The sequence below is a fragment of the Bradyrhizobium sp. WCU1 genome (genome assembly GCF_053474805.1).
In genome coordinates, this window is record NZ_CM130280.1 from 4706564 (window position 1) to 4763006 (window position 56443).

Below are 56443 nucleotides of genomic sequence, written 5' to 3' on the forward strand. Positions count from 1 at the left end.
AACAGCAGCATGACCAACGCGACCGTCGCGGAATCCGTGGTCAGCAATGACGGCCATACCTTGCTGGTCAAGTACAAGGACGGCGAGAAGAAAGTGCAGGTCGGGCCGGAAACGCCGGTCGTGACCTATGTTCCCGGCGACAAGGCGGACCTGAAGGCCGGCGCCAAGGTCATCGCCTTCATGAAGAAGCTGCCCGACGGCTCGTTCGAGACCGACCGCATCAGCGTCGGCCGCGACGGGCTGACACCGCCGATGTGACGCGAGGCGTAGCTCTCTCAACACGTCGTCCCGGGTCGCGATTCGCTTGCCCGGGACGACGAAGACTATCCGGGCTACGATCGCCGTGCAGCGCTCAAGCGCATCACCTGTCCGTGACTGCAGTAACAGTCCCTCATCCGGTGCGTAAATGTCGTGCAAGCCGTCACTCCCGCGAGGAGTTGTGGCTTGCACGGAATACCACCAATTCCCCGGTGTTCCCCAATCGCCAGCCAAACCCATGAGGGACACCATGCCGAAGTCACCATTCCTTGCCGCATTGCTTCTCGTTGCCGTTGCCTCGACCGCGTCGGCGCAGCAGCCGCCGACCGTGCGCATTCGCGGCACCATCGAGGCCGTCGACGGCGCAATGCTGTCGATCAAGTCGCGCGACGGCGCCGACATGAAGGTGCGGACGACCGATAACGTCGCGGTGTTCGGTGTCGCCAAGACCGATCTGTCCGAGATCAAGTCCGGTTCCTACATCGGCGTCACCGCGATGCCCGAGCCGGACGGGACGCAGAGGGCGATCGCGGTTCACATCTTCCCGGAAAATCAGCGCGGCGCCGCCGAAGGTTTTCGTCCCTGGGACCTGCGCGCCAACTCGACCATGACCAATGCCACCGTCGCCGAGACGGTGCAGGGCACCGACGGCCAGAACATCACGGTGAAATACAAGGACGGTGAGAAGAAGGTCTTGGTGCCGCCCGGCACCCCGGTCGTGACCTTTGTCTCCGGCGACAAGTCGGAGCTGAAGCCGGGCGCCAAGATCATCATCTTCGGCGCGGTCAAGAAGGACGACGGCACGCTCGAAGCCAACCGCGTCAATGTCGGCCGCGACGGCATCGCGCCGCCGATGTGACACGAAGTGTCATTCCGGGGCGATGCGTAGCATCGAACCTCAGATGCGCAATTGCGCATCGGGGGATCTCGATCCGCAGGCTCCGCTGTCGTCCCGGCGAAGGCCGGGATCCATAACCACCGATGACGATTGTTGAGAAAGGCTGTGGCCACAGCCGCGTTCAAATCTCGCGCGGCTGTGGTGATGGTCCCGGCCTTCGCCGGGACGACGACGAGTTTGTGGCTACGATCGCCTCAAACCGCCAGCACCTTGTCGTCGATCTCGGCGATGGTGTTGACGCCACACAGCCCCATGGTGGTGGTGAGCTCCTTGCCCAAAATGTCGAGCGCCTTGGCGACGCCGGCCTGGCCGCCGGCGCCGAGGCCGTAGGCATAGGCGCGGCCGATCATGCAGGACTTCGCGCCGAGCGCGAGCGCGCGCATGATGTCCATGCCGGTGCGGATGCCGCCGTCGAACATGATCTCGAGCTGTGATCCGACCTCGTCGACGATCTCCGGCAGCACCTCGATCGAGGACGGTGCGCCGTCGAGCTGGCGGCCGCCATGGTTGGAGACCACGATCGCCTGCGCGCCGGTCTTGGCGGCGAGCTCGGCGTCCTCGACATCGAGAATCCCTTTGAGGATCAGCTTACCCGGCCAGATGCTGCGGATCCAGTCGATGTCCTTCCAGCTCAACGAGGTGTCGAACTGCGAGGCGGTCCATTCCGATAGCTTGGTGAGATCCTCCGTGCCTTTGACGTGACCGGCGATGTTGCCGAAGGTGCGGCGCTTGCCTTGCAGCACGCCCGACACCCAGGCGGGCTTGGTTGCGAAGTCGATCAGCTTCGACAGCGACCATTCCGGCGGCACCGTCATGCCGTTCTTGATGTCCTGGTGGCGCTGGCCGATCACCTGCAGGTCGACGGTCAACACCAGCGCCGAGCATTTCGCCGCGATCGCGCGCTCGATCAGCGATTTGATGAAGCCGCGGTCCTTCATGACGTAGAGCTGGAACCAGAACGGCTTGTCGACGCTAGCGGCGATGTCTTCGATCGAGCAGATCGACATCGTGCTCTGGGTGAACGGGATGCCGGCCGCCTGCGCCGCGCGGCAGGCGTAGATCTCGCCGTCACCATGCTGCATGCCGAGCAGGCCGACAGGGGCCAGGATCAGCGGCATCGCGGCCGGTTCGCCCAGGATCGTGGTCGCGAGGCTGCGCTTGGACACATCGACCAGGATGCGCTGGCGGAACTTGATCTGCTGCAGGTCCTCGGAGTTGGCGCGCAGCGTGTCCTCGGTATAGGAGCCGCGGTCCGCATAATCGAAAAACGCCTTCGGCACCCGGCGCTTGTGCAGCTGGCGCAGGTCTTCGATGCAGGTAATGTGCTTCATGGACGTTTCCGGCCTTCTTCTATGTCGCAAGTTCTGAGATAGCGAGTTCTTGCAGATGTTCGGTCTTGCCGTCATCTAGCATGGTTGAAGGGCCCGCCAAATCGAAGACGGATGGGAGAGCACGATGACGCAATCAGGCTCCAAGCCGAAGCCGGACGACAATACCGAAAAGCGCCGGCTCGACGAGGCCCTGGAAGAGGGCCTGGAGGAGACGTTTCCCGGTTCCGATCCCGTCAATGTCACCCAGCCGGCCCCCACCAAGGGCGACCAGCACGTCAAGCGCAACGGCAAAGGGTAGGGGACAGCGCGCGTCCCCGGGGATTGTCTTAACGACAGGAATGTTATATTTTTCAGCGTCTTAAGGCTGAAGAATGTGGTTCGGCCATGGTAATGATTCATCATATTTTTTGAAGTCATCTTAGCGCCTGACAGTCTATAAGGCCGATGCACGCTAGACTGGTGGGCGTTCGGGGCTCTCTCGCCGGATGGTTCGAGGGGTCCGTGTTGGGGGTTACATGAGCCGCAAATATTTCGGGACCGATGGGATTCGGGGCCGCGCCAATGGACTGATCACGCCGGAGCTCGCGCTCAAGGTGGGGCAGGCCGCAGGATTGGTATTTCAGCGTGGCGACCATCGCCATCGCGTCGTGATCGGCAAGGACACGCGGCTGTCCGGCTACATGATCGAATACGCCATGGTCGCGGGCTTTACCTCGGTCGGTATGGACGTGCTGCTGGTCGGCCCGATGCCGACGCCGGCGATCGCGATGCTCACCAAGTCGATGCGCGCCGATCTCGGCGTGATGATCTCGGCGTCGCACAATCTTTTCGAGGACAACGGCATCAAGCTGTTCGGCCCGCAGGGCTTCAAGCTGTCCGACGACGTCGAGAAGCAGATCGAGCAGTTGCTGGATGAATCGCTCGACCGCCGCCTGGCGCAGAGCGCGAGCCTCGGCCGCGCCCGCCGCATCGATGGCGTCCACGACCGCTACATCGAATTCGCCAAGCGCACTTTGCCGCGCGACCTCTCGCTCGACGGCTTGCGCGTCGTGGTCGATTGCGCCAACGGCGCCGCCTACAAGGTGGTGCCGGAAGCGCTGTGGGAGCTCGGCGCCGACGTGGTGCCGATCGGGGTCGAGCCCGACGGCTTCAACATCAACAAGGAATGCGGCTCGACCTCGCCGGAGGCGCTGTCGAGGAAGGTGCGCGAGATGCGCGCCGATATCGGCATCGCGCTCGATGGCGATGCCGATCGCGTCATCCTGGTGGACGAGCGTGGCCACATCGTCGACGGCGACCAGCTGCTCGCGGTGATCGCGCAGAGCTGGAAGGAAGAGGGGCGCCTCGCCAAGCCCGGCATCGTCACGACAGTGATGTCCAATCTCGGGCTGGAGCGCTTCCTGCAGGGCCACGGGCTTTCGATGGTCCGCACCCCGGTCGGCGACCGCTATGTGCTCGAGCAGATGCTGAGCGGCGGCTACAATCTCGGCGGCGAGCCGTCGGGCCATATCATCATGTCGGACTATTCGACCACCGGCGACGGCTTCGTCGCCGCGCTGCAGGTGCTGGCCGTGGTGCAGAAGCTGCGCCGCCCGGTGTCGGAGATCTGCCGGCGCTTTGATCCATTGCCCCAAATTCTGAAGAACGTGCGCTATCGCAGCGGCAAGCCGCTCGACGACGCCGAGGTCAAGTCCGCGATCACCGACGGCGAGAAGCGCCTCAACGGTCATGGCCGCCTGCTGATCCGCCCCTCCGGCACCGAGCCGGTGATCCGTGTGATGGGCGAGGGCGATGACCGCATCCTGGTGGAAGAGGTCGTCGACAACATCGTCAGCGCACTCGGCCACGCGGCGGCGGCTTAAGGGCAGCTAATTCTCCCATATAGAGGCTTGCCGATCCGTCATCCTGAGCAGCGCGCTTTGGCGCGCGTCTCGAAGGATGCACGGCCCGGCAGGTGGCCGATTCATCCTTCGAGACGCCTGCTGCGCAGGCTCCTCACGATGACGGGCTGAGAGTTCGATCGCCGGGCAGCTACTACACGGCGCATCGCTGCCATCGGCTAGCGCAACTGGTCCCGGCTGCCTCCGCGTCGTACGACGCGGAGGTATTTTTTGCGAAACTATCCGGGAATGCTGCAGTGAACAAACCCGTCGTGAGCGAACAGACGCTGGGTGAACCGGTGCAGGTCGCCGAGCTGGGCTCAGCGCAGGCCGCGAAGGCGGCCGCCGCTGCGGGGCCGGCCTATGTCGTGCTCGCAGGCATCAGCTTCTCGCACTTCCTCAACGACACGATGCAGTCGCTGATCGCGTCGGTCTATCCGATCCTGAAGGACAATTACGCGCTCGACTTCGCGCAGATCGGCATGATCACGCTGGCGTTCCAGTTCACCGCCTCGCTGCTGTAGCCGCTGGTCGGGCACTTCACCGACAAGAAGGCGCAGCCGTTTTCGCTTTCGATCGGCATGGGCTTCACCTTTTTCGGGCTGCTGCTGCTCAGTGTCGCGCACTCCTACGGGATGATCCTGATCGCGGCTTCGCTGGTCGGGCTCGGGTCTGCGGTGTTCCATCCGGAATCCTCCCGCATCGCGCGGCTGGCGTCAGGCGGGCGCTACGGTTTCGCGCAATCGGTGTTTCAACTCGGCGGCAGTTTCGGCACCTCGATGGGACCGGTGCTCGCTGCCCTGATCGTGGTGCCGTTCGGTCAGCCCTCGATCGCCTGGTTCTCCTCGATCGCCTTCCTCGCCATCGTGATCCTCTGGCGCATCGGCGTCTGGTACAAGCCGCAGATTGCCGGCAAGAAGGCCGCCGCCATCGAGCGGCATCCGGACCATCCGGACCGGCGGCGCGTGATGACCGCACTTGTCGTGCTGGTCGCGCTGCTGTTCTCCAAACAGCTCTATGTCTCGAGCCTGTCGAGCTATTACATCTTCTATCTGATCGACCGGTTCGGCGTCTCGACGCAGGCGGCACAGCTCTATCTGTTCATCTTCCTTGCCGCGAACGCTGCCGGCGCGTTCATCGGTGGCCCGCTCGGCGATCGCTTCGGCCGCAAATACGTGATCTGGTTCTCGATCCTCGGCGCGCTGCCGTTCACGCTGGCGCTGCCCTATGCCGGGCTGTTCGCCAGCGCGGTGCTGACGGTCGTGATCGGCCTGATCATCTCGTCGGCGACGTCGGCGATCATCGTGTTCGCGCAGGAATTGATGCCGCATCGCTTCGGCATGATCTCCGGCGTGTTCTTCGGCGTCGCGTTCGGCATCGGCGGGCTGGGCGCCGCGGTGCTTGGCAAGCTTGCCGACCACACCTCGATCGCCTTCGTCTATCAGCTCTGCGCATTCCTGCCGGCGATCGGCCTGCTCGCGGTGTTCCTGCCGAAGATGCCGAAGGCCGTTCGCTGAGCTCTCGCCGTACGGCGCGTCTTCATTGGGCCTTCGCTAACAGGCGCAGCTTGCGTGCGCTGCAAATGGCGCGCCTGCGTCAACGCTTCATTAGCACCTGTGGCGCAATCGCCATCTTTCGCTGCCGCATGCGCGTATTTATGGACCCATAAGCAACAGGAGCAGAAATAGGTGACAGAAAATCAACCTTAAAAATTAGGGTTAAGTGCCGCTTAAACATTTGCTGGCATCGTCCGCCCGTGAGTTTCAGACGTGGGGCTTTGTGTCGCCTCACTGGCCCAAAAGGACGAAGCCAATGCGTAGCGTAAAGACCCTGATTGCCGCAGGCGCGGCATCTCTGCTGTCCTCGGCGGCGTTCGCTGCCGACATGCCGATCATGCCGCCGCCCCCGATGGCGTATGCACCCCCGCCGGTCCAGGATTTCGGCGGCTGGTATCTGCGCGGCGACATCGGCATGACCAACACCCAGGCCAAGCTGCACGTCAACGCCTACGACAGGCTGCCGGCCGGCACGGCCTTCAACCAGTATGGCCACGGTTTTGACGGCGGCATGCTCTACGGCATCGGCGTCGGCTATCAATTCAACAGCTGGTTCCGCGCCGACGTCACCGGTGAGTATCGCTCGAAGGTGAGCTTCAACGGCACCGACTTCTTCACGTTCCCCGGGCCGAGCTCGCTGGGCGATACCTATCATGGCGGCATTCAGAGCTGGGTCGGCCTCGTCAACGTCTACGCCGATCTCGGCACCTGGGGTTGCTTGACCCCGTTCATCGGTGCCGGTGTCGGTGCCGCTGTGATCAAGACCGCGGCCTTCTCCGACAATGCGACGTTCCCGAGCGGATCGGGCCTGACCAGCTCCTTCATCGCCGACGGCGCCACCAAGACCAACTTCGCCTGGGCACTGCACGCCGGTGTCGCCTACAAGGTCACCAACAACTTCACGGTCGAACTGGCCTATCGCTATCTCGACATGGGCACCGCCGGCCAGGGCCAGGGTCACTTCTTCGACAACACGCCGGCCGGTCCCTCGAGCTTCCAGTACCGCGACATCACCTCGCAGGATGTGAAGCTAGGCGTGCGTTTCAACCTGCCGTGCTGCGACGTGCCGCCCCCGCCGCCGCCGCCCCCGCTGATCCGCAAGGGCTAATAAGGGTTAATTTCGAGCCTTCACGGTTAACGATTGAAAACGGCGCGGGATCGTCCCGCGCCGTTTTGCTTTGCCGCGTGATGTCGCGAGCTTCTTGCAACTTGCATGCTCGAAAGCCGCCGGCGAAACGATTGGTTAAGGTTAACAGGCGATGATCAACGCGCATTCGATGAGTGGGATGGAGCGTTGCGATGCGTAGGTTCTTGCTGGCGGCGATGATGTTCGGGGCGGTGACCGGCGCGCAGGCGGCCGACATGCCTGATTTCCTTCGCGGCAGTCTGCCCGCTTCCAGCGCACCAACCAGAAACTGGGACGGCTGGTATGTCGGCGGCCAGGTCGGCCAGTCATGGATCAACACCGACTTTGGCGGTAGCGTTGCATCCCTGACCAATTCGATATTCCGCAACACCACGCTGCAGGGACCGACATCCCAGTTCAATCTGCTGGGTCGGGTCAATGCGCAAAGCTCGGGCTTCGGAGCGTTTGTCGGGCGCAACTGGCAGTATGACGACGTCGTGGTCGGTGTCGAAGCAAACTATACCTATTGGTCCGGGCTTACCACAACGACGACCGGAAGTTTGGGTCCGATTCAAGTCGCACAACCGACCCTGGTCCTGCCGGTCGGCGCCACTGCCGCCGACAGCGTGACGTTGAATGGAAGCGCTTCGATGAAGCTCAAGGACGAGATGACGTTCCGCGGCCGGGCGGGTTGGGCAACCGGTGACTTCCTGCCTTACATCTTCGGCGGCCTTGCGGTCGGCCGAATGGATGTTTCGCGCACGGTCACGAGCTCCGTGAACAGAACGATCAACTTTGCCGATGGAAGTTCGACCAACTTTGCACTTCCGCAGTTTGCGCAAACCGCGACGGATGCGAAAACGGACGCTTACGTTGCCGGCTGGACCGCTGGTCTCGGCCTGGAATACATGCTGTGGAACTGTGTTTTCCTGCGCGGCGAGTGGGAATACGTCAAGTTCATGCCGGTCAAGAACACGTCGGTCACACAGAACAGCGTGCGTGCGGCCATCGGCTACAAGTTCTGACCAGCGCAGCGTCGCTTGACACCGCAATGTGCGGCTGATCCGATGTTGCTCCGCAAGCGGAGCGACCTCACATGAAAATCCACGGCGACGCCAATTCAGGCAATTGCCTGAAGGTGAAATGGGTCTGCGACAAGCTGGCGCTGCCCTACACATGGGTCGAGATCGACACCATGAAGGGCGGCAGCCGGACGGCGGACTTCCTCAAGCTGAACGGCTGGGGCCAGGTGCCGACGGTCGAGCTGGATGACGGCCGCACGCTCGCGCAATCCAACGCCATCATCCGCTACCTCGCGCGCGGCAGCGACCTGATTCCCGGCGATCCCTATCGCGCGGCGCAGATGGATGCCTGGATGTTCTGGGAGCAGAACAGCCATGAGCCATATGTCGCCGTCTGCCGCTTCCAGACCGTGTATCTCGGCAAGGCGGTTTCCGAGATCGATCCGAACCTGATCAAGCGCGGCTATGTCGCGCTCGATCACCTGGAGCGGCACCTGGCAGGCACGCAATTCCTGGTCGGCGATGCATTCTCGCTCGCCGACGTGTCGTTGCTCGCCTATACGCGCATGGCGGAGGACGGCGGCCTCGCACTCGCGCGCTATCCGATGATCCGCCGCTGGATCGCCGATGCCGAGCACGTGCTCGCGCTGCCGCCGGTCCGCTGACCTCGGGTGAACGCCGCCATGACTGAAGCCTCACGCATCACGATCCGTCGCGCGCGGCGCGAGGATGTCGCCGCCATCGTCGGCATGCTGGCGGACGATCCACTCGGCAGCGCGCGCGAGCGGATCGAAGATCCGTTGCCGCAGAGCTATTACGAAGCCTTCGCGCGGGTCGAGCGTGATGCGAACCTGCAGCTCGTGGTGGCCGTCGACGGCGAGGGCGCCGTCGTCGGCTGCCTGCAACTCGCGGTGCTGCCGGGGATCAGCTCGCAGGGCTCTTCGCGTGGCCTGCTTGAGGACGTCCGCGTTGCAAAGTATTGCCGCAGCCGCGGCATCGGCGAGCTGTTGGTGCAGTGGGCGGTGACCGAGGCGCGCGCGCAAGGCTGCACGCTGGTCGAGCTGCTGACGCATCACACCCGTGTCGACGCGCAGCGCTTCTATGAACGGCTTGGATTCGCGCGCAGTCATCTCGGCATGACGCTCCGCTTTTGAGCTACGCGATCGAAGTTGTGCCGCACGCAGGGCAATGCCTGCGGTAGCCGCTGCTCGGCTATCCGGTTAACAGCCAATAAACTAAGCCGGCCTCGGTGATTTTACGGGTCGGAACGAGTCCGGTATGTCCGGCGTCTCCCACGGGGCGGCGGGCAACTGGGGATTGGGATGTCGGATTATTCGATCGTGCGGGTCGGCAACGAGTACATCGTGCAGGCCGGCGACAAGAGCATTTTGAAAATATCGAGCCGGCGCAAGGCAGTTAAGATCATGACTCTGGCGGCAGATCTGCTCGATCAGGAGACGTTGCAGCAGGTCGAGGACGCCCCATCAATCAGCCGTGATCTCCCGATTGTTCCGGAAAAGTCTGAACTTCCTTGACGTTTGGGCACCCTTCCACTATCTCCGACCGCGGGAAACCTCTCCCCACCGAGAGGCAGCTATCTGGAAGGGTAGATTATGACTGCAGCGAAGCCCGCTTCGCGGCCCAACGTGCCGCATTTCTCCTCCGGCCCCTGCGCCAAGCGCCCCGGCTGGAACCCCGACAATCTCAAGGACGCCGCCCTCGGCCGCTCGCATCGTGCGAAGGTCGGCAAGGCCAAGCTCAAGCTCGCGATCGAACTGACGCGCGAAGTGCTTGAGGTGCCCGCGGACTACAAGATCGGCATCGTGCCGGCGTCGGACACCGGCGCGGTCGAGATGGCGCTGTGGTCGCTGCTCGGTGCGCGGCCGGTCACCACGCTCGCCTGGGAATCCTTCGGCGAGGGCTGGGTCAGCGACATCGTCAAGGAATTGAAGCTGAAGGACGTCACCAAGCTGAACGCGGCTTACGGTGAAATCCCCGATCTCTCCAAGGTCGATCCGGCGTCGGACGTCGTCTTCACCTGGAACGGCACCACCTCGGGCGTGCGCGTGCCGAACGCCGACTGGATCAGCGCAACCCGTGAAGGCCTCACGATCTGCGACGCGACCTCGGCCGCCTTCGCGCAGCCGCTCGATTTCGCCAAGCTCGACGTCGTCACCTTCTCCTGGCAGAAGGCGCTCGGCGGTGAAGCGGCGCACGGCATGCTGATCCTGTCGCCGCGCGCGGTCGAACGGCTCGAGACCTACAAGCCGGCCTGGCCGCTGCCGAAGATCTTCCGCCTCACCAAGGGCGGCAAGCTCAATCAGGGCATCTTCGAGGGCGAGACCATCAACACGCCGTCGATGCTCTGCGTCGAGGATTATCTCGACGCGCTGCATTGGGCGAAGTCGATCGGCGGCCTGAAGGCCCTGATCGCGCGCGCCGACGCCAACACCAAGGCGCTCGCCGACTGGAAGGCGCGGACGCCCTGGATCGACTTCCTGGCCAAGGATCCCGCGATCCGCTCCAACACCTCGGTGTGCCTGAAGTTCACCGATCCCGCGATTACCTCGCTTCCCGCTGACGCGCAGGCCGACTTCTGCAAGAAGCTGGTCGCGCTGGTGGAGAAGGAGAACGCCGGCTTCGACTTCGCGTACTACCGCGATGCGCCGGCGGGCCTGCGGATCTGGTGCGGCGCCACCGTCGAGGCCAAGGATGTCGAGTTGCTGACGCAGTGGATCGACTGGGCCTTCGCCGAGACCAAGGCAGCGCTGCCCAAGGCTGCATAACAAGGCTGCCTAAAGAGGCGGCCCAAGCCGCTTCGCGTAACTCATCATCGTTATGGCCGGGCTCCACCCGGCCATCTATCGCGCAGAGTGGCCGGGCGGGCTTCGTGCCCGCGGCCGTCGTGTATTCAAACGCATCGTTCAGCAACGGATCATTCCGATGACAAAACCCAAAGTTCTGATTTCCGACGCGCTGTCGCCCGCCGCCGTGCAGATCTTCAAGGATCGCGGCGTCGAGGTCGACTTCCAGCCCAACCTCGGCAAGGACAAGGACAAGCTCGCCGAGATCATCGGCAATTATGATGGCCTCGCGATCCGCTCGGCCACCAAGGCGACCGCCAAGATCATCGAGAAGGCGACGAAGCTGAAGGTGATCGGCCGCGCCGGCATCGGCGTCGACAATGTCGAGATTCCCGCGGCGACCGCCAAGGGCATCATCGTGATGAACACGCCGTTCGGCAATTCGATCACGACCGCCGAACATGCGATCACGCTGATGCTGGCGCTGGCGCGCGAGATCCCGCAGGCCGACGCCTCGACCCAGGCCGGCAAGTGGGAGAAGAACCGCTTCATGGGCGTCGAGATCACCGCCAAGACGCTGGGCGTGATCGGCTGCGGAAATATCGGCTCGATCGTCGCCGACCGCGCGCTCGGCCTGCGCATGAAGGTGATCGCGTTCGATCCGTTCCTGTCGCCGGAGCGCGCCAAGGACATCGGCGTAGAGAAGGTCGAGCTGGATGACCTGCTCAAGCGCGCCGACTTCATCACGCTGCACACGCCGCTGACCGAGAAGACCCGCAACCTGATCGACGCGGCTGCGATCGCCAAGATGAAGAAGGGCGTCCGCATCATCAACTGCGCCCGCGGCGGCCTAGTCGACGAGCAGGCGCTGGTCGATGCGCTGAATTCCAAGCATGTCGCGGGCGCCGCGTTCGACGTGTTTGTCGAGGAGCCGGCGACGACGAACGTCTTGTTCGGTCATCCCAACGTGATCTGCACCCCGCATCTCGGCGCCTCCACCACCGAGGCGCAGGAGAACGTCGCGCTGCAGGTCGCCGAGCAGATGTCGGATTATCTGCTGTCGGGCGCGATCTCGAACGCGGTCAACTTCCCCTCGATCACGGCGGAAGAGGCGCCGAAGCTGAAGCCATTCATCGAGCTCGCCGAGAAGCTCGGTTCGTTCGCCGGCCAGCTCACCGAGAGCGGCATCCTCAAGACCACGATCACCTATGAGGGCCACGTCGCCGAGATGAAGATCAAGGCGATCACCTCGGCGGTGTTGTCGGGCCTGCTGCGCCCGATGCTGGGCGAGGTCAACGTGGTGTCCGCCCCTGTCGTCGCCAAGGAGCGCGGCATGGTGGTGGACGAGGTGGTCCGCGCAGCGCAGAGCGACTATGAGAGCCTGATCACGGTCACAGTCGCGACCGAGCGCCAGGAGCGTTCTGTGTCGGGTACCGTCTATGCCGACGGCAAGCCGCGCCTCGTCGACATCAAGGGCATCCGCGTCGACGCCGAATTCGGCAAGTCGATGATCTACGTGACCAACGAGGACAAGCCGGGCTTCATCGGCGCGTTCGCGAGCCTCTTGGGTGATGCGAAAATCAATATCGCGACCTTCCATCTCGGCCGCGTCAAGCAGGGCGGCGACGCCATTGCGCTGGTCGAGGTCGACGGCGCGGTGCCGGCGGAGCTGCTCGCCAAGGTGCAGGCGCTGCCGCAGGTGAAGCAGGCCAAAGCGCTCACGTTTTAAACGCTGTTTGAGCGGCCCTTCGTCGTCCGGGACGTGCCGGGCATGACGAGGGAAGTTGCCGTTCAAATGCATTCAAATTCCGATCTGCGGAACATGACGCCGTCTCCGGCCCCGGAGGCGGCGTTTGGCGTTCCGGGGCCTCCGGTATTGCTGTTGCGCCCGCCGAAAAATGTGTACGAACGGGCCACGACACGCCACAATGACCGTCATCTCAGAGGGAGAAAACAATGCGTGAAGCCGTAATCGTTTCCTATGCGCGCACCGGCCTGGCGAAGTCCGGCCGTGGCGGATTCAACATCACCCCGCCGATGTCACTCGCCGCGCACGCCATCAAGCACGCGGTCGACCGCGCCGGCGTCGACAAGGAATATGTCGAGGACTGCTATCTCGGCAATTGCGCGCATGGCGCGCCGAACATCGGCCGCCAGGCCGCGCTGCTCGCCGGCCTGCCGAAGTCGACCGCCGGCGTCTCGGTGAACCGCTTCTGCTCGTCGGGCCTGCAGACCATCGCGATGGCCGCGAACTCGATTCGTTCAGATGGTTCTGATTGCATCGTCGCCGGTGGCGTCGAGAGCATCTCGATTCCCGGCGGCGGCTCGCCGAAGGAATCGATCGATCCGGACCTGCTCAAGACCGCGCCCGACATCTTCATGGCGATGATCGATACCGCCGACATCGTCGCCGAGCGCTACAAGCTCAGCCGCGAATACCAGGACGAGTATTCGCTGGAGTCGCAGCGCCGCATGGCCGCCGCGCAGCAGGCCAACAAGTTCAAGGACGAAATCGTCCCGATGAAGACCAAGATGAAGGTGGTCGACAAGGCGACCAAGGCCGAGACGATCGTCGACTACGTGGTCGATCGTGACGAATGCAATCGCCCCGAGACCACGCTGGAAGGTCTTGCCAAGCTCGAGCCGGTCAAGGGCCCGGGCAAGTTCGTCACCGCCGGCAATGCCAGCCAGCTCTCGGACGGCGCCGCTGCCGTGGTGCTGATGGAGGCCAAGGACGCAGAGAAGCGCGGCCTCAATCCGCTCGGTCGCTTCGTGGCATGGGCCTCGGCCGGCTGCGAACCCGACGAGATGGGCATCGGCCCAGTGTTCGCGGTGCCGAAGCTGTTGAAGCGTCACGGCCTGAAGATCGACGACATCGATCTCTGGGAGCTCAACGAGGCGTTCGCCAGCCAGTGCCTTTACTCGCGCGACCAACTCGGCATCGATCCCGAGAAGTACAATGTCAACGGCGGCTCGATCGCGATCGGCCATCCGTTCGGCATGACCGGCGCCCGGCTCACCGGCCACCTCTTGCAGGAAGGCCGCCGCCGCAAGGCCAAGTGGGGCGTCGTGACCATGTGCATCGGCGGTGGTCAGGGCGGCGCCGGCCTGTTCGAGATCTATAGCTGAGCGCGATCAATACTGATTGCATGAGAACGAGCGGTCCGGCGGTAACGCCGGGCCGCTTTTCACTTGAAGTCGATCAAGCCGCCGGCAGATCCGCCGCGCGCTCACCGAATTCGAGCGCAGCGACCAGTTCGAGCGTCTGCCTGAGATCTGCGGCCTGCCCGGCGCCAAACGCCGTCTCGAAGCGCTCCTGCGCCTCGAGCCAGGCGGACCGCGACTCATCGAGCCGCGCTTCGCCGCGTTTGGTCAGCCGCACCAGCCGGCTGCGGCGGTCATTCTTGTCGACGGTGATGGTCAAAAGGCCGTCGCGCTCCAGCGGCTTGAGGTTGTGATTGAGCGCGGTGCGATCAAGCACCAGCGCTGCGGCGAGTTCCCCCATCGTCGGCGAGCCCGAGCGTTTGACATAGGCCAGAATGGCCCGTTGCGTGCCGCGCAGCCCTGACGTCGCAAGGATCTGATCGTAAAGCTGCGACACCCGCCGCGTCGCCTTGCGCAATGCCGTGAGATTACACCGACTGGTTTCGATCTTCGCCATCACCGCCTCCAATACGCTTGACATATACATGCATATGCACCTAATAGCAATAGATGCATATGCACTTATACGGGGGATGCGATGTCGGAGATCGAGGCGGAGACGATCGGGCCGGCTACCGCAACTGACGCGCGGCCGCGGGTTCGGGTTGCAACGGCCTCACCGCGTCTGGTCCTCGCGATCGTATCGGTCGGCATCTGCCTCGCAAATCTCGATTTGTTCATCGTCAATGTCGGGCTGCCGATCATCGCGCAGGAATTCCGCGGCGCCTCGCTCGAGGATCTGTCCTGGATCCTCAACGGCTATGCGATCGTCTATGCGGCGCTCCTGGTGTTTTTCGGCCGTCTGGCGGAGCGCCACAGCCGCAATCTGAGCTTTCTGCTCGGCGTTGCGCTGTTCACGGCGGCGTCGGCGGCCTGTGCGCTCGCGCTTAACGTCGAATTGCTGGTCGTTGCCCGCGTCGCGCAGGCCGCCGGTGCCGCGTTGATGACTCCGACCTCGATCGGCCTGCTCCTGGCGTCGTTTCCGCCCGACCAGCGGGCAGGTGCGGTGCGGACCTGGACCGCGATCGGCGGACTTGCGGCCGCGCTCGGGCCGCTGGCAGGCGGCGTGCTGGTCACCTTCGACTGGCGCTGGATCTTCATCGTCAATGTTCCGATCGGCGTCGTCGCACTGATCATCGGCTGGCTCAAACTGCCCGAAGTGCCCGGCCACGACGTGCCGCGTCCGAGCTGGTGGGCGGCGCTGCTGGTGACCTCCGGCATCGGCGCGCTGACATTCGCCATCGTGAAGGCGAATGACTGGGGATGGAGCTCGCGAGGCGTCGTGCTCGGCTTTGCCGTCGCGGGCCTCTCGCTCGCCGCGTTCGCGTGGCACTGTCTCCGTTCGAAGAACCCGTTCGTCGATCCCGCACTGTTTACGGTCAGGCCGTTCACCGGTGCGACGCTGGTCATGGCGCCTTACTCCGCGGCATTCGGCGCGATGCTGTTGTCGGTGGCGCTGTGGGAGCAAACCGTGTGGGGGTGGTCGGCGCTCAAGACCGGCCTTGCGATCGCGCCGGGTCCGCTGCTTGTTCCGTTCACGTCTCTGTTGTTCGCCGGTCGCCTGATCGCGCGATTTGGTGCGGCCGCCGTCGTGTCGGTCGGCATCATGTCGTTCGCGGCCGGCCTTATGATCTGGGCAACGTGGCTTGGTGCAGACCCCGACATGCCTGCTTTTGTGGCGGGTATGATGCTCACGGGTGTCGGCGTCGGGCTGACCTTTCCGACCCTGATGGGCGTCGGCGCCGGCTCGCTGCCGCCGTCGTCGTTCGCGACCGGCTCCGGCGTCATCAACATGATCCGGCAGGCTATGCTTGCGATCGGCGTCGCGATCTTTGTCGCGATCCTGGCTACGCCGGCCACGATGGCTGACAGGATCGCGGCATTCCAGCGCGGCTGGTGGATCATGATCGCGATCACCATTGCCGGCTTCGTGCCGAATTACCTGTTCATTAGGCGCAGATCGGATCACTAGCGCCCGAAAACATCGCCGCGCCATCTGGCAGCCGCGGCGGCGCCATGCTCGCGCCGCACGGAAACCTCAATCGAACCAGTCTCTTCCTTGTTGCGTCTCACCACGAGAAGCGGCGCGCCTTCGCGTTTGGCGCACCGTTCATCTCACGCGATGCGGCGTTTTCCCGGAGGGATGTGATGCGAAGGACTGCGAATTGTCTTGTGACCACCAGCCTGGTGCTGGCGGGCGCGCTGGTTGTCGGGCCGCTCCACGCGGCCGATCTCGATACAGCGTCGCAGGTCGACGCCGTCACCGTCTATCCGGATGGCGCGAGCGTTACCCGCGTCATCACGCTGGATCTGCCAGCCGGAGACAACACGCTCATCGCGAAGGATTTCCCGATGGGGCTCGATCCATCCTCGCTCCGGGTCGAGGGCGATGCCGGCGCCAAGCTGACGATCGGTGCCATCGACGCGCGGCCGCCGCACCTGGTGCCGCCGGTCAACCTGCCCGACATCGACAAGCGGATCGAGGCGCTGAGGGATCAGCGCGAGGATTTGCAGGGGATCATCAGCTCGGCCGAGGCGCGGCGCAAATTCGCCGAGCACTTCGCCGAGGCCGCGCCGGTCGGGATCGGCGAGAAGGGCGAGGCACGCCCGGTCAGCGAATGGCGGGCGGCGTTCTCTGCGGTGGCGGATGAAGTCGCAACCGCCGACAGCGCGATCCGCGACGCCACGCGCAAGCAGCGCGACATCGACCGCGAACTGGCGCGCCTGGAAGCCGACCGCGGTGCCAAGCCGCCGAGCCACCTCGAGGTACGGATCGAGCTTGCCTCCGCCGCTGCTACCAAGGCTACCCTGCGGGTGACCTATGCGGTGCGGAATGCGCGCTGGATGCCGATTTACGACGCCCGTCTCGATACCGGCACCAAGGACCGCAAGCCTGCGATCGAGCTGGTGCGTCGCGCCGAGATCACCCAGTCGACCGGCGAGGACTGGTCGAATGTGGCGCTTGCGGTCTCCACCGTGCGGGTTGCGCGGGGCGGCAACGCGCCCGAGCTCAATTCACTGCTCGTGCAATACCCGCAGCCGCCGCGGCCGCTGCCGTCGGCCAGCATACGGTCGCGTGAGGCCGTGGCGCCTGCGCCGCAGGCCGATATGGTCCAGCAATTCCGCTTCAATGGCGGGTCGACCTTTGGGGAACAAGAGGCGACGGCGGAAATCGGCGCCTTCCAGGCCTCCTTCAAGATCCCCGGCCGCGTCAGCGTTTCAGCCAATGAAGGCGCCAAGAGCCTGCGCATCGCGACGGCGACGATCACCCCCGATCTCGCGGTCCGCGCCGTCCCCGTGCTCGATCCGACCGCGTTCCTGGAAGCGAGCTTCGTGCAGGCCGACGACGCGCCTCTGCTGCCGGGGCAGGTCTCGATCTACCGCGACGGCATCTTCGTCGGCCGCAGCCGGATGGTGACGGCCGCCAAGGACGAGACCGTGCGGCTCGGCTTCGGCGCCGACGACAAGGTCAAGATCGAGCGCACGGTGGTGAAGCGCAACGAAGGCTCGGCCGGCCTGATCGTGACCACGTCGAAGACCGACGAGCGTGCGTTCAAGACCACGGTGCGCAACGGCCACGACTTCCCGATCAAGGTCGCGATCCAGGATCAGCTCCCGGTCAGCGAGAACGACGACATCGTGGTCGAGATGCTGCCCTCCTCGACGCCTGCGACCACCACCAATCTGCGCGACAGGCGCGGCGTGCTGGAATGGGCGTTCGAGGCCAAGCCCGGCGAGATCAAAGACATCAATTTCGCCTGGCGGATGCGCTGGCCGAAGGACAAGGGCGTCGTGATGGTGCCGGCGGGCTGACCTGCGTCGGCCGCCGCTGATTGCCGCCGATGCGTGCGAGAGCGCCGGTTAGAAGCCGGCGCTCTCCTCGAGCCATTGCTGATCGTTCCAGCGCGCGCGACGGTCGAGGGCATGTGCGCGAACATCGTCCATGAAGCGCACCTTGCTGGCGAGTGCTGCGAGGAAAGCTACGATCGCCGCGATCCACGGCCACAGATACATCAGCAGCGAGGCGGGTATCTGGTTGGCGAATCCCGCTTGCAGCGCCCCCGTTGCGAAATAGGCCAGTACGGCCCAAGCAAGGGCCAGCATCGTGGCCACGACCTGATAGGTGTTCTGATGAAGCCGCACCAACCATCGCATCAGGCACAAATAGGCAAGGTAAACGATCACGCCGAGCATCAAGGCGACGCATGGCGGGGGCAGGCCCCAGCTTTGGTCCCAGGCCAGGTATGCAATGAAGCCCGCGGCGATCAGCGCCTCAATGTACGTCAAAATGGATTTTTCGCCCATGATTTGCCCCGCAGCGATTCAGTATCGGCGAAGGCTATCATCATCTAGCGCGTTGCTAGAAGTGCAATTGTGAGACAACCTTCGGATTGGTTTGGTCTGACGGCTCGCGCGGCCACCGGCGCAGGAGGACCGGACCAGCCTTCGCATACGCACTGTCATGCCCCGCCTTGAGCGGGGCATCCAGTACGCCGCGGCCTATCAGTTGAACTCGAACGCCTCTGGAATACTGGGTCGCCCGGGCGAGCCGGGCGACGACAGGCGTGTATGCGGCGAGTGTGACCGCCTCACTTCGCCTTCAGGAAGTCGCCGACCTCGAGCAGCACGAACTCGTCGTCATCGGCCTTGTTCGGATCGCGGCTCGAGGAGAACGGCAGGTTGTTGTCGTTGCCGACGATGATGTGGGTGTCGTCGACCCGATCGACGTTCTCGATGGTGAAGAACGGGAAAGTGTAGACGCCGTCGTTGAGCGGCTTGCGGGCCTTCTTGTTCGGATCGCGGATCTTCATCAGGTCGATATAGGCGACCTTGCGCACCGGCTTGCCGATATTGGCATCCGACAGCTCGATCTTGTAGACGCGCTTGAACCTGGCGAGATCGGGGAAGCAGTTCTCGCCGCGCTGGCCTTGCGGGCAGGCCTTGTCGGCGGTGCCTTCGCCATTGTCGCGCTCGATCACGAGGCCCTGGGTCGGGTCGATCATGTTGAAGTCGCCGATCGCATTGCCGTTCTGCTCGAACACATATTGCCAGTAGCGCCCGGTGAACTTCTCCGCCGCGACGTCGAATTCGAGGATGCGCGAGGCTTCCTTGCCGTCGACCTTCTCCCAATCCTTCTTGTCGGCATCCCACAGCGGTCCTTCGAGCAGGCCGTACAGGAACTTGCCGTCCTTGGAAGAGGCAAAGCCCTCAAAACCCTTGGAGCGGCGCAGATTGACGTTGGTGTAGGTGGCGCCGGGCGCGCCGGGCGACTGCACCGCCCAGTGATCCGGCGAGCGCACCGGCTTGCCGTCGGCGACGGTCTCGAACACGGCGAGGATCTTGCCGGTCTTGTCGGCCTTGAGGATGTAGGGCCCGAACTCGTCGCCGATCCAGAACGTGTCGTTGATGATCTGGAAGCCCTCGGTGTCGAAGTCGGCGCCGGTGAGATAACGCTTGGCAGTGTCCTCATGCACGATGCGGAACGGCACCTTCTTGTCGGGATCGTGCAGGAACACGGTCTCCTGCCGCTCGATCTTGCCGCCGGCCCAGTCCATCTTGTAGCGGTTCAGATACAGCATCGAGTCCGCCGAGTTGTAGCGCGAGCCCATGCCGTTGTCGGTGATCACCCAGAACGTGCCGTCGGGCATTGCCTTGATGCCGGAATGGCCCTGCAGCGGCTGGCCCTTGAACGGCAGCGACACGCCGGTCGGCCGCTCGTAGGACTTGCCCATCACAGTGCCGATGGCGTCGACGCGCTTGCCGGTGGTGTATTTGCCCGAGGTCTTCAGATCGGCCGGCGCATCGGCGGGGGCGTCGATGAAGCTCTCGGCCGGCATCACGGCGTGACCCGCCAGCGTCGCCGGGAATTCGCCTTCGCCCTGCGCGAACGCCGGTGCGGCGAGCAGGATCGAGGCGACGGAACAGAGCAGTGACAGGCGCATGGTTGATCTCCCAAAGGACAAACGATGCGGTGTTCTCCGGGGCGCCTGTTACAGCCCGCTGACAGTTTTGTGAATCGCCGATGTTGCGACGGGATAAGCCTTGCGGCCTTACGTCGCCTTGCTCGCCGGCCGCATGGTTTGCGGCAGCAGGAACGGCACGCCGCTTGCGGTGTGGTCGATCGCGGCGTCGATTTCGAAGATCTGCCGGAGCGTGTCGGTCCGCATGGCGGCGGCGCGGTCGCCGTCGACGGCAAGCCGCCCGCGATGCAGCAGCAGGATACGGTCGGCGAACCGCATCGCAAGGTTGAGGTCGTGCAGGATCGCGATCACGGCGGTGCCGCGCGCGGCGCGCCGCCGCGCGGTCTCGACCAGGTCGATCTGATGCCGCAGATCGAGGCTCGATGTCGGTTCGTCGAGCAGCAACAGCCCCGGCCCATGCAGCGCCTCGCCGCAGGCGAGTTGGACCAGCACGCGGGCGAAATGCGCACGCTGCTGCTCGCCCCCGGACAGCGTCGGCAATTGCCTGGAACGGAAATGCGCCAGCCCGACCTCGTCCAGCGCCGCCCTGACCAGGCCACGCGCCGCCGTGCGCGGGCTCTCGCCGGCGCCCATGCTGACGATTTCCTCGACCGTGAACGGGAAGGTGACGTTGACGTGCTGCGACAGCATCGCGCGGTGCTGCGCCAGCTCGCGCGGACCGTAGCCGTGCAGGTCGCGCTCTTTGAGCCTGGTCGTCCCGCGGGATGGCTTTAGATCGCCCGACAGCATCCGCAACAGGGTCGACTTGCCGGCGCCGTTGGGGCCGACGATCGCCACCATCTCGCCGGCGCCGATCCGGAGCGATATCGCGTCGACCAGGGTCGTACCGCCGACGGTCATGGACACTGACTGGGCCTCGAGCAGCGCCGTCATAGCGACACCAGCCCGCGCTGGCGCAGCAGCATGGCGAGGAAGAAGGGCGCGCCGATCGCCGCGGTCAGGATGCCGATCGGCATTTCCGCCGGCGCCACGATGGTGCGTGCCACCGTGTCGGCGCCGACCAGCAGGATGGCGCCGAGCAGCGCCGACGCCGGCAGCAGCAGGCGATGCGAGGGGCCGATCACCAGCCGCAAGAGATGCGGCACGACGATGCCGACGAAGCCGACCACGCCGCAGACCGAGACCGCGACGCCGGTCATCGCCGACACCAGCACGATCGAGATCCGCTTCAGCCGTTCGACGTCGACGCCGCTGTGGAATGCCTCGGCCTCGCCGAGCACCAGCACGTCGAGCCCGCGCGCGATCGAGAGGCAGGCGATCAGCGCAACGCCCAGCACTGGCGCCAGCGTCGTGAGCTTGCTCCAGGTCGCGCCGCTGAGCGAACCCAGCAGCCAGAAAGTGATATCGCGAAGCTGGCGGTCGTCGGCGACGAACACCAGAAGCCCGATGCCGGCATTGGCGATCGCGGCAATCGCGAGCCCGGCGAGCAGGAAGATCGCAATCGACGTGCGGCCGCCGCGGCTGGCGATGGCATAGAGCACGATGGTCGTGAGCAGCGAGCCGGCAAAGGCCGCGATCGGCAACAGCTGGTGCTGCAGGAAGCGCAGGCTCTCGCCGAGCTGGCTGTCGGTGAACACGATCGCGGCCGCGGCTGCAAACGCACCGCCGGAGGAGACGCCGACCAGCGCGGGGTCGGCGAGGGGGTTGCGGAACAGGCCCTGCATGATCGTGCCTGATACGGCAAGGAGCCCGCCGACCATCGCGGCTGCCGCGATGCGCGGGATCCGGATCGACCACACCACAAGCTGGTCGCGCGCGAGCAGCGGGTTGGCCGTGCCGTCCGCCCATAGCCCGAGCGCGGCCGGAAGCCGTGCCATCGGAATGCCGGCAGCCCCGACCGTCAGGGCGGCCAGCGCGGTCCCTGTGAGCACTGCAAGCAGGCAGAGCAAAGTGAGTGTCGCCGCAGGCCGCGGCGACATACCGGTGCGGCGTTGTTTCGCCCGCGCGCCGCGCCCGGCCAGCACGCTCATTGCCGGCAGTTCGCGGTCAGCGCCGCCGGCTTGAAGTTGCCGGCCTCCGGCGCCAGCGCCGGGTAGAGCTTGACCGAGAGATCGCGGGCTGCAGTCGCGGTGCGCGGTCCGAAACCGAGGAGATAGAGTCCTTCCATCGAGATGAAGGCCTTGTTGGCGGCGACCGGTGTCAGCGCGAAGGCCGGATGCGCGAACACCGCCTCCGAAGTCAGCGAATCCTTGCCGCGATCGATCGACAACACAACATCCGGCTTCGCCGCCACGATCGCCTCGTCATTGACGGGCTTGTAGCCATCGTAGCCGTCGATCGCGTTGACGCCCCCGGCGAGCTGGATGATCTCGTCGGCGGCGGTCTTGCGGCCCGCGGCCAGCGCCCGGCCGTTCAACATCGACATCACGAACATCACGCGCACCGGCTTCGTCACCTTGGCGCGCAGCGTGCGCAGTTGCGCGAGATCGTTTTCGACTGCGGTGGCCAGGCAGGCAGCACGTGGTTCAGCGCCCATGGCGTGACCGACCAGCCTGATCTTCTCGACCAGCCCGGCCTCCGAGAAGGTTTCCGGCACCAGCACCAGCGGCACCTTCGCCGCCTCCAGCACGTCCATGGTTTCCTTCGGCCCGGAGCCCTGCACCGCGAGCACCAGCGACGGATGCAGGCCGAGCACGCCCTCGGGCGACAGCTGGCGCATATAGCCGACATCGGGCTTTTCGCGCAGCGCTGCCGGTGGATAGAGGCTGGTGGCATCGACGCCGGCGATGCGATCCTCGAAGCCGAGCGCATAGAGGATCTCGGTGATCGCGCCGCCGATCGAGACGATCCGCGAGGGATCGTCGATCACGACGTCGCGGTCGCGTGCGTCATGCACGGTGATGCCCTCGGCGGTCGCCGTGCCGATCTGCAGCAGACAGGAGAGCGCGAGCAAAGCGAGCGTGCGGCAAATTGTCATCGGGGGCATCATTTCGTCAGGATCAGCTTGTTCTGCGAGGTCAGCCGCAAGCGGTAATGCTCTTCGCCATGCACGATGATGATCTCGCGTTCGGTCGAGAACAGGTCGCGGCTGTCGAGGCGATTTCCGCGCATCACGAGTGTTTTCGCGGCGTCGGACGCGGGTTCGGCCTGCTTTTCGGCCGCGCCGATGTTGTCTCCGGAAGTTGCCGACATCTCGTGGTGCTGCGCCTTCGAAATCTTCAAATGGTGTCTGCTTGTACAAGGGGGCGAAGGCGCATTCCAACGGCCGCACTTTACAATCGATATAAACAGCGGCGCCGCATTCTTGACCGTTTTGTTGCCGGCCCGTAACCAATCATCACGCGATGCAGGCGGGTGGCTTGCGTTGCAACGTAGCCAGCAAGCCGCTCTCCGGAGCGCACGCCAGCCAATCCAGAAATACGATGATCAGGCTGGGGCTGGAATGGCTGACGGGGCTGGGGTTTCGCGCGCCTTGATATTGGGTGCGTCGGTGTTTTCATTTGCGGCGGCATTGCCGCAGAGCGGTTTGGCGCAAACGTCTGACGCTTCGGCGGCGCGTCCCGCGACTGAGCGGCCGAAGCAGGCCAAACGCAAGCCGAAGCCTGCGGCCGAGCAGCAAGCGGCGGCGCAGCCTGTGGCGAATGCGCGCGCGCAGATCGGCGCGGTGCCGGTGCAATCGCTCGACACCATCACCGCCGTGGCATCCAAGACCGAGGAGCGCGCGATCGATGCGCTGGCGCCGGTCAGCTCGGTCACCCTGGAGAAAGTTCAGGGCCTGCAGCCCAACCGGCTGTCCGATATCTTCTACAACGTGCCCGGAGTCTCGTTCCAGGAGCGCGGCGACGATCCGGCGACCGTCGTCAATGTCCGTGGCCTGCAGGATTTCGGCCGCGTCGCGGTCGTCGTCGACGGCGCGCGGCAGAACTATCAACGTACGGGCCACAATGCCAACGGCTCGTTCTTCCTCGATCCGGAACTGATCGGCGGCGTCGACGTGGTGCGCGGCCCGACCGCGAACATCTACGGCTCCGGCGCGATCGGCGGCGTGGTCTCGTTCCGCAGCAAGGACATCGACGACGTGCTGCGTCCCGGCGAGCGCTGGGGCGTCGACATGTCGGGCTCTTATGGCTCCAACAAGGACCGTGGCATGGGTTCGGTGTTCGGCGGCGTTCGCGCCGACCCGAATGTCGACGTGTTCGGCGGCGCGGTCTATCGCACCCAGAGCAATTACAAGGACGGCGCCGGCACCGAGATCGGCAACACCGGCAACGACATCGCGGCCGGACTGATGAAGGTGACGATCCGCCCGGCCGAAGGCCACGAGTTCAAGATCGGCGGCATCTTCCAGGACTACCAGTACAATATCGGGCAGCCGAACCGCGGCCCGACCACGACGGCGGCGCCGCTGGCGGCGATCGCGGGCTCCTCGGTCTACGCCTCCGATGCCAGGAACTACACGGGCACGCTGAGCTGGAAATACTCCAAGCCCGACGACATGCTGTTCGACTGGAATATCTCGGTCTATGGCAACCGCACCGACAACGATCAGGTCAAGACCTACAACAACCGCATCACCACGGGTGGCGGCGTCTGCGCGCTCGCCAATCCCGGCAACAACATCTCCGGCTGCGTCGGCGACAAGCGCGGCTACTCGCTCGACACCGTCGGCCTCGACGTCAACAACACCACGCGCTTCAATTTCGGCGACTGGCGCAACGCCGTGACCTACGGTTTCGACGCCTTCCGCGATGATGTCGAGACTTTCGATTCCCGCGGCAATTCCAATATCACGACGCCGGGCGGCCAACGGACGGTGTCCGGCGGCTTCGTGCAGCTAAAACAGAATTATTCGACCTGGCTCGAGCTGGTCAGCGCCGTTCGCTACGATCGTTACGAACTCAACTCGCTCAACACGACGACCAGCGGCGACCGGCTGTCGCCGAAGATCACGCTCGGCGTCACGCCGGTAACCGGCTTCACGCCCTATGTGAGCTACGCCGAAGGCTATCGCGCGCCGTCGATCACGGAGACGCTGATCTCGGGCGGTCATGCCACCGGCGGCGGACCGGCGCTGTTCAACTGCCCCGACGGCACCAGCGGCCTGTTCTGCTTCCTGCCGAACGCGGCGCTGCGGCCCGAGGTCGGCAAGAACAAGGAAGCCGGCATCAACCTCAAGTATGACGGCATCTTCACCGCGAACGACTCGTTCCGCGGCAAGATCAATGTGTTCCACAACGACGTCGACGGCTATATCGACCTCGTCGCGTCGAGGCCGACCACGACGCCGTTTGGTCGCTTCAGCCAGTTCTATCAGTATCAGAACATCGCCCACGCCCGCATCGAAGGCTTCGAGCTCGAGACGATGTATGACGCGGGTGACTGGTTCGTGGGCGTCGCCGGCCATCTGATGCGCGGCCGCAACACGGCGACCAATGTCGGGCTCGCGACCATCACGCCGCGCAAGGTGACGACGACGGGCGGCGTCCGTCTGCTCGACCGCTCGCTGATCATTGCCGCGCAATGGTCCTCTTTCGGCGCCAACAACGATCTGCCGGCGGGCTATCTGCCCTCGACCGGTTACGAGTTGGTCAATCTCTACCTGACCTGGAACGCCACCAAGGACATCACCTTCACGGCGTCGGTCGACAACCTCTTGAACCAGTACTACCGGCCCTACGCGATCCCGGGCTCCTCGACCGACGGCACGACGCAGAACGACGTGCTGTTCTCGAGCCCCGGTCCGGGCACCGTCTACAAGGCCGGGCTCAAGATTCACCTTGGTGGAGCGTAACGCGACGAGCCGGTCATTCCATCCAGGTTGCTCCGGCCGCGCTGGTGCCCCCAGCGCGGCTTTGGCGCATTCATGATATCAACGAGATCAACCGGCAGGATCAGTCCGCCGACAAGCAGGAGAAGGCTTTCATGTTCATCGCAATGAACCGGTTTCAGGTGATCAAGGGCAAGGAGCAGGCGTTCGAGACGGTCTGGAAGACGCGCGAGTCCTATCTCGGCGATCTGCCGGGCTTCATCGAGTTTCATCTGGTGAAGGGTCCCGAAGCCGAGGACCACACGCTCTATGCGACCCACACCGTATGGGCAAGCAAGGCGGCGTTCGAGGATTGGACCAAGTCGGATGCGTTCCGCCGCGCCCATTCCCGCGCCGGCAACGAGACCGGCGGCAGCCTCTATCTCGGCCATCCCAAATTCGAGGGCTTTGAGGTGCTGATCACCGAACGCGCGAAGAGCCCGGCGTGACGGAGGCAGCCGTGCAGGACGCGGAGCTTGCCGGGTTGAAGGCCTACATGGCCGACAATCCCGGCGCTGTCATCGAGGATGTCGCGCGCGAGCGCAAGGTGACGCCGCGCGCGGTGCTCGAGGCGCTGCCCGCGGGCATGGTGCGGATCGGCGCCGGCGAATTCGCCGGCGCGATGCAGGACATCGCGGAGTGGGGCGAGGTGACGCTGATCGTGCATACCGACGACGCGATCTTCGAGTTCACCGGCGCCATTCCGAAAGGCGAGGTCGGCCGCGGCTATTTCAACCTGATGCAGCCGAAGGGGCTGCATGGCCATCTCAGGCATGAGCGCTGCGCGGCGATCGCGTTCGTCGAGCGCCCGTTCATGGGCAAGGTGTCGGCCTTCATCGCTTTCATCAACCGCGACGGCGGCATCATGTTCAAGGTGTTCGTCGGCCGCGACGAGGCGCGCGCGCTGCGCGGCGATCAGCTGGCGCGTTTCCACGCACTGGCGGACCGTCTCGCGCCGCAGGCGGGCTGATGCAAAACGGGGACGGGAGGCGACCATGTCGCAGCGCTGGCTTGTGCGAAGCATCTGCATAACGGCGTGTGCCGCGCTCGGCATGCCGCCGGACGTCGCACTTGCTGCATCCGACGCCGCGCTGCTACCGCGCAACCTCTCGCCCTGGGGCATGTTCGAGAGCGCCGACATCGTCGTGAAGGCCGTGATGATCGGGCTCGCCTTCGCCTCGCTGGCGACCTGGACGATCTGGCTCGCCAAGACCGTCGAGATCCGCCGCAAGACCGTGCTGGCCCGGCAGCGGATCGGCCAGCTCGAGCGCGACACCCAGCTCGCCGAGGTCGAGCAGGCGAGCCGCGACGGCAACGATGCGGTGGCGCAAATCATCCAGTCGGCGTCGCGTGAGGCCACGCTCTCCCGCGGCATGTTCGACGACGGCTTCAAGGAACGCATCGCGCTGCGGCTCGAGCGGGTCGAAGCGGCGATGTCGCGGCAGATCGCGCGCGGCACCGGCGTGCTCGCAACCATCGGCGCCACCGCGCCGTTCGTCGGCCTGTTCGGCACGGTGTGGGGCATCATGAACGCCTTCATCGGCATTTCCGAGGCCCACACCACCAATCTCGCGGTTGTTGCGCCTGGAATCGCCGAGGCGCTGCTCGCAACCGCGCTCGGGCTCGTCGCCGCGATCCCGGCGGTCGTGATCTACAATCACTTGACCCGTTCGATCGCGGGCTACCGCGCGCTGCTCGGCGACGCCTCCGTCATGGTGATGCTGCTGGTGAGCCGCGAGGGCGACCGCAGCCTGTTCCGGCTGGCGCGCGCCGCGGAGTGAGCGATGGGCGTCAAGCTTGGCACTGGCGGTGCGTTCGGTGGCCGGCGTCGCGGTGACGACGACCTTGTCGAGGCGCATGAGATCAATGTCACGCCGTTCATCGACGTGATGCTGGTGCTGCTGATCATCTTCATGGTGGCGGCGCCGCTCGCCACCGTCGATCTCGGCGTCGATCTGCCGGCCTCGACAGCCGAGCCGCAGCCGCGGCCGGACAGACCGGTGTTCGTCACGGTGAAGCCGGATCTGTCGGTCGCGGTCGGCGAGGAGGTGATCGCGCGCGATACGCTGACGTCGGCTCTCGACGGCGCCACGCAAGGCAAGAAGGACGAACGCATCTTCCTGCGTGCCGACAAGGCGGTCAGTTACGGCGACCTGATGGAGGTGATGAACCTGCTGCGCAATGCCGGTTACCTCAAGGTCGCGCTGGTCGGCCTCGACGGACGAAGCTAGTTCGATGAACGCCTATGCGCTGCATGATTCCGGCGGTGACATCTGTCTGAGACGCTGGGGTCTGTCGGCGGCCGCGATCCTGGCAGCGCACGCTGCGATGATCGGGCTCGGCATGAGCTGGGTCTCGTTGCCGCCGCCGGGTGTCGCGGTGCCGGCGGTGCTGGTCGACCTGACGCCGATCACCTCAGCGCCGGAGATTTCAGAGACCGAACTGCCGCCGGGTCCGGCGATGCAGGAGGCCGATGCCGCGCCGCCCGAGCCGGCCGCCGCGCAGGCCGTGCACGAGGAGCTCGCGCCGACGCCGTTGCAGGAGAAGCCCGAGGTCGCCGCGCCGCCGGAGCAGAAGCCGCAGGTCACGCCGCCGAAACCCGAGCCCACGAAGGTTGTTCCGGAGCACAAGACTGAACCCGTCAAGCCTAAGGTCGTGCGCCGGGATGCGAAGAAGCCGTCCGAGGCGACGCCGGCGCCGCGCACCAGTGCGCCGAGCCGCGCCGAACGCCGGGCTCCGGCGGCGTCCGCGATCAGCGCGGGGGCGGCGGCATCGGCGATCGCAGCCTACAACGCGCGTGTCCGCGCGCATCTGCTGCGCTTCCATTCCTATCCGGCCGGCGGCAACGGCCAGCGCGGCGTGGTCCGCCTGGTGTTCACGCTCGGCCGCGGTGGGCAGGTGCTGTCGAGCCATCTTGGCGGCTCCTCCGGCAATCCGACCTTCGACGCGCGGGCGCTGGCGATGGTGCGCCAGGCCCAGCCGTTCCCGGCGTTTCCGGCTGATATTACGCAGGGCTCGATGGGTTTTTCCGTGCCGGTCGCGTTCGTGCCGCGGTAACATCCCAGCTCATTCTAATCGGGCTAGCGGGTTCTATATTCCGTCATGCTTCGAGGCTCGCTCCGCTCGCACCTCAGCATGACGGGGATAGATTGGGTTCGCTTCAACCGCTCGCGGCCCGGAGCTCTGCTACTCCTTCACCGCGCCGGTCAGCGACGACACGTAGTAGTCGACGAACAGCGAGTAGAATAGCGCGACCGGCAGCGAGCCGAGCAGGGAGCCGGCCATCAGCGCACCCCACTGGTAGACGTCGCCGGTGACGAGCTCGGTCAGGATCGCGACCGGCACCGTCTTGTTGGCGCCGCTCTGGATGAAGGCGAGCGCGTAGATGAACTCGTTCCAGGACAGCGTGAAGGAGAAGATGCCGGCCGAGATCAGGCCGGGCACCGCAAGCGGCAAGGTGATCCGCCACAGGATCTGCAGCCGCGTCGCGCCGTCGACCAGCGCACATTCCTCGAGCTCATAGGGGATCGACTTGAAATAGCCGATCAGCAGCCAGGTGCAGAACGGCACCAGGAAGGTCGGATAGACCAGGATCAGCGCCAGCGGCGAATCGAACAGGCCGAACTGCACGATCACGGTGGCGAGCGGAATGAACAGGATCGACGGCGGCACCAGATAGGCGAGGTAGATGCCGAGCCCGACATAAGGACTGCCGCGGAAGCGCAGCCGCTCGATCGCGTAGGCGGCGAGCGTCGAGGCGAACAGCGACAGGAAGGTCGAGCCGATCGCGACCAGCATGGTGGTCTTCAGCCAGCGTGGATACGAGGTGTCGAACAAGAGGTGCTTGACATGCGCGAGCGTCGGCGAGGTGATCCAGAACGGATTGTGCGCCTTGTGGTTCAAGAGCTCCGCGTTCGGCTTGAACGACGTGACCGCCATCCAGTAGAACGGGAACAGCAGGATCAGGATGAAGCAGGCGAGCGGCAGATAGATCATCACCACGCGCCGGGCGCGGCTATCCCACGCCATCGTGTCGGGGGTGGCGCTGGCGACGTTGGATTGGGCCGCAACGTCAGTCATTGGCTTCTCCCTGCTGCCATTTGCGGCGGGCGAGGCCGAAGTAGCTGAACAACGTCGCGAACACCAGGAACGGGATCATCGAGACCGCGATCGCGGCGCCCTCGCCGAGCTCGCCGCCGGCGATGCCGCGCTGGAACGCCAGTGTCGCGAGCAGATGGGTCGAGTTGACCGGGCCGCCGCGGGTGATGGCGTAGACCAGCTGGAAGTCGGTGAAGGTGAAGATGATCGAGAATGTCATCACGATCGCCAGGATCGGCATCATCATCGGGAAAGTGATGTAGCGGAAGCGCTGCCAGGAGGTGGCGCCGTCGAGCATCGCCGCCTCATAGAGCGAGGGCGAGATGGTCTGCAGCCCGGCCAGCAGCGAGATCGCGACGAACGGGATACCGCGCCAGATATTGGCCGCGATCAGCGAGAACCGCGCTGGCCAGGGCGACCCGAGGAAGTCGACATTGCTGTCGCGCAGGTGCAGCACGTCGACCAGCAGATAGGAGATGATCGAGAACTGCGGATCGTAGATCCACCAGAACGCCAGCGCGGACAGCACCGTCGGCACGATCCACGGCAGCAGCACGATGGCGCGGATCAGGCTCTTGAACGGGAAATGGTTGTTGAGCAGGAGCGCCAGCCAGAAGCCGAGCGCGAACTTTCCGAAGGTTGCGACCGCGGTGTAGAAGACCGAGTAGAACACCGCGTTCCACCACAGGGGATCCTTGAGCAGATACTGGAAGTTCTCGAGCCCGACATAGATGCCGCGCTGGCCGATCGTGGTGTCGGTGAAGGCGAGCCAGATGCCTAGGCCGAGCGGATAGGTGAGGAACACCAGCAGCAGGCCGATCGCGGGCGCCAGGCACATCACGATCAGGAACGGCTTGTAGTCGAACAGGCGCGCGAGCCAGCCGGGCTGGCGAAGTGCCGCGCCGCGTGAAGGGAAGGTGGTTACGGACATTGAATGCTCGTCTTGTCGTCATTGCGAAGAGCGAAGCGACGGCGCAATCCATTTCTCCCTGGTGGCGCGATGGATTACTTCGCTTCGCTCGCAATGACGGTTGATTGAGTTTCGCAGTTCAATGGCCGCCGCTACCGGCCCTGCCGCCGGAAGTACCGCTTGGCGCGCTGCTCGGCCTCCGCGGCGGCGGCCTCCGGCTTTGCCGCATCGGTCGCAACGGAGGCGCACATCTGCACCAGCACGTAGTCGGCGTTGACCGCGCCAGTCGCGGTCGAGATCGGTCCCTTGTAGCCGTTGTAATAGGGGCTCCTCATGGTGTCCTTGAAGATCGCGACCTTGGGGTCGCTCGACCACACCGCGGCATTGGCGTAGGCGGCGAGCGGCTGCGACCAGTAGCCGGAGTTGGCATTGAGCCAGGGCTCGTACTGCTCCTTCTCCAGCATGAACTGCAGGAGCGCCTTTGCCGCATTGGGATACGGACTGTGCTTGAACACCATCGCATTCAGGGTCAGGCCCGACATCGGCGAGGTCGATGCCAGCCCCTTGGGCAGAAACTGATGCTCGGTGTCGTCGGCCACTGCCTTGGTGGCGGGATCGTTCTTCAGCGAGAAGTACAGCGAGACGCCGTTGGCGGTCAGGCCGATTTCCTGCGACGAGTAGGCGCGGTTGTTGGAGACGTCGTTCCAGGACGGCGTGCCGGCGATGAAGGTCGGATAGAGTTCCTTCAGGTATTTCAACGCGGCGATCGTTTCCCTGCTGTTGATGATGATGTTGCCTTCCTCGTCCAGCAGCGCGGCATTATGCGACCATAGCAGCCAGTTGGCGAAGCCGTTGCCGTCGCCGACGGCATTGCCGAGCGCGAAGCCCGCCGGCTTGCCGGCCGCCTTCAGCTTCTTGCAGAGCTCGAGGTAGCCGGCGTGGTCTTCCGGCACCTTGTCGAAGCCGGCCGCATTGACCAGCGACTTGCGATAGACCAGCGGACCGCCCGAGGCGCCGAACGGCAGGCCGATCCAGCTTTGCGACTTCGAGCGCATGCCATAGCGTTTTGCGAGCGCAAGCCAGCCGCCGTAACGCTTGTCGAGATAATCGGCGACGTCGGTCAGTTCGATCAGCTTGTCGACATAGATGTGCGGCGCATCGCCGAAGCCGATGATGATATCGGGACCGGCGCCGGAGTTCGAGGTCACCGCAGTCTGCTGGTTGATGTCCTCCCAGCCGACGAAGTCGACCTTGATCTCGACGCCGGTCTTGTCGGTGAACTTCTTGGCGTTGGCGCGGAACACGTCCTCGTCGGCTTGAACGAAGCGCACCGGCCGCAGCATGCGCAGGGTCGCGCCGTTCTCGATCGGCAGCGACGGCGCCGCCACGTCCGCAGCCTGGACCTTCGATGCGTCCTGCGCCGAAGCACCGGTGATGGCCAGTGCCGCCGCGGAAGCTCCCAGCGCCAGCGCGTCGCGACGCGTGACCTCGTACGTCATGTCGTTTGCACTCCCTGCCTGTTTTTTTGCTTCCTTCCCGGCGTTGGCCGCCGGCGAAGGGCCTTGTCGTCTCGGTGCGCTCGCCGCGCGAAGGACCGATCTCGTAAGACGAGCCTTCGCGTGAAGCGCGCGTTCCGCCTAACTGTTCGGACCGCGATCCATGCTGACGGGCTGCCAGCGGCGCAGCGCGGTGTTTTGCAGCACCGACGGGTTGACGCAGCTTACCGGCCACATGCCTTGCAGCACTAGTGACAATTCGTAGCCCACCCGGCGCTTGCGCGCCTCGTCAAAACGTGCCGATGCCGAGGCGACGTGGGCGGTCAAGGTAACATTGTCCATCCCGAGCATCGGATTGTTGTGCGACGGCGGCTCCTTCTCCAGCACATCGAGCGCGGCGTGGGTGATCCAGCCCTCCTGCAGCGCCTTGATCAGCGCCTCCTCGTCGACGGTCGCGCCGCGGCCGGTGTTGATGAAGACGGCTGACTTTTTCATCTGGCGAAAATGCTTCTCGGTCAGCATGTGGTGCACTTCGGGACGCGCCGGGGCGTGCATCGAGACGAAATCCGATTGCGACAGTACCTCCGACAGCGTCGAGGGGATCACGCCGTGGTCGTACATCAGCGTTTCCTGGATGAACGGATCATAAGCCATCATCCTGAGACCGAACGGCGCCGCGCGCTTGGCCACCGCGCGGGCGACGCGGCCGAACGAGATGAAGCCGAGGGTCTGGCCCATCAGCCGCGGAATCTTCAAGAGCGCCGGGCGGCCCTCGGCCCAGCGGCCGCTGCGGACCATCTTGTCCTGCTCGATCAGGCGGCGGAAGCCTGCGAGCAGCAGCATCATGGCGTGGTCGGCGACCTCCTCGATGAAGGTGTCGGGGATGTTGGTGACCGGGATGCCGCGCGCGGTCGCGGCCTTGACGTCGACGGAATCGACGCCGACGCTGCCGAGCGTGATCACCTTGCAGTTCTCGAGCGCGTCGATCACCGCTTTGGTGATCGGCATGCCCTTGGCATAGATCGCATCCGCGGTCTTTGCCGCGGCGATGAACTCGGCCTCGTTGGCCGGCGCCTCGACGATCTCGGCGCCGATCGGATCGAGCGCCTCGCGCTCATAATCATAGCCGCCGCCGGCGACCGTGAAGCTTGCGCCCTTCGGCGTCACCACCCTGAATTTCGACATTGTCTGCTCCCGATGTGAGGTCTTCTGTTCTTGATTGTTGCTTCTTGCTGGGTTCGCTTCTTGGTCTTCTTGCTTCTCCGAGCGCTGCTCGCTTCGCCGCTTTCGCCTACTTGTACGCGAGCGGGGTGGTCCTCTCCACAATTGCCGGTTGGTCCGCCGCCCGATTCTCCGGGCTACTACGGGGAACCAGCGTAACCATCAGGTAAAGGGTCTCACATTACGGTGAGCGGAATCAATCCGCCAATCGCGTCGCGTTCCCCGCCTCTCCTGGAGATCCCCGTGAAGCTGTCAAATCTGAAGATCACCCCCAAGCTCGGCATTCTGGTGGGGGTGACCCTCCTTGGTCTGTGCACGGCCGGCATTCTCGCCGGACACTTGATGCAGCGTGAGATGACAAATGCTCGCATCGACCAGGCCAAGGCCATCGTCGAGATGGCGAAGAACATGGCGGCAGGCCTGAAGAAGGAAGTCGACGCCGGAAAGATGACCAAGGAAGCGGCAATCGCAGAGCTGGGCAAGCACGGCAACGCGATGACCTACGATAACGGCGCCGGCTATCTGTTCGGCACCGACTACAACGGCATCACGGTGCTGGCGCCCGATCCGAAGCAGGTCGGAACCAACCGCATGGAGGTCGTGACCAATGGCCGCAAGCTGTCGTGGGAGCTGATGAACGGCGTCAAGGCCAATGGCGATATCCTGCTGTTCTATGATTATGTGAAGCCCGGCCAGGAGACCCCGATCCGCAAGCTCGGCTACGCCGTCGCGGTCCCCGGCTTCGACATGTATATCGGCACCGGCGCCTATCTCGACGACATCGACGCCAAGATGCGCCCGATTGCCTGGTTGCTTGGGCTCGCGATCATCGGCATCGGCGTCATCTCGAGTTCGGTCGCCTGGCTGATCGGCCGCAGCATCTCCGGTCCGCTGAATCTGCTCGGCAGCCGCATGCGCGACATTGCCGACGGCAAGCTCGACGGCGACATCCCTGGTGTCGGCCGCGGCGATGAGGTCGGCGGGATGGCTGCGACCGTGCAGATCTTCAAGGACAATGCGATCCGGATCCGCGGCCTCGAGCAGGCCGAAGCCGAAGCGCAGGCGCGCGCCACGGCCGAGCGCCGCAGCACGATGCAGAACCTGGCGAGCGATTTCGAGCGCAGCGTGAACGGCATCGTCCGTACGGTGGCCTCCGCCGCCGCCGGCATGCAGACCACGGCGCAGTCGATGACCGCGACCGCCAGCGACGCCAGCGCGCGGGCGGCGACGGTCGGCGCCGCATCCGACAGCGCCTCCAACAATGTCGGCACCGTCGCCGCGGCGGCCGAGGAGCTCTCCAGCTCGGTTGCGGAAATCTCCCGCCAGGTGGCGCGTTCCAGCGAGGTCGCAAGCCAGGCAGTCGCCGATGCCGAGCGCACCAATGCGACCGTGCAGGCGCTGTCCACCGGCGCCGAGAAGATCGGCGAGGTGGTCAAGCTGATCCATTCGATCGCCGCCCAGACCAATCTGCTCGCGCTCAACGCCACCATCGAGGCGGCGCGCGCAGGCGAATCCGGCCGTGGTTTCGCGGTGGTCGCCTCGGAAGTGAAGGCGCTGGCCAACCAGACCGCGAAGGCGACCGAGGAGATCTCGGCGCAGGTCGCCGCGATGCAGGCCTCCACCGGCGAGGCGGTGACCTCGATCGGCGGCATCACCGCGACGATCGCGCAGATGAGCGAGATCACGGCGTCGATCTCGACCGCGATCGACCAGCAGGGCGATGCGACGCGCGAGATCGCGCGCAACATCCAGCAGGTCGCGGCCGGCTCGAGCGAGATCTCCGCCCATATCGGCGGCGTCACCACCGCGGCCGCCGCCACCGGCACCGCGGCGGGCGACGTGCTGTCGAATGCGCGCGAACTCGACACCCAGTCCGGCATGCTGCGCAGCGCGGTCGACGAGTTCCTGCAGAAGGTGCGCGCGGCGTAAGGCCGGCGCGATCAATCGACATCGTTACGATGCCCGGGCCTTGCCCGGGCATTCGTGTTTGGAGCGGCCTGCTGCTTCCCGATCCCGGCGCCGGCGATCAGCCTCTCGCACAGCACCAGCCGATCAGGGAGGCGCTGCCAAAATATCGAAAACAACCCCATGCAAAGGCAGGGTGACGGCGGGCCTACGACCAGCCGACTTGACATGTCGGGCAAATCAGTGTCATATTTCTAATATTCCGAAATTGACTGCGGGGGGCGTTACGAGCCCTCCGGAAACACCTGCGCGACGTGAAAAGCCTTGGTGGTGATCAGCCACCTGCCGTCGATGCGATGAAACACCAGATGGTCGATGAAGCCGGTCTGGCCGGCCCTGACGCGCACCTTGGCGATGGCCAGATCGGGCGAGGTCTGGTCGATGCTGATGATGGCCTCCTCGCGCGGCGATTTCATCGACGCCGGCGACGGACGGCTCCGGATGAAGTCGCGGAATTCTGCCGCCGACCGCACCGTGTGCTTGCCGTCCCGGATGCCGTGCACGATGGCGGCATCGGCGAACACGTCGCGGAAACGGCTGTCGTCGACGTCATACATCAGATCGAAATATCCATCGATCGCGGATGCGATGGCCTGGATGTCGCTCATTGCAAATCTCCTCAGTTGATGAGGGGGCGGTGACCTCATCTGCGCCGACAGTGGCCGATATGGTGGCGGAGTGCTACGACTGGACGGTCATCTCTTGGATGACTGAGAGGCATCGGCATGGACGAAGTTGACGGTCGGCTGGTTGGCGGCCTGGTGGTCCTCGCGGCGCTGGCGGATGCGCGCAGTTTTGGCCGCGCCGCCGAACGGCTCGGCATGACGCAATCCGGGGTCAGCAAGGCGATCGCCAAGCTCGAGGCGCGCCTCGACACGCGGCTGGTTCACCGCACGAGCCGTGCCGTCGAGCTCACCGAGGAGGGACGCGCGCTGGTCGAACGGGTTGCCGCGCATCTGGCCGGGATCGGCGAGGCGGCGGCGGCGACCTCGAAATCGCGCGATGCGGTCCGCGGCAGGCTGCGGGTCAATGTCGATCCGCTGTTCTCCCGCATGGTGCTGTCGCCGAAGCTGAGCGAGTTCCTGCTGCAAAATCCGGGCATGGAGCTGCGGATCGAGACCCGCGACCGGATCGCGGACCTGGTCAGCGACGGTTTCGACCTGGCGGTGCGTTTCGGCGAGCCGGCGCCGTCGGCGCTGATTGCGCGCCGCGTGCTCGATGCGCGCGTGCTCACCGTGGCCTCGCCGATCTATCTCGAACGACACGGCCGGCCGCGTGATCCGCGGGAGCTCGCGAGCCGCGATCATCAGTGCATCCACGCGATCGACGCGGCAACCGGACGCCCCTTCGATTGGGAGTTCTGGCGCGGCGGCAAGGTCGTGCCGGTCGTGGTCAACGGGCGGCTCACCGTGACCGATTCAGGAACCAAGCTCGGCGCTTGCCTGGCCGGCTTCGGAATCGCGCAGGTGATTGATCTCGGCATCGACGATCACTTGAGGAGCGGCGCGCTGATCGAGCTGTTTCCGGACTGGCCGGACGAGCGTTTTCCGCTCTACGTCTATTACGCCTCGCGCAACCACGTGCCGGCCAAGGTAAGGCGATTCATCGACTTCATCACGGACACGCTGGCGGCAAAGCCGCGTTCGCCACGCAAATCCGCCGGCTTGCGCAAGGTGAGCTAGCCATACCTGTGGCTAGTGCTTCGCCGAGCCCTGCCGTGAGGCGATGATGACGCCGGCGAGCACCAGGGCGTAGCCGATCAGATGAAACGGCGCCAGCGTTTCGCCGAGCAGCAGGATCGCCATCGCCGAGCCGAACACCGGCACCAGATGGAAGAACGGCGCCGCGCGGTTCGGGCCGATCAATGCGACGCCGCGGTTGAAGAACAGATAGGCGAGCGTGGACGGGAAGATCAGCGTGTAGCCCAGCGTGGCAAAGGTCAGGACGTCGAGCTTCAGCGTCACGCCGTTGGCGAATTCCCAGACGGCCACCGGCAGCAGCATCAGCGCACCACAGCAGGTGGTGAACGAGATCAGCGAGAGCTGATGGATCTTGGGCCGCCGCGGGATCAGCGCCGAGTAGAGGCCGAACGACACCAGCGAGGCGCCGAACATGATGTCGCCGCGGTTGAAGGAGATATTGGCGAGCGCCGAGAAGTCGCCGCGCAGGATGATGGTCAGCACGCCGGCGAGCGAGATCGCAATGCCGGCAAGCTGCGCCGGCGTCAGCCGTACGCCGAACAGGACCAGCGACCACAGCGCCACGAACAGGGGCCCTGCCGACTGAATCAGCAGGGCATTCAGCGCCTCGGTGTATTGCATCGCCCAGTAGGAGATCGCGTTGTTGAACGCGAAGCCGACCGCGGACAACAGCAGCATCAGCGGCAGCGCTTTGCGCAGCTTCGGCCAGTCCTCCTTCAGATGCGGCCAGGCGAACGGCAACAGGATCAGGAACACGCCGAACCAGCGGATCGTGGTCAGGGTGACCGGCGGCACATGGCTGCCGACATGCCGCGCCAGCACGATATTGGCTGCCCAGAACAGCGACGTCAGGCTGAGCAGCAGATAGGGCTGGTTGTTGAGCCAGTGCAGCGGAGTGCGGCGCGGGGTTGTGGCAGGTGCGGGCAAGGTGGTCATTGTTCGGTGGAGTTGTGCCCGAATCCGCTGCTGCGACAAGACGAAAGTGCGGATTGGAGCCATGCGCCGCCGAACTCGACAGCACTCGCGGCAGCACGAGAACGGGATTCCGTCATCCTGAGGAGCGCGTAGCGCGTCTCGAAGGATGCACGGCCCGGCTGGTGGCCGTCGACCCTTCGAGACGGCCGCGGTGCGGCCTCCTCAGGATGTCGGGACTAGCTCTTCCACGTGTCTCGAAGGCCCCGCCTATTTCTGCGGTCCCGACAGCGAGATGTCGCGCTCGGCGCGAAACACGTTGCTGTAGAGATTGGCGATCCATTGCCGCCCGCTTGAGGTGATGTTGAGGTGGCGGATCGCCCTCTGCACATGCGGCGCGACGCTGTCCCAGTAGAAGCGCGGATAGAGGTCGACGAGATCGGCCGGCGAATCGTAACCGAGCTGGCGGTTCAATCCGGCCTCCTCGAATTCGATGTAGAGCGCGTTGGCCTTGCGGATGTAGTGCGGATCGCCGAGCTGGCCGATCAGATCGGCGGCGCGCAGCAAGATGGCCTCGTCGCCGAAGTCCTCATCGCCGTTCGGGGTGCTCTGCGGAAAACGGGTGCCCTCGATTGCGCGCGCAATGCGCTCCTTGTCGAGCAGCGCGACGCCCTTGAGCCGCTCCATCACGAAGATCTTGGAGCGGTCGACGTGATAGGACATCAGCGCCGCATCCGACGAGCCGCGCGGCAGGATCACCTTGCGGCCATCGGCCGCGACCAGATAGCCGTTCTGGTCGTCGGCATCGAACAGCCCGCGCACGTAACCGATGTCATGGGTCAGGCAGGCGATGATGACATGTGCATAATCCTCGGCGCTCATATGCGCGTGCAGCGCGCGGCCGCGCAGGATGTCGTGGCCGGCGAGCGTCACCAGCATGGTGTGCTCGACATTGTGATAGAGCGCGTCGCTGTTGCCGATGCATTCGATGGCGATCCGCGCGATCGAGGGCACCATCTCCACGAGCTCGGTCTGCGAAGAGCCGAAGCGGCGCTGCATGTATTCGCCGAGGAATTTGCCGAGTGCGTCGGCCGCAAGTTCGGGAAGGGTCATCACGGCATTGACCTCCGAGATCGGGTGGCGAGCTTACGGCCTGCCAGCATTTCAGGGTAGTCCCGCGATGTGACATAATCGTTGCGGCCGGACCGAAGCGGCTGGACCGTAGTGACCCGTAATAATGCGGTGTGGGGTGGGAGCTGGTGGATGGGTGTCGATCTCTTGAACGTCAAAGGCTTGAGCGAGCTGGATCAAACGGCCCCGGTCGTGATGGTCAATCTGATGCGATTTCGCCAGCGGTCGCTCGACGGCGACGGTTCGGGTTGGGATGCCTATCTGCGCTACAGCGCGCTCACTGTCCCCATGATCAAGGCGCGCGGCGGCACGCTGCTCTGGACCGGCAACGCCGAGACGGTCGCGCTCGGCGAGCCGGACGGCCAGCGTTGGGATTACCTCGCGCTGGTCTATTATCCGAGCGTCGCGGCCTTTACCGACATGATGACATCGGCCGACTACGAGACCAGCTGCGACCCACACCGCCGCAACGGCTGCGAGGCGCACGTCATCATCGCGACGCGCGAGGCCTACAGCAAATTCAAGGCGGGGTGAGGCATTGCTCTCTTCCCGTCACCCCGAGGAGGGCGAAGCGCGTCTCGAAGGGTCGACGGCCCGACCGTGGCCGATTCATCCTTCGAGGCTCGCCTCAGGATGACGGGTTGGAGAGCGGCGCAAGCGCCGCGTGACAGGCCCTCTGCACCACCCGGCAGACCTCGTCCCTCGACCGCCCGGCGGCGCTCAGCGAGGCGAAGGTCGGGTAGCTCGTCAGCGCGAAGATCAGGTCGACGGCATCCTTGCGGGCCTGTGGCGACGCTTGCTTGCCCGCGATGCGGTCGACCAATCCGGTGACACCGCGACGGCGGCGCTCGTTGCGCTCGCGCACGGCTTCGGCGAATTCGGGATCGGTCGCCATTGCGTCATGCAGCCGTCCGACCGCGGAATCGCGGCTCCAGAAGCCGCAGAAGATCTCGACCATGCGGTCGAGGCCGGCGCGCGGATCGGCCGTCGTCATGGCGTCGGCGAGCTGATGCAGGCCGCCGTGGCGCGCGATCTCGTCGAACACGGCCTCGAGCAGCCCGCGCCGCGAGCCGAACTGGTTGTAGACCGTCAGCCGCGTCACGCCGGCCACCTTCGCCACCGTATCCAGCGAGAACCGCGCAATGCTCTCGCCTTCGCGCAGCGTACGCGAGGCGGCCTCGATCACGCGCTCGCGGGTCTCGGCGGCGGCGGCGCTGCGCGCCGGGCTCACATAGCTGCGCGGCGGCATCGGCTTGCCTTGGTTTCGTCGGATTGACTATACATTATGTATATCTAATTTCCAATGCCCAGTTGGAGCAACGTCATGCAGACAGTCCTCATCATAGCCCTGCCCCTTCACGTTCTGTCATCGGTGTTTTGGGCCGGCTCCAGCTTTACCTTGGCGCGCACTGGCGGTCTCGGCGGCGAGAAACTGCTGGGTCCGCAGATCGGCGCGGCGACGGTTGCGATCGTGACCGGCGCCACGCTGTGGCGCCTGGTCCATGAAGGCTCGTTCGCACTGTCGGAGCAGATCCTGGCGGGTGGCGCGACCGCGGCATTGGCTGCGATCGCCGTGCAGATCATCGTCGGCGGCGGCGCTGTCAGGCAGCTGCGCAATGGCACGGCCGAACAGTCGGCCGCACGTTCACGGCTCGCCGTCGCGCAGCGCATCGCGGCCGGGCTGCTCGCGATCACCGCAATCTGCATGGGCGCCGCGCGTTATGCATGACGGTTTCCGGAGCATCACGGCCGGGTTCAACGCTTCATCTGCGTGAACCACAATATGATCAGCAAGAGCGAGGTCATCATCGGAGCGGCAGCGCAAAGCGAAATCGCCGCCCACTGAACGCTCACATTGATCTGCAGCGGAAGCGGAAATGGCGGCCGTTCGACGGTCCGTCGCTTTACCGTGTCCATGGTCGATGCGAGATTACGCCAGAACAACAGCATCCAGAGCGGAAACATCGTGAAGATGGCCCCGACCAGCAGCGGGGCGATATTGCGGTATATCGCTGTCGCGATGGCGACAACCACGCAATTGCACACCATTGCGACGAAGCACCAGCCACTGACGGCGGGCGGTATGGACTTCGGTACGGGCAACAGCATGTCGTCATAGTCGGAAATGAACGGCTCGTCCGGTATCAGGGTTCTCCAGAAGCGCATGGCGTGCCGACCTTCCACTAGGCCACAAGAATCCGGGCGGTGCGGTCACCGCTTCAATATTTCCGAACCAGGTCCGGGGTGATTTCCTTCAGGCTGCGGATGCCGAGCAGCGCGAGGTCGCGGTCGATCTCGGCGTGCAGCAGCGAGATCGCGCGCGCTACGCCGGCTTCGCCCGCGACCACGGCGCCGTAGAGGAACGGACGGCCGATCCAGACGAAATCCGCGCCGAGCGCCAGCGCCTTGATGACGTCGGTGCCGCGGCGGATGCCGCCGTCCATCATCACCGTCATGTTGCCCTTCTCCGCGGCGATCTCCGGCAGCGTGCGCAGTGCGGAGACGGTGTAGTCGAGCTGGCGGCCGCCATGGTTGGAGACCATCACGCCGTCGCAGCCGTGCTCGCGCGCCAGCCGGGCGTCTTCCGGCGCGATCAGCCCCTTGACCACGAGCTTGCCGGGCCAGCGCTTGCGGATCAGCTCGACATGCTTCCAGGCGAGCTGGTCGCGGCTGCCGATGTTGCGCATCAGATTCCTGGACAGCACCGGCGGGCCCTGCTTGGCGTCCATGTTCTCGAAATGCGGCATGCCGTGATTGAACACGGTGCGCGCCCAGGTGTTCAGCAGCCAGTCCGGATGGGTGATGGTGTCCCAGAACACCCGCGGCGTGATCTCGAGCGGCACCTGGAAGCCGTTGCGGATGTTGTTCTCGCGATTGGGCGGCACCGGCACGTCGGCGGTGACGACGAAGGTGTCGTAGCCGGCGGCCGCGACGCGATCGACCAGCGGCTCGATCCGCTCGGGGAGGCCAGCGAGATAGGCCTGGTACCAGGCCTGTTGATTGGCGGCGCGGACGTCCTCCAGCGTAATCAGCGAGGAGGCCGAGAGGATCATCGGGACGTTGGCGGCGGCCGCGGCGCGCGCCAGCACGATGTCGCCACGATAGGCGCACAGCGCGGACGAGCCCATCGGCGGAATCCCGAACGGCGAGGCGTAGGTCTTGCCGAACAGCGTCGTGGTCTGGTCGCGGCCGGAGACGTCCTTCAGCACCCGCGGCACGAAGCCGTATTCGTCGAATGCCCGGCGATTGTCTGATCGCGCCGCGTCGGTCTCGGCGCCGCCGGAGATGTAGCCGTAGAGGAATTTCGGCAGCAGCTGCCGCGCCCGCGGCTCGAAATCGTCGAGCGTGAGGTAGCGCCGCAAATGCCGGGGCACGGCGCTCGCGGCGCGGTTGACGGTTGCGGGAGGCGGGGAGGGCGCTGCGGTCCGGTCGTGCACGTCGGTCGTTTCCGTTGTTCTTGGTTCTTGGTCGGCGCCTGACGTTAGCGCCTGCCGCCGCGCCCGGCAATTTTCTCGTTGAACGCGTTGACGGACTGGCTGACGTCGCTGAGCGTCTTGCGCGTCTCGGCGATCATCGCGCCGGACTTCTTGTCGAAGCTCTGGATCAGCTCGCGCAGCGAGATCACGGTCGGCAGCAGCTCGCCGCCATATTTGTCGCTGCCGAAGCTCTTCAGGAACTTGTCGGCCGAGGCCAGCTTGGCGTCGACCGTGCTGATGCCGTCGTCGGCGGCGTCGATGAAGCCGGCGATCAGCTCGCCATTGCCCGACAGCGAGTTGGTGAAGTTCTCGAGCCCGAGCAGCGAGTCCTTGATGCCGGCCTCGTTCTCGGTGATGACGCGGTCGACATTGCGCAGCGCGACGCGCAGCTTCTCCTGGATTCCCATCGTGCCTTCGGGATCGGCGGTCAGCTCGGGAATGCCGTCGGCACCGAGCGGCGGCGGCGGCGCATCGTCGGTGCCGCCGGTGAAGGAGATCGCGGCGATCCCGGTGAGGCCCTGGAATTCGAGGCCGACCTGGGTGTCCTTCCTGATCGGGGCGTTGCCCTCGATCCGCGTCATCGCCACCACGCGGTGGCGGTCGAGCCTGATCGAGACCACCTCGCCGATCCGCACGCCTGCGAAGTTGACGCTGCCGCCGCGACGCAGGCCGGACGCCGAGCCCTCGAACACGACGCGGAACGGCACCATCCGCTTGATGCCGGCATAGCGCTGATAGCCGAGCCAGCCGCCGAGCGAGCCGGCGACGAGGGCCAGCGTCAGGGTGCCGATCACGAGATTGCTGGCGCGCGCCATGCGTTTGGGACCTGTCCGCGAAGCAGAGCTCAAGAGATAGCGGATTTGCCGCCGATAGTCACCGCGCCCTGGGGAGCGATCAGGCCGCCGACTGCTTCCGCGACGCCGCGAAGACGCCGGCCAGCACCAGCGCGAAGCCGATGAAATGGAAGGCCTGCGGATGCTCGCCGATGAACACGATCGACATGATGGTGCCGAACACCGGAACCATGTGGAAGAACGGCGCAGCGCGGTTGGCGCCGATCAGCTGCACACCGCGGTTGAAGCACAGATAGGCCAGCGTCGAGGGGAACACCGCGACATAGAACAGCGACAGCAGGTTGTTGGTCGTGAGCTGCATCACCGGCCGCGCGCCAAGCTCCCAGATGAAGAACGGGATCAGCAACGCCGCGCCGCAGCCGAAGGTGAAGGCCGCCACCGACAGCCCGTGGATCTTGGGCCGTTTCAGCGTCAGCACCGAATACAGCGCGAAGATCACCAGTGCGACGATGAAGATCAGATCGCCCTTGTTGAACTCGATCTTCGACAGCGTCGTGAGATCGCCGTGCAGCAGGATCACCAGCACGCCGGCAAGCGACAGCAGCACGCCGCAGAGCTGCGCCAGCGTCAGCCGCGTGCCGAGCAGGATCAGCGACCACAGCGCGACCACCAGCGGCGCCGCCGATTGCAGCAGCAGCGTGTTGAGCGCCTGGGTGTGCTCGAGCGCCCAGTATTGCAGCGTGTTGAAGGCGCTGATGCCGGTGAGCGACAGCAGCATCATGATGCCGAGATTGTTGCGGATCACGGGCCAGTCGCGGGCAAGGTGCTTCCAGGCGAACGGCAGGATGATCAGGAACGCCGCCGACCAGCGCAGGAACGACAGCGTCACCGGCGGAATATGGCCGGCGGCGAGCCGGCCGACGATCGCATTGCCGGCCCAGCACATCGCGGTGATGCAGAGCAGCAGGTAGGGCTGATTGGCGATCCAGGAGCCGGACGCAGGCGTTGCGGTGGAATCGGAGGCAGACATGCGATGAGGCCCGGGTTCACGACGCCGCGGCCTGCCCGGCAGGCGTCGCCGGGCCGGTATGGATTTCCCCGGCCCATGTCACAGACACGGATTCCGCCGTTCCATCAATGGGGATGGACGCATCGCGACCATGCGCGAAGGCCCCTTACGGAGCGCCGCGACGGCGTCCTGCTAAAGCATGATCCGGAAAAGTGCGAAGCGGTTTTCCGAAAAGATCATGCTTAAACAAGAATCTAAAGCGCGATGACGATTCAACCTGATCTCATCGCGCTTTAGCCGGTTTCCGGCGGCATGGCCTGGCGCTTGACGATCTGCTCGGCGAGCTCGATCAGGATTCGCCTGGTGTCGGGGTCCCGCACGTCGCGGAACACCCGCAGCATGCGCAGCTCGAGCAGGGACTGCAGCGATTCTGCCGCCTGGCCGCCTTGTGGCTGCGCCGTCGCGGCCGGCCGCCGATTGAGCATGTCGGCGGCGATTCCGAGCATCTCTGCAACGGTCGCCAAGCGGCCGCTATCCACCTTCACGGCGCCGTCCACGCCGTTCTTCTGCAGGGAGGCCCCCGAGCACAGGATCTCGGCGAGATCTGCCTGCGACAATCCGATTGCGCGCCAGCGCGCCTGCACCAGTTGATCGATCTGGTCGTCCTGCGATGTGCTCATGGTGCGCTTCGGCGATCTCCAGCTACGTCGGTTGGCGGCATGTCCCCGACCAAGATTGGTAGCAAATGGAACTGCGGTTCGTCGCGACGGGACTTCTACGGATGATCCGGATCGACGATTGGTCCGGCCGCACCGTCCGACATGCGGGAATATCCGCGCCTCCACGACAACCGGGCCGTCGCGCCGGGTGGACAGTGCGATGCGCACCCATGGTCCGCGACGCTCGCATTCGCATCACCCGGTCCCTGACCTTATTATCAAGACTGCAGACGAATGCAACTTGCGAGCGACGGGTGTGATGAATCCAACCCGGATGTGTGACCTCGCCACATGTCGCGGTGTTTCCGCCTGACGCGCGCCAGCAATCCCGAGTCCGCCGCGATCGCTGCGCGGCGCCGCTCACAAGTCGATGATCCCGAGCGCGATGCTCTTCGCCACCCCGTGCGTCTTGTTCGATGCCTCGAGCTTGCGCAGCGCCTGCTTGATGAAGCCTTCCACCGTCTCCGGCGAAATACCGAGGATCTGCGCGGTGTCGGCCACGGTCTTGCCGCGCGCCGCCCAGGCGATCACTTCTTTTTCCCGCCCCGTGAGCTTGATGGTTTCGGCGGCGTCGGCCGGCTTCAGGATGGACGGCGCATTGCGCTGGTCGCGGTTGACGATGTCCATCGCCCGCTGCACCCAGTAGATCATCAACAGATGCAGTTCATGCCGGTGGCAGATGAACAGCTTGTCGAAGTCGCGCGGCTGGTCTTCCCAGAAGAACACCGTCGAACTCGAATGCACGGCGCCGAGCCGGTCGCGATAGTGGAAGGGCACGACGAAGCCCTGGCGAAATCCCTGATCGCGCGCGGCCTCCATCATCCTCAGCTCCGGTGGACGCTTGCGGCCTTGCCGCTCCGGCAGCTTCAGCTCGCCCCAGTGAAACGGCGTGTTGGTTCGCCGGACTCGCGTCAACGCCGGATCGCAATGGACGAAGTCGTTCTGGATGTAGGCGCGCTCCCAGGCCGGGTTGTAGGTGCCGGTGTGGTAGGGCAGGTCGAGCTCGGGCCGGCCGGCATCGATGAAGGCGAAGCTGGCGAAGCCGTAGTCCTGGATGACCTTGTGCAGCGACAGCCGAAGCTCGTCGATCGTGCCCGACGCCTCGATGCTCGAAATCGCTTCTGCCAGGACCATTGAGTAAAACCCCCGGTTTCCGGGGGTACCACAATTAAGCCTTTTTGTCCCAGATGCCGGCGATATCTGGAGGCGGAGGGAATGTCGCACCTTTGGGGGGAATACCATGCGCTCGTCACGACCGAGGAGCGCTATCCGGCACATGTTCAGGCGATGCTCAGGCTGCGCAAGCAGCTGTTCGTCGATCATTGCGGCTGGCTTCTGACCACGACCGGCGACGTCGAGCGCGACCAGTTCGACGTCTGGTATACCGAACATTGCCTGCTGTTTCTCGGCTCGGAACTGATCGGCGGCTTCCGCGCCATCCGCACCGACTACCCCTATCTCACCAAGTCGGTCTTCCCGCAGTTGGCACAGCGCCGCTTTCCGAGTCGCCGCGACGCCTGGGAAATCAGCCGCTTCGGTGTGCTGCCGGGTGCGGCCACCGCATCCGCAGCGCGCGCCAACTATGCGCTGATGTTTCGCTTCGCCGAGTTGCGCGGCGCAGCGGCGCTGGTGGCGATGGCCGACCTCACCTATGAGCGCTTCCTGATGCGGATGGGCATCCGCACCCAGCGCTACGGTCCGCCGCAGGTGATCGGCAACGACCGCTATGGCCGACCGCTGACGGCGCTCGCCGGCGAGATCCCGCTCGATATCGCCGGCAATCCCGGCCTCACCAAATTCCTCGACCTTGGACGGCAATTGGAGATCCACGATGCCACACATGTTCTCGGACGTTCGAGCGTTTCGGAGCGACCCGCTCAAATTCCTGCTTGAGCGCGGCAACGCCGCGCCGCTCGGGCTGGTGCCGCTCCATCTCGGGCCTGCGCCGGTGTTACTGGTGAATGATCCCGATCTGATCCGCCCGATCCTGAAGGCGCCGGAAACCGAAATCGGCAAGGGCCGGCTGATCAAGAAGCTTTCGCCGGTGCTGGGCCAGAGCTCGCTGATGCTGCATGGCGACGAGCACAAGCGGCGGCGTGCGGTGCTGCACAAGCACATGGCAAAGGGCAGCGTCGAAAAATACCTGCCGCAGATGTGCGCCGAGATCCGCGCGGTCGGCGCGCGGCTGGCGCGGCTCGGCGCGTTCGATCCGCATCGCTTCACGGCGACGCTGGCGCTGCGCACGATCTGCATCGCCGTGTTCGGCGCCCAGGTCATCTCGTCCGGCGACGAGGAGGCCCTGGTGCAGGCGGTCGGCACCATCGAGGATGATCTCGCCGACGAGATGTTCCGTGTGCTGCCGCTTGGACCGGTGTCTTGGTATCGCAGGCGGCAGAACCGGATCTGCGCCAAGCTTGCGATGTCGACCGTGGTGCAGCGGCTGCGCAGCAGCGCCGGCTCGACCAGCGCGCTGCGCGATCTCGAGGCGCTCGGCCTCAGCGATCGCGACCTGCACGACGAAATCCTCACGCTGCTGCTGGCCGGCCACCACACCACCGGATCGACCGCCGCCTGGGTGCTCTATCACATGGCGGCCGATCCCGCGCTGATGGACGAGATCGCGGACGAGGCCGCCGATTGCATCGGTGACGACGGCGAATTGCGCGTCGATGCGGTCAGGCGTGCCGACGTCAGCGCGACCCTGGTCAAGGAGGTCTGCCGGCTCTATCCCAGCGCCTGGTGGTTCTCCCGCGAGGTGATGCAGCCGGTGACGATCGGCGGGCGCGACCTCAAGGTCGGCACCTCGCTGTTGCTCTGCCCCTGGCAATTGCAGCGCGATCCCAGGCATTTCGAGCAGCCCGACCGCTTCCTGATGACGCGGCGCTACAACACCGACGCCTACATCCCGTTCGGGGCCGGACCGCGCGCCTGCGCCGGCATGGGCGTTGCGATGCTCGAACTGCAATTGCTCGCGCTCGAGATCGCCGCGGCCTATCGCTTTACCGCCGTCAGTCCGAATCCGGCGCCGTGGCCGAAAGCCTCGGTGACGCTGGTGCCGCCCCCAATGACCATCGACATCGAAGTCCGTGAGGTCCGCTCGCGCATCCCGCAGCTCGGCGGGGAGGCCGCGCGGCTGCCGTACATTCCACCCGTCGGCGCGGCGTCCATCAGCACACTGCAACCGGTTTCCCCATGACAACACACATCACGACGGCCAGCATCGGGCAAAGGGCCATGGATCAAGTGCAATTGCGGAGCTTGCGCGACGTCATCGCGGTGTTGGTCGAACAGCGCAGCATCGTGACGGCGGCCGGCGCAACCTTTGCCGCACATCTGCTCGACCTGGCGATCATGCAGCTCAGGCTCAACGTCAACGATATTTCGGCAGAGGAATTGAGCGGCCTGTCCGATTACGTTGGCGCGGAGTTTGTCCGGGACAAATCCTCGCACTGATCGCCACGATCAATCCTGCGTCGCCACCAGCGCCTTCATCGAGGCGCCGGCGGCGAGCGCGGCGTCGTTCGGATCGATCTCGATCTGCAGGCCGCGCTGGCCGCCATTGACGAACACCGTGACATGGCTGAGCGCGGTCTCGTCGATCGCGGTCGGTACCTTCTTTTTCTGGCCGAACGGGCTGATGCCGCCGACATGGTAGCCGGTCAGCCGCTCGGCATCGGCCGGGCGCATCATCCTGGCCGACTTGCCGCCCAGCGCCGCGGCAAGCTTCTTCATGCTGACCTCGCAGTCGGACGGCACCACGGCGCAGACCGGCTTGCCGTCGACCTCCGCCATCAGCGTCTTGAGCATGCGGTTCGGGTCGACGCCGAGCGCCTCGGCCGCCTGCAGCCCGATGCTCTCGGCGTTGGAATCGTAGACATAGGTGTGCAGCTTGAAGGCAATGCCTAGCTTGCGCAGCGCCATCGTCGCCTGGGTCGAATTGGGCATGGATCCGGCCGGTTGTTACGGCGGAATGATCGCCGCAATGGGCTCGCCGATCAATCGCCCGGACGGGCTGCCCCGGGCCGCGCCAACATTAAATTCCCGCCAGGGTGGCGCGGCGCGGCGCCGTATGGAATTTTCAGGGGATATCAAAGGGTTGTAGCTTGTCCAAAAGGCGCAAACGGCCCCCTTCTTGCTTGCGCAGCCGACCCGCTTCCGTTATCCGGTAGGCGCCTTGCGTGCGCGCGGCCGGGCGCCGCGGTTTGGGCTGGGCATATCAACGCATGATCGCTGTGGCGGACGCGTTTTCGCCGCGATCATGGTCATGGTCTGAAACACCTGAAGGGAACATCTTCGCAATGGCCAATGTTGTCGTCGTCGGCGCCCAATGGGGCGACGAGGGGAAGGGCAAGATCGTCGACTGGCTGTCGGAACAAGCCGACATCGTCGTGCGCTTCCAGGGCGGCCACAATGCCGGCCATACGCTGGTGATCAACGGCGAGACCTACAAGTTGGCGCTGCTGCCGTCGGGCGTGCTGCGCCCGAACAAGCTGGCGGTGATCGGCAATGGCGTGGTGTTCGATCCGCAGGCCTTCCTCGACGAGGTCGCCAAGCTGAAGGGGCAGGGCGTTGCGGTCGGGCCTGACAATCTGCGCATCGCCGAGAACGTCACGCTGATCCTGCCGCTGCATCGCGAGCTGGATTCCTTGCGCGAATCCTCCAACGCCATCACTTCGATCGGCACCACCCGCCGCGGCATCGGCCCGGCCTATGAGGACAAGGTGGGCCGCCGCGCCATCCGCCTGATGGACCTCGCCGACCTCGACACGCTGCCGCACAAGATCGACCGCCTGCTGGCGCATCACAACGCGCTGCGCCGCGGCAACAATCTGCCGGAGATCGAGGGCCAGAGCATCCTGGCCGAGCTGTCGGCGCTGGCGCCGAAGCTGTTGCCCTATGCCGAGACGGTGTGGCGGCTGCTCGATCTCAAGCGCCGCGAGGGCAAGCGCATCCTGTTCGAGGGCGCGCAGGGCGCGCTGCTCGACGTCGACCACGGCACCTATCCCTATGTGACGTCGTCCAACACGGTGGCGGCGCAGGCCGCGACCGGCACCGGCATGGGCCCTGGCGCCGTCGGCTATGTGCTCGGCATCTGCAAGGCCTACACCACCCGGGTCGGCCAAGGTCCGTTCCCGACCGAGCTGAACGACGAGATCGGCGAGGAAATCGGCCGCCGCGGCAAGGAGTTCGGCGTCAACACCGGGCGCAAGCGCCGGGTCGGCTGGTTCGACGCGATGCTGGTGCGGCAGACGGTCCGGACCTGCGGAATTGCCGGGCTGGCGCTGACCAAGCTCGATATTCTCGACGGGTTCGACAGCATCAGGGTCTGCATCGGCTACAAGCTCGACGGCAAGGAAATCGACCATCTGCCGGCGGGCGAGGGCGCGCAGGCCCGCGTGGAGCCGATCTACGAGATCATCGAGGGCTGGAAGCAGCCGACGGCCAATGCGCGGTCCTGGGCGGACCTGCCGGCCCAGGCCATCAAGTATGTTCGGCGGGTCGAGGAGCTGGTGGGGTGTCCGATCGCCCTGCTGTCCACCAGTCCGGAACGTGAAGATACTATTCTGGTACAGAATCCGTTCGAGGCTTAACGGGATATTACCTATATCCCACCAATTGTGTGGAAATGGCTGACTACTACCCGCTGATCGCCCGTGCCATCGCCGGACTGGACCCCAACGCTCCCGGCGAAGCCCGCCGCGCGCTGTATGCGCGGGCGCGGACGGCGTTGATCCAGCAACTTCGCGGCGTGCAGCCGCCGCTCTCGGAGTCCGAGATCACCCGCGAACGGCTGTCGCTGGAAGAGGCGGTGCGCAAGGTCGAGTCCGAGGCCGCGCAACGCGCCCGTGAAGCCTCACGGCCCGGCGGCGCCGCCCGCAGCAGCACCGACCCGTTGCGCCGTGCCAATCCGAAGCCGCCGGAGGCCAATGCACGGCCGCCGGAGGCGAATGCTGCCGACACTGCCGCGCGCCCGCGACCGCCGGCCGAACCGCGTCCGCCGCGCAATTTGCGCCCCGATGTGCCGCCGCCGGCCCCGCCTCGGCCGCAGAATCCGCAAAACCCGCCCGGCCTCGATACCCAGGCACGGCCGCCTTCGCCGCGCCGCGCCGGCGAAGCCGCGCCGCCGCCGGTGCCGCCGGCCGCGCCCGGCGTGCGCGGCTTCCGCGACATCACCGCAGACGCCGACGATCTCGGTCGTGCCGCGGCGCAGGCCAGCCGCAACGCGCGCAAGACCTACGCCAACGTGCCGTCGCCCTCGCCGGAATTCGACCGGCTCGAGCCGAGCCTGGAGAACCGCGGCGGCGATCCCGAGGCGCCGTACTCCTACGACGAGTCGATCGAGGAGGCGGAGCGCTACACCCCGCAGCAACCGCCACAGGCGCCGCCGCCACGGTCGCGGGTCAGCAATGCCGAGCGCGAGCCGAAGCGGCCGCGCGTCGGTTCGATTTTCCCGTTCAAGACCGCGATCGTGATCGGCATCCTGCTGATCCTGGTCGGCGCCGGCATTCTCTGGGGCAAGCCGGCCCTGACCTATGTCAGCACCCTGTTCAATTCCTCTGCGCCGGTCGAGGCGCCGAAGGACGCCGCGGCGACGCCGTCGAGCAAGAAGATCACCGATCGGGTCGGCCAGCCGTCGTCGTCGGGCGAGCCGGTCGCTCCGGTGGCGCAGCGCGTCGTGCTCTATGACGAGGACCCGTCGGATCCGAAGGGCAAGCAATATGTCGGTTCGGTGGTCTGGCGCACCGAGCAGGTCAAGGGATCGGGCAACCAGAAGCCCGACATCGCCGTGCGCGCCGACATCGACATCCCCGATCGCAAGTTCAAGATGACGATGTCGTTCCGCCGCAACACCGATTCATCGCTGCCGGCGAGCCACACCGCGGAATTGACCTTCATCCTGCCGCAGGACTTCGCCAATGGCGGCGTCGGCAACGTGCCGGGCATCCTGATGAAGTCCAACGAGCAGGCGCGCGGCACGCCGCTGGCCGGCCTCGCGGTCAAGGTCACCGACGGCTTCTTCCTGGTCGGCCTCTCCAACGTCGATGCCGACCGCTCGCGCAACCTGCAGCTCCTCAAGGAGCGCTCCTGGTTCGACGTGCCGCTGGTCTACACCAACCAGCGCCGCGCCATCATCGCGATCGAGAAGGGTGCCCCCGGCGAGCGTGCATTCAACGACGCGTTCGCGGCGTGGGGTGAGTAGCGGCCTCCGCACTCACCTCGGTGGGTGAGATGTCATCGCCCGGCTGTGTCCGGGCGATTCCGTATCGCAGCAACCTCTGGCTGTTGCACCGCATTCACCGCGCAGCGCCCGGAACATTCCGGGCGCTTTCGATTTTCTCTAGAACCATCGTGCGACTGCGTTACACTTGGCCGACGTCGGGCAAGGGCACGCCATGAAACGCTATCTGATCTTCGCAGCCATCGGGCCGTTCATCGGCGGCTTCCTGCTGCTGCTGATGACCACCTATCAGTCCGGCTACTGGACCGAGACCAATGGCGGCGAAGTGGCGAAGCTGCTCGTCGTGTTCGTGAAGTCGCTGCAATACAATTATCTGTTCGGCATCGTGCCGTCGCTGATGTTCGGCGCGATCGACGACATCCTGATGCATATGCGGCGGATCGCGCCGACGGTGCGGATGCTGATCGTCGGTCTCGTGGCGTTCCTCGGCGCGGCGCTGACCTACGCCTCGCACGGCTCCGAAAGCGGGCCGGTGCAGTTCATCCTCTACGGGCTGGTCGGCTTCATCCCGGGCGTGATCACGTCCTGGCTGGCGCACAAATACGCCGAAGAGCTGCATGCGCCGGCGCAGCCGGTATCGCAGCACTAGGACATGTATTCGTAGGCTTCCCGTGGAAGGCGTCAGCTCGTTGTTTGTGACAAGTTGGTGACATTGGGCGCCGCGATCCCTGTGCGATCGCAAGCTCAGGTGACTCCAGTTCAGTGTGGGCTGTGCGCCGGAATGGCTGAGCCGGTTGTTGCTGCGCAGCCACAATCGCGGATGATCTGCAAATTCGGCAATCCTGTCGCTTCAGTCCACATTGCGTCTAACGCGGCAATCTCCTTTAAGTTGCGACCCGGGGCGTTGGTGCTTTCTAATCTGATTGCCCGACGGGAAGGCTGGGAATGCGCAAGTTTGGAATTCGGGATTGCGGCGGCGCTCTGCGTCGCTTGACACTGGCTACAGGACTGCTGACAGCGTGTGCGTTGTGGATGGACGAGCCGGCTTATGCCGCCTGCACGCCTGCGTCCGCCAGCGGAGTGACGGTGTCGTGCACGGGCACGACAACCAATCAGGGCGGCGGCGCGCCCGGCACCAGTGGTCCAAGCACGATTGGGTACGGGACCGGCACTGAGAGTGGTATCACCATCAACATTGGCGCCGGGAGCACGCTCACCGGCAGTTCAATCGGCATTACCATTCACGACGGAACGGTGATCAATGGATCCGGATCCACAATCTCGGGACCAAACAACGCCATCGTAGCTGTCGGCAATCTGTCGCTGACCAACGAGGCGGGTGGTGTCATCAACACCTCGAATGGCGCGACCGCCATCTCCGTCAGCGGCGCAGCCAACATCAGCAATTCGGGGGTGATTTCAGGGAACTTCTATGCGGCCATCTATGCCGCAAGCGGGTCTGTGGTGAACACCACTGGCGGACAAATCACCGGCACCGGCGTCGGGATGTACGGCGGGCCGGGTCTCATCATCGCCAACCAAGGCAGCATCAGCGGCGCCATTACTTCAGGCCTGTCGCTCGATGGCCATTCGGTCGTGATCAACGCCGCGGGCGGCAGCATCGGTGGTGCAGTTTACGGAATTTTCGGCGCCGAAGAGGAGACCATCATTAATGCCGGCTCCATTGCAGCCACTTTTCAAGCAATCCGCATAGGTGGTGGGGCCTCGATCTTCAATGCCGGCACTATCTCCGGTGGTTCTGCCGCAATTGTTTTTATCGGTGCGAATAACGTGCTGACGCTTGCACCTGGCTCATCCATCCAAGGCCTGGTGTTCGGGTCTGGCAACGACACTATCCAGCTCGGCGGCATCGGCGGCAACGCCGTGTTCGACCTGAGCTCGATCGGTGCCGCCAAGCAATACCGGGGCTTTTCGGCCTTCGACGTGGTTGGTGCGACCTGGACGGTCACCGGCACCTACGGACAGACCAATTCATGGGCGGTGAATGCAGGCACGCTCAATGTCAGCGGCGACCTGTCTGCGGCAGCCAATCTCAGTGTGGCGAGCGGCGGCACGCTGATGGGTGCAGGCACGGTCGGAACGACGCGCGTCAGCTCCGGCGGCGTCTTCGCGCCGGGCAACGGCGCGCCAGGCACGTCGATGACAGTATCGGGCAATCTGCTGCTGGATCCGGGTGCGATCTATCAGGTGCAGGTCAATCCGTCGGCCGCATCCTCCGCCACCGTCAGCGGCACGGCGACGATCGGCGGCGCCATCGTGAACGCGGTCTATGTCCCTGGCCGGTATATCAGCAAGCAATACACGATATTGAGCGCAACAGGTGGCGTGTCCGGTACATTCGGCTCGTCTGTCGACACCAACCTGCCGGCGAATTTCCACTCGGTATTGAGCTACGACGCCAACGACGCCTATCTCAACCTAGTCCTGAACTTTGCGAATCCTGGCAATTTCAGCGGCAACCAGCAGGCGGTCAGCAATGCGTTGACCAGTTTCTTCAACAACAACGGCGGCATTCCGCTGCTCTACGGCTCCCTCACTGCCGGCGGCCTGGCGCAGGTCTCCGGCGAGACCGCCACGGGCTCGCAGCAGACCACATTCGATGCGATGCACCAGTTCATGGGCGTGCTCGCCGATCCATTCGCGGGCAGGGGCAGCGGCCTTGGCGGATCGTCGGCAGCGACCGGTTACGCGGAGGAGGCCGATCAGACGAGCGCCTATGCGGCACGTCGGGGCGGTGATGCGTTTGCGATGTTCACCAAGGCACCGCCGGCGGCGTTCGTGCCGCGCTGGAACGTTTGGGTGGCGGGGTTTGGCGGCTCGCAATCGACGAGCGGCAATGCCGCCGTCGGCTCGAATGACACGACGAGCCGCATTGCGGGCACGGCCGTCGGCGCCGACTATCTGTTCTCGCCGAACACGCTCGCGGGCTTCGCGCTGGCCGGCGGCGGCACCAGCTTCAGTCTCAACACGCTCGGCGGTGGCCGCTCCGATCTGTTCCAGGCTGGTGCGTACATCCGCCACTTCAATGGCCCGGCCTACATCACTGCCGCGCTCGCCTATGGCTGGCAGGACATCACTACGAACCGCACGGTGACGGCCGCCGGCATCGACCAGCTTCGCGCCGAGTTCAGCGCCAACGCCTATTCCGGCAGGATCGAGGGCGGTTATCGTTTCGTCGCGCCGTGGACTGGCGGCGTCGGCGTGACGCCTTACGCCGCGGCCGAGTTCACGACCTTCGATCTGCCGGCCTATGCCGAGCAGGCGACCTCCGGTCTGCCGAGCTTTGCGCTTCAATATGGCGCCCAGAGCGTGACCGACATCCGCAGCGAAGTCGGCCTGCGCAGCGACAAGTCTTTCCTGGTGCAGGACGGCATCCTGACATTGCGCACGCGCTTCGCTTGGGCGCACGACTACAATCCAAGCCGCGTGGCTGCTGCCACCTTCCAGGCGCTGCCGGGCGCCAGCTTTGTCGTCAGCGGCGCGGCGCAAGCAAGCGAGTCCGCGTTGACGACGGCATCGGTTGAAATGAAATGGCGAAACGGCTGGTCGGCGGCCGCGACGTTCGAGGGCGAGTTCTCCGGCGTCACCGCAAGCTACGCCGGCAAGGGTGTGGTGCGCTACGTATGGTGATGCGCCTACTCGGGCGAAATGAGCATATTGCAGTCGGGTTAGAAGCCAAGGCCAGGCAAATGCATGCAAACGAGCAGACCATTATATTAAATTTATTAATGCATTAGGTCCGGGGCCGCAAGCCGGGCAAAATACTCTTCATGCAATCGTCACATGATTGTCATGTAAATGTAGTCCCAATGTCACATGGCCGCTTTTGTCCTCCCGTGGCCGTGAGGGGCGATCCATGAGTGATGTGGCGTTACCTGGTTCGATCGAGCCTGCGCGGCGTGGCGGTCCCGATCTCGAGAAGGGCTTTCATCCCCTCACCGGCATCATCTATCTCGGCGTGATCGGCGCCGCGCTGCTGTTCGTGGCCTACAGCATCTACGCGGA

55 protein-coding genes and 1 pseudogene (2 of these 56 cut by a window edge) are annotated in these 56443 nt (G+C 65.0%); 33 read left to right on the forward strand and 23 right to left on the reverse strand.

Annotated features, from left to right (window positions below):
• Positions 1-258: the end of a hypothetical protein gene (locus tag ACTUWL_RS21765; RefSeq protein WP_373011594.1), read on the forward strand. It extends 321 nt beyond the left edge of the window; 258 of the gene's 579 nt are visible here — the last part of the coding sequence; the start codon falls outside the window, past its left edge; its stop codon occupies positions 256-258.
• A gap of 250 nt (positions 259-508) precedes the next feature.
• Positions 509-1117, forward strand: a complete 609-nt coding sequence (locus ACTUWL_RS21770; protein ID WP_021080681.1) for a malate dehydrogenase — start codon at positions 509-511, stop codon at positions 1115-1117.
• Positions 1118-1350: 233 nt separating this feature from the next.
• Here ACTUWL_RS21770 and ACTUWL_RS21775 read toward each other — a convergent pair whose 3' ends face one another.
• On the reverse strand, positions 1351-2487 hold the full coding sequence (locus ACTUWL_RS21775; RefSeq protein WP_021080680.1) for an alpha-hydroxy acid oxidase: 1137 nt from the start codon (positions 2485-2487) through the stop codon (positions 1351-1353).
• Between the two features lie 124 nt (positions 2488-2611).
• Between ACTUWL_RS21775 and ACTUWL_RS21780 the strand changes: the two genes are divergently transcribed.
• The 11 genes and pseudogenes from ACTUWL_RS21780 to ACTUWL_RS21830 all read left to right on the forward strand — a co-directional run bounded on the left by ACTUWL_RS21780 (position 2612) and on the right by ACTUWL_RS21830 (position 14004).
• Complete coding sequence (locus ACTUWL_RS21780) at positions 2612-2785, forward strand: hypothetical protein (protein WP_021080679.1); 174 nt, start codon at positions 2612-2614, stop codon at positions 2783-2785.
• A 217-nt stretch (positions 2786-3002) separates the two neighbouring features.
• On the forward strand, positions 3003-4349 hold the full coding sequence (glmM, locus tag ACTUWL_RS21785) for a phosphoglucosamine mutase (RefSeq protein WP_021080678.1): 1347 nt from the start codon (positions 3003-3005) through the stop codon (positions 4347-4349).
• 275 nt (positions 4350-4624) lie between these two features.
• A pseudogene (locus ACTUWL_RS21790) lies at positions 4625-5884 on the forward strand (MFS transporter).
• 295 nt (positions 5885-6179) lie between these two features.
• The gene (locus tag ACTUWL_RS21795) at positions 6180-7031 is read left to right on the forward strand and encodes an outer membrane protein (protein WP_021080675.1); all 852 of its coding nucleotides are present in this window, start codon (positions 6180-6182) and stop codon (positions 7029-7031) included.
• 191 nt (positions 7032-7222) lie between these two features.
• On the forward strand, positions 7223-8074 hold the full coding sequence (locus ACTUWL_RS21800; RefSeq protein ID WP_021080674.1) for an outer membrane protein: 852 nt from the start codon (positions 7223-7225) through the stop codon (positions 8072-8074).
• Positions 8075-8145: 71 nt separating this feature from the next.
• Positions 8146-8736, forward strand: a complete 591-nt coding sequence (locus tag ACTUWL_RS21805; protein WP_021080673.1) for a glutathione S-transferase family protein — start codon at positions 8146-8148, stop codon at positions 8734-8736.
• Positions 8737-8754: 18 nt separating this feature from the next.
• A complete protein-coding gene (locus tag ACTUWL_RS21810; RefSeq protein ID WP_021080672.1) occupies positions 8755-9225 on the forward strand; it encodes a GNAT family N-acetyltransferase in 471 nt (156 codons plus the stop codon).
• Between the two features lie 168 nt (positions 9226-9393).
• A complete protein-coding gene (locus ACTUWL_RS21815) occupies positions 9394-9606 on the forward strand; it encodes a hypothetical protein (RefSeq protein WP_021080671.1) in 213 nt (70 codons plus the stop codon).
• 78 nt (positions 9607-9684) lie between these two features.
• A complete protein-coding gene (locus ACTUWL_RS21820) occupies positions 9685-10857 on the forward strand; it encodes a phosphoserine transaminase (RefSeq protein WP_021080670.1) in 1173 nt (390 codons plus the stop codon).
• Between the two features lie 157 nt (positions 10858-11014).
• A complete protein-coding gene (gene serA / locus ACTUWL_RS21825) occupies positions 11015-12604 on the forward strand; it encodes a phosphoglycerate dehydrogenase (RefSeq protein WP_021080669.1) in 1590 nt (529 codons plus the stop codon).
• Between the two features lie 227 nt (positions 12605-12831).
• Positions 12832-14004, forward strand: a complete 1173-nt coding sequence (locus ACTUWL_RS21830) for a thiolase family protein (protein ID WP_021080668.1) — start codon at positions 12832-12834, stop codon at positions 14002-14004.
• A 73-nt stretch (positions 14005-14077) separates the two neighbouring features.
• Here the strand turns inward: ACTUWL_RS21830 and ACTUWL_RS21835 are convergent, their stop codons facing one another.
• Positions 14078-14536, reverse strand: a complete 459-nt coding sequence (locus tag ACTUWL_RS21835) for a MarR family winged helix-turn-helix transcriptional regulator (protein WP_021080667.1) — start codon at positions 14534-14536, stop codon at positions 14078-14080.
• An 81-nt stretch (positions 14537-14617) separates the two neighbouring features.
• Between ACTUWL_RS21835 and ACTUWL_RS21840 the strand changes: the two genes are divergently transcribed.
• Together ACTUWL_RS21840 and ACTUWL_RS21845 are read left to right on the forward strand one after the other, a co-directional pair.
• On the forward strand, positions 14618-16051 hold the full coding sequence (locus ACTUWL_RS21840) for an MFS transporter (protein ID WP_021080666.1): 1434 nt from the start codon (positions 14618-14620) through the stop codon (positions 16049-16051).
• Between the two features lie 176 nt (positions 16052-16227).
• Positions 16228-17892, forward strand: a complete 1665-nt coding sequence (locus ACTUWL_RS21845) for a mucoidy inhibitor MuiA family protein (protein WP_021080665.1) — start codon at positions 16228-16230, stop codon at positions 17890-17892.
• A gap of 48 nt (positions 17893-17940) precedes the next feature.
• Here the strand turns inward: ACTUWL_RS21845 and ACTUWL_RS21850 are convergent, their stop codons facing one another.
• The 6 genes from ACTUWL_RS21850 to hemP form a co-directional block, all read right to left on the reverse strand.
• Positions 17941-18384, reverse strand: coding sequence for a hypothetical protein (locus ACTUWL_RS21850; protein ID WP_021080664.1), 444 nt, complete (start codon positions 18382-18384; stop codon positions 17941-17943).
• Between the two features lie 284 nt (positions 18385-18668).
• Positions 18669-20021, reverse strand: coding sequence for an esterase-like activity of phytase family protein (locus tag ACTUWL_RS21855; protein WP_021080663.1), 1353 nt, complete (start codon positions 20019-20021; stop codon positions 18669-18671).
• A gap of 108 nt (positions 20022-20129) precedes the next feature.
• Positions 20130-20933: a heme ABC transporter ATP-binding protein gene (locus tag ACTUWL_RS21860; protein ID WP_021080662.1), complete on the reverse strand. Its 804-nt coding sequence runs from the start codon at positions 20931-20933 to the stop codon at positions 20130-20132.
• Positions 20930-22030: a FecCD family ABC transporter permease gene (locus ACTUWL_RS21865; RefSeq protein ID WP_021080661.1), complete on the reverse strand. Its 1101-nt coding sequence runs from the start codon at positions 22028-22030 to the stop codon at positions 20930-20932. The genes ACTUWL_RS21860 and ACTUWL_RS21865 overlap by 4 nt, the downstream gene beginning before the upstream one ends.
• Positions 22027-22977: a heme/hemin ABC transporter substrate-binding protein gene (locus ACTUWL_RS21870; RefSeq protein ID WP_035652478.1), complete on the reverse strand. Its 951-nt coding sequence runs from the start codon at positions 22975-22977 to the stop codon at positions 22027-22029. Before ACTUWL_RS21870 ends, ACTUWL_RS21865 begins: the two co-directional genes overlap by 4 nt.
• Before the next feature lie 8 nt (positions 22978-22985).
• The gene (hemP, locus tag ACTUWL_RS21875; protein ID WP_021080659.1) at positions 22986-23192 is read right to left on the reverse strand and encodes a hemin uptake protein HemP; all 207 of its coding nucleotides are present in this window, start codon (positions 23190-23192) and stop codon (positions 22986-22988) included.
• Positions 23193-23442: 250 nt separating this feature from the next.
• On the opposite strand from hemP, the gene ACTUWL_RS21880 reads away from it, so the two are divergent.
• The 6 genes from ACTUWL_RS21880 to ACTUWL_RS21905 all read left to right on the forward strand — a co-directional run bounded on the left by ACTUWL_RS21880 (position 23443) and on the right by ACTUWL_RS21905 (position 28863).
• Positions 23443-25791, forward strand: a complete 2349-nt coding sequence (locus tag ACTUWL_RS21880; protein ID WP_021080658.1) for a TonB-dependent hemoglobin/transferrin/lactoferrin family receptor — start codon at positions 23443-23445, stop codon at positions 25789-25791.
• A 131-nt stretch (positions 25792-25922) separates the two neighbouring features.
• Complete coding sequence (locus ACTUWL_RS21885) at positions 25923-26255, forward strand: antibiotic biosynthesis monooxygenase family protein (RefSeq protein ID WP_021080657.1); 333 nt, start codon at positions 25923-25925, stop codon at positions 26253-26255.
• A gap of 47 nt (positions 26256-26302) precedes the next feature.
• Complete coding sequence (hutX, locus tag ACTUWL_RS21890) at positions 26303-26776, forward strand: heme utilization cystosolic carrier protein HutX (protein ID WP_210256676.1); 474 nt, start codon at positions 26303-26305, stop codon at positions 26774-26776.
• Positions 26777-26858: 82 nt separating this feature from the next.
• Positions 26859-27587, forward strand: a complete 729-nt coding sequence (gene exbB / locus ACTUWL_RS21895) for a tonB-system energizer ExbB (protein ID WP_291733372.1) — start codon at positions 26859-26861, stop codon at positions 27585-27587.
• Between the two features lie 3 nt (positions 27588-27590).
• Complete coding sequence (gene exbD, locus ACTUWL_RS21900; protein WP_021080654.1) at positions 27591-28037, forward strand: TonB system transport protein ExbD; 447 nt, start codon at positions 27591-27593, stop codon at positions 28035-28037.
• A 4-nt stretch (positions 28038-28041) separates the two neighbouring features.
• Entirely contained in the window at positions 28042-28863 is an 822-nt protein-coding gene (locus tag ACTUWL_RS21905) for an energy transducer TonB family protein (protein ID WP_021080653.1), read from the forward strand.
• Between the two features lie 129 nt (positions 28864-28992).
• Here the strand turns inward: ACTUWL_RS21905 and ACTUWL_RS21910 are convergent, their stop codons facing one another.
• From ACTUWL_RS21910 to ACTUWL_RS21925, 4 genes are all read right to left on the reverse strand, one after another.
• Entirely contained in the window at positions 28993-29886 is an 894-nt protein-coding gene (locus ACTUWL_RS21910) for a carbohydrate ABC transporter permease (protein WP_021080652.1), read from the reverse strand.
• Complete coding sequence (locus ACTUWL_RS21915; protein WP_021080651.1) at positions 29879-30835, reverse strand: carbohydrate ABC transporter permease; 957 nt, start codon at positions 30833-30835, stop codon at positions 29879-29881. The genes ACTUWL_RS21910 and ACTUWL_RS21915 overlap by 8 nt, the downstream gene beginning before the upstream one ends.
• Positions 30836-30966: 131 nt before the next feature.
• Entirely contained in the window at positions 30967-32313 is a 1347-nt protein-coding gene (locus tag ACTUWL_RS21920; RefSeq protein WP_021080650.1) for an ABC transporter substrate-binding protein, read from the reverse strand.
• 138 nt (positions 32314-32451) lie between these two features.
• Complete coding sequence (locus tag ACTUWL_RS21925; protein ID WP_021080649.1) at positions 32452-33495, reverse strand: C-terminal binding protein; 1044 nt, start codon at positions 33493-33495, stop codon at positions 32452-32454.
• 279 nt (positions 33496-33774) lie between these two features.
• Here ACTUWL_RS21925 and ACTUWL_RS21930 point away from each other — a divergent pair, with 279 nt between their 5' ends.
• The gene (locus ACTUWL_RS21930) at positions 33775-35460 is read left to right on the forward strand and encodes a methyl-accepting chemotaxis protein (RefSeq protein WP_021080648.1); all 1686 of its coding nucleotides are present in this window, start codon (positions 33775-33777) and stop codon (positions 35458-35460) included.
• 260 nt (positions 35461-35720) lie between these two features.
• Here the strand turns inward: ACTUWL_RS21930 and ACTUWL_RS21935 are convergent, their stop codons facing one another.
• Positions 35721-36104, reverse strand: a complete 384-nt coding sequence (locus ACTUWL_RS21935; protein WP_021080647.1) for a nuclear transport factor 2 family protein — start codon at positions 36102-36104, stop codon at positions 35721-35723.
• Between the two features lie 117 nt (positions 36105-36221).
• On the opposite strand from ACTUWL_RS21935, the gene ACTUWL_RS21940 reads away from it, so the two are divergent.
• Complete coding sequence (locus tag ACTUWL_RS21940; RefSeq protein ID WP_106940070.1) at positions 36222-37178, forward strand: LysR family transcriptional regulator; 957 nt, start codon at positions 36222-36224, stop codon at positions 37176-37178.
• 12 nt (positions 37179-37190) lie between these two features.
• On the opposite strand, the gene ACTUWL_RS21945 is transcribed toward ACTUWL_RS21940, so the two are convergent.
• Positions 37191-38132, reverse strand: a complete 942-nt coding sequence (locus ACTUWL_RS21945; protein ID WP_021080645.1) for a DMT family transporter — start codon at positions 38130-38132, stop codon at positions 37191-37193.
• Between the two features lie 246 nt (positions 38133-38378).
• On the reverse strand, positions 38379-39224 hold the full coding sequence (locus ACTUWL_RS21950; RefSeq protein WP_021080644.1) for a hypothetical protein: 846 nt from the start codon (positions 39222-39224) through the stop codon (positions 38379-38381).
• Between the two features lie 147 nt (positions 39225-39371).
• On the opposite strand from ACTUWL_RS21950, the gene ACTUWL_RS21955 reads away from it, so the two are divergent.
• On the forward strand, positions 39372-39773 hold the full coding sequence (locus ACTUWL_RS21955; RefSeq protein WP_021080643.1) for a DUF1330 domain-containing protein: 402 nt from the start codon (positions 39372-39374) through the stop codon (positions 39771-39773).
• A 94-nt stretch (positions 39774-39867) separates the two neighbouring features.
• On the opposite strand, the gene ACTUWL_RS21960 is transcribed toward ACTUWL_RS21955, so the two are convergent.
• Positions 39868-40488: a TetR/AcrR family transcriptional regulator gene (locus ACTUWL_RS21960; protein WP_021080642.1), complete on the reverse strand. Its 621-nt coding sequence runs from the start codon at positions 40486-40488 to the stop codon at positions 39868-39870.
• 75 nt (positions 40489-40563) lie between these two features.
• Here ACTUWL_RS21960 and ACTUWL_RS21965 point away from each other — a divergent pair, with 75 nt between their 5' ends.
• A complete protein-coding gene (locus ACTUWL_RS21965; protein WP_021080641.1) occupies positions 40564-40968 on the forward strand; it encodes a hypothetical protein in 405 nt (134 codons plus the stop codon).
• 26 nt (positions 40969-40994) lie between these two features.
• On the opposite strand, the gene ACTUWL_RS21970 is transcribed toward ACTUWL_RS21965, so the two are convergent.
• From ACTUWL_RS21970 to ACTUWL_RS21995, 6 genes are all read right to left on the reverse strand, one after another.
• Positions 40995-41405, reverse strand: coding sequence for a hypothetical protein (locus ACTUWL_RS21970; RefSeq protein WP_021080640.1), 411 nt, complete (start codon positions 41403-41405; stop codon positions 40995-40997).
• A 53-nt stretch (positions 41406-41458) separates the two neighbouring features.
• Positions 41459-42613, reverse strand: a complete 1155-nt coding sequence (locus ACTUWL_RS21975) for an alpha-hydroxy acid oxidase (RefSeq protein WP_035652475.1) — start codon at positions 42611-42613, stop codon at positions 41459-41461.
• 107 nt (positions 42614-42720) lie between these two features.
• Positions 42721-43530, reverse strand: coding sequence for an MlaD family protein (locus tag ACTUWL_RS21980; protein WP_021080638.1), 810 nt, complete (start codon positions 43528-43530; stop codon positions 42721-42723).
• A 79-nt stretch (positions 43531-43609) separates the two neighbouring features.
• Entirely contained in the window at positions 43610-44539 is a 930-nt protein-coding gene (locus ACTUWL_RS21985; protein ID WP_021080637.1) for a DMT family transporter, read from the reverse strand.
• A gap of 272 nt (positions 44540-44811) precedes the next feature.
• Complete coding sequence (locus ACTUWL_RS21990; RefSeq protein WP_021082464.1) at positions 44812-45198, reverse strand: hypothetical protein; 387 nt, start codon at positions 45196-45198, stop codon at positions 44812-44814.
• Positions 45199-45597: 399 nt separating this feature from the next.
• Positions 45598-46371 (reverse strand): helix-turn-helix transcriptional regulator, encoded by a 774-nt coding sequence (locus tag ACTUWL_RS21995; RefSeq protein ID WP_021082463.1) that lies wholly within the window; start codon positions 46369-46371, stop codon positions 45598-45600.
• A gap of 81 nt (positions 46372-46452) precedes the next feature.
• Between ACTUWL_RS21995 and ACTUWL_RS22000 the strand changes: the two genes are divergently transcribed.
• The 3 genes from ACTUWL_RS22000 to ACTUWL_RS22010 all read left to right on the forward strand — a co-directional run bounded on the left by ACTUWL_RS22000 (position 46453) and on the right by ACTUWL_RS22010 (position 48690).
• Positions 46453-47130: an acyl-homoserine-lactone synthase gene (locus ACTUWL_RS22000; protein ID WP_021082462.1), complete on the forward strand. Its 678-nt coding sequence runs from the start codon at positions 46453-46455 to the stop codon at positions 47128-47130.
• Positions 47069-48433 carry a cytochrome P450 gene (locus ACTUWL_RS22005; protein WP_021082461.1) on the forward strand — a complete coding sequence of 455 codons (1365 nt, stop codon included), beginning with the start codon at positions 47069-47071 and terminating at the stop codon, positions 48431-48433. Before ACTUWL_RS22000 ends, ACTUWL_RS22005 begins: the two co-directional genes overlap by 62 nt.
• A gap of 62 nt (positions 48434-48495) precedes the next feature.
• Positions 48496-48690 carry a hypothetical protein gene (locus ACTUWL_RS22010; RefSeq protein ID WP_291732099.1) on the forward strand — a complete coding sequence of 65 codons (195 nt, stop codon included), beginning with the start codon at positions 48496-48498 and terminating at the stop codon, positions 48688-48690.
• Between the two features lie 9 nt (positions 48691-48699).
• Here the strand turns inward: ACTUWL_RS22010 and ybaK are convergent, their stop codons facing one another.
• Positions 48700-49182: a Cys-tRNA(Pro) deacylase gene (gene ybaK, locus ACTUWL_RS22015; RefSeq protein ID WP_035653647.1), complete on the reverse strand. Its 483-nt coding sequence runs from the start codon at positions 49180-49182 to the stop codon at positions 48700-48702.
• Between the two features lie 353 nt (positions 49183-49535).
• Between ybaK and ACTUWL_RS22020 the strand changes: the two genes are divergently transcribed.
• The 5 genes from ACTUWL_RS22020 to ACTUWL_RS22040 form a co-directional block, all read left to right on the forward strand.
• Entirely contained in the window at positions 49536-50828 is a 1293-nt protein-coding gene (locus ACTUWL_RS22020; protein ID WP_021082458.1) for an adenylosuccinate synthase, read from the forward strand.
• A 35-nt stretch (positions 50829-50863) separates the two neighbouring features.
• Positions 50864-52438 (forward strand): hypothetical protein, encoded by a 1575-nt coding sequence (locus ACTUWL_RS22025; protein WP_106940072.1) that lies wholly within the window; start codon positions 50864-50866, stop codon positions 52436-52438.
• A gap of 193 nt (positions 52439-52631) precedes the next feature.
• Positions 52632-53066: a DUF5413 family protein gene (locus ACTUWL_RS22030; protein WP_021076980.1), complete on the forward strand. Its 435-nt coding sequence runs from the start codon at positions 52632-52634 to the stop codon at positions 53064-53066.
• Positions 53067-53362: 296 nt separating this feature from the next.
• The gene (locus tag ACTUWL_RS22035) at positions 53363-56068 is read left to right on the forward strand and encodes an autotransporter outer membrane beta-barrel domain-containing protein (protein WP_021076981.1); all 2706 of its coding nucleotides are present in this window, start codon (positions 53363-53365) and stop codon (positions 56066-56068) included.
• A gap of 226 nt (positions 56069-56294) precedes the next feature.
• Positions 56295-56443, forward strand: partial view of an inorganic phosphate transporter gene (locus tag ACTUWL_RS22040; protein WP_021076982.1) — the 5' portion only. Its footprint extends 1474 nt past the window's final position; 149 of the gene's 1623 nt are visible here — the first part of the coding sequence; the start codon lies at positions 56295-56297; its stop codon lies off the right edge, out of view.

Bases quoted from the DNA above. Each gene is read 5' to 3' on its own strand.
- glmM (WP_021080678.1), top strand. From the start codon at position 3,003: ATGAGCCGCAAATATTTCGGGACCGATGGGATTCGGGGCCGCGCCAAT.
- ACTUWL_RS21925 (WP_021080649.1), bottom strand. From the start codon at position 33,495: ATGTCGAAATTCAGGGTGGTGACGCCGAAGGGCGCAAGCTTCACGGTC.
- ACTUWL_RS21880 (WP_021080658.1), top strand. From the start codon at position 23,443: ATGGCTGACGGGGCTGGGGTTTCGCGCGCCTTGATATTGGGTGCGTCG.
- ACTUWL_RS21885 (WP_021080657.1), top strand. From the start codon at position 25,923: ATGTTCATCGCAATGAACCGGTTTCAGGTGATCAAGGGCAAGGAGCAG.
- ACTUWL_RS21940 (WP_106940070.1), top strand. From the start codon at position 36,222: ATGGACGAAGTTGACGGTCGGCTGGTTGGCGGCCTGGTGGTCCTCGCG.
- ACTUWL_RS21860 (WP_021080662.1), bottom strand. From the start codon at position 20,933: ATGACGGCGCTGCTCGAGGCCCAGTCAGTGTCCATGACCGTCGGCGGT.
- ACTUWL_RS22035 (WP_021076981.1), top strand. From the start codon at position 53,363: ATGCGCAAGTTTGGAATTCGGGATTGCGGCGGCGCTCTGCGTCGCTTG.
- hutX (WP_210256676.1), top strand. From the start codon at position 26,303: ATGGCCGACAATCCCGGCGCTGTCATCGAGGATGTCGCGCGCGAGCGC.
- ACTUWL_RS21795 (WP_021080675.1), top strand. From the start codon at position 6,180: ATGCGTAGCGTAAAGACCCTGATTGCCGCAGGCGCGGCATCTCTGCTG.
- ACTUWL_RS22025 (WP_106940072.1), top strand. From the start codon at position 50,864: ATGGCTGACTACTACCCGCTGATCGCCCGTGCCATCGCCGGACTGGAC.
- ACTUWL_RS21970 (WP_021080640.1), bottom strand. From the start codon at position 41,405: ATGCGCTTCTGGAGAACCCTGATACCGGACGAGCCGTTCATTTCCGAC.
- ACTUWL_RS21850 (WP_021080664.1), bottom strand. From the start codon at position 18,384: ATGGGCGAAAAATCCATTTTGACGTACATTGAGGCGCTGATCGCCGCG.
- serA (WP_021080669.1), top strand. From the start codon at position 11,015: ATGACAAAACCCAAAGTTCTGATTTCCGACGCGCTGTCGCCCGCCGCC.
- ACTUWL_RS21955 (WP_021080643.1), top strand. From the start codon at position 39,372: ATGGGTGTCGATCTCTTGAACGTCAAAGGCTTGAGCGAGCTGGATCAA.
- ACTUWL_RS21920 (WP_021080650.1), bottom strand. From the start codon at position 32,313: ATGACGTACGAGGTCACGCGTCGCGACGCGCTGGCGCTGGGAGCTTCC.
- ACTUWL_RS21830 (WP_021080668.1), top strand. From the start codon at position 12,832: ATGCGTGAAGCCGTAATCGTTTCCTATGCGCGCACCGGCCTGGCGAAG.
- ACTUWL_RS21805 (WP_021080673.1), top strand. From the start codon at position 8,146: ATGAAAATCCACGGCGACGCCAATTCAGGCAATTGCCTGAAGGTGAAA.
- ACTUWL_RS21800 (WP_021080674.1), top strand. From the start codon at position 7,223: ATGCGTAGGTTCTTGCTGGCGGCGATGATGTTCGGGGCGGTGACCGGC.
- exbD (WP_021080654.1), top strand. From the start codon at position 27,591: ATGGGCGTCAAGCTTGGCACTGGCGGTGCGTTCGGTGGCCGGCGTCGC.
- ACTUWL_RS22005 (WP_021082461.1), top strand. From the start codon at position 47,069: ATGCCACACATGTTCTCGGACGTTCGAGCGTTTCGGAGCGACCCGCTC.
- ACTUWL_RS21960 (WP_021080642.1), bottom strand. From the start codon at position 40,488: ATGCCGCCGCGCAGCTATGTGAGCCCGGCGCGCAGCGCCGCCGCCGCC.
- ACTUWL_RS21835 (WP_021080667.1), bottom strand. From the start codon at position 14,536: ATGGCGAAGATCGAAACCAGTCGGTGTAATCTCACGGCATTGCGCAAG.
- ACTUWL_RS21980 (WP_021080638.1), bottom strand. From the start codon at position 43,530: ATGGCGCGCGCCAGCAATCTCGTGATCGGCACCCTGACGCTGGCCCTC.
- ACTUWL_RS21910 (WP_021080652.1), bottom strand. From the start codon at position 29,886: ATGACTGACGTTGCGGCCCAATCCAACGTCGCCAGCGCCACCCCCGAC.
- ACTUWL_RS22020 (WP_021082458.1), top strand. From the start codon at position 49,536: ATGGCCAATGTTGTCGTCGTCGGCGCCCAATGGGGCGACGAGGGGAAG.
- hemP (WP_021080659.1), bottom strand. From the start codon at position 23,192: ATGTCGGCAACTTCCGGAGACAACATCGGCGCGGCCGAAAAGCAGGCC.
- ACTUWL_RS21855 (WP_021080663.1), bottom strand. From the start codon at position 20,021: ATGCGCCTGTCACTGCTCTGTTCCGTCGCCTCGATCCTGCTCGCCGCA.
- ACTUWL_RS21815 (WP_021080671.1), top strand. From the start codon at position 9,394: ATGTCGGATTATTCGATCGTGCGGGTCGGCAACGAGTACATCGTGCAG.
- ACTUWL_RS21840 (WP_021080666.1), top strand. From the start codon at position 14,618: ATGTCGGAGATCGAGGCGGAGACGATCGGGCCGGCTACCGCAACTGAC.
- ACTUWL_RS21995 (WP_021082463.1), bottom strand. From the start codon at position 46,371: ATGGTCCTGGCAGAAGCGATTTCGAGCATCGAGGCGTCGGGCACGATC.
- ACTUWL_RS21945 (WP_021080645.1), bottom strand. From the start codon at position 38,132: ATGACCACCTTGCCCGCACCTGCCACAACCCCGCGCCGCACTCCGCTG.
- ACTUWL_RS22030 (WP_021076980.1), top strand. From the start codon at position 52,632: ATGAAACGCTATCTGATCTTCGCAGCCATCGGGCCGTTCATCGGCGGC.
- ACTUWL_RS21965 (WP_021080641.1), top strand. From the start codon at position 40,564: ATGCAGACAGTCCTCATCATAGCCCTGCCCCTTCACGTTCTGTCATCG.
- ACTUWL_RS21820 (WP_021080670.1), top strand. From the start codon at position 9,685: ATGACTGCAGCGAAGCCCGCTTCGCGGCCCAACGTGCCGCATTTCTCC.
- ACTUWL_RS21780 (WP_021080679.1), top strand. From the start codon at position 2,612: ATGACGCAATCAGGCTCCAAGCCGAAGCCGGACGACAATACCGAAAAG.
- exbB (WP_291733372.1), top strand. From the start codon at position 26,859: ATGCCGCCGGACGTCGCACTTGCTGCATCCGACGCCGCGCTGCTACCG.
- ACTUWL_RS21870 (WP_035652478.1), bottom strand. From the start codon at position 22,977: ATGACAATTTGCCGCACGCTCGCTTTGCTCGCGCTCTCCTGTCTGCTG.
- ACTUWL_RS21985 (WP_021080637.1), bottom strand. From the start codon at position 44,539: ATGTCTGCCTCCGATTCCACCGCAACGCCTGCGTCCGGCTCCTGGATC.
- ACTUWL_RS21845 (WP_021080665.1), top strand. From the start codon at position 16,228: ATGCGAAGGACTGCGAATTGTCTTGTGACCACCAGCCTGGTGCTGGCG.
- ACTUWL_RS21905 (WP_021080653.1), top strand. From the start codon at position 28,042: ATGAACGCCTATGCGCTGCATGATTCCGGCGGTGACATCTGTCTGAGA.
- ybaK (WP_035653647.1), bottom strand. From the start codon at position 49,182: ATGCCCAATTCGACCCAGGCGACGATGGCGCTGCGCAAGCTAGGCATT.
- ACTUWL_RS21935 (WP_021080647.1), bottom strand. From the start codon at position 36,104: ATGAGCGACATCCAGGCCATCGCATCCGCGATCGATGGATATTTCGAT.
- ACTUWL_RS21990 (WP_021082464.1), bottom strand. From the start codon at position 45,198: ATGAGCACATCGCAGGACGACCAGATCGATCAACTGGTGCAGGCGCGC.
- ACTUWL_RS21810 (WP_021080672.1), top strand. From the start codon at position 8,755: ATGACTGAAGCCTCACGCATCACGATCCGTCGCGCGCGGCGCGAGGAT.
- ACTUWL_RS21915 (WP_021080651.1), bottom strand. From the start codon at position 30,835: ATGTCCGTAACCACCTTCCCTTCACGCGGCGCGGCACTTCGCCAGCCC.
- ACTUWL_RS21775 (WP_021080680.1), bottom strand. From the start codon at position 2,487: ATGAAGCACATTACCTGCATCGAAGACCTGCGCCAGCTGCACAAGCGC.
- ACTUWL_RS22000 (WP_021082462.1), top strand. From the start codon at position 46,453: ATGTCGCACCTTTGGGGGGAATACCATGCGCTCGTCACGACCGAGGAG.
- ACTUWL_RS21770 (WP_021080681.1), top strand. From the start codon at position 509: ATGCCGAAGTCACCATTCCTTGCCGCATTGCTTCTCGTTGCCGTTGCC.
- ACTUWL_RS21865 (WP_021080661.1), bottom strand. From the start codon at position 22,030: ATGAGCGTGCTGGCCGGGCGCGGCGCGCGGGCGAAACAACGCCGCACC.